Genomic DNA, 56355 nt, shown 5'->3' with positions numbered 1-56355 from the left:
ACGGGCAGGGCGGTGCATCGTTCGATGCGCAACGTCCGTGGCCGCTGTATCCCCTCGAACCCAAACGCACGTATGTCAACGTCGGCTTCTGGTCCTCGGTTCCCGCCGATCCCGGCGGAGTCGACGGTGCCGCGAACCGGCTCATCGAAAACAAGGTGGCGGAACTCGACGGTCACAAATCCCTGTACTCCGACTCGTACTACACACGCGACGAGTTCGAGAAACTGTATTACAGCGGTGGGGATTACACCGCACTCAAGAAGAAGTACGACCCACGGTCCCGCTTACTGGACCTTTTCTCGAAGGCGGTGCAAAGAAGATGACCACGTTCAAGTCCGAGCCTTCAGTCGGCGTGCGCCCGGCCGATGACAAGATCCCCCTCGCGAAGATCGTCGAAACCGTCACGGGCGGCGACATGCCGCTGCGTTTCACGGCGTACGACAATTCGGCCGCGGGTCCGGAAAACTCCCCCTACGCCCTTCATCTCGCGTCACCCAAGGGCGCGACCTACATCGCGACCGCACCCGGCGACCTCGGGATGGCGCGCGCATACATCTCCGGTGAACTCGAGATTCGCGGCGCTCATCCCGGTAACCCCTACGCCGTGCTTGCCGCCCTCGGAGACATGCACTTCGAGCGGCCTCCAGCCCGCGTCCTCGCGCAGATCGCCCGGTCGCTCGGCCCGGAACTGCTCAGGCCGATCGCACCGCCGCCGCAAGAACATCTGCCCCGATGGCGCCGCATCGCGGCAGGTCTCCGGCATTCCAAGAATCGCGATGCCGAGGTCATCCATCACCACTACGACGTGTCCAACACGTTCTACGAGTACGTACTCGGCCCGACGATGACGTACACCTGCGCTCTCTTCGATTCCGAGAGCCAGAAACTCGACGATGCCCAGGAGAACAAGTACCGCCTCATCTTCGAAAAGCTCCGCCTGCAACCCGGTGACCGTCTCCTCGACATCGGTTGCGGCTGGGGCGGAATGGTGCGCTTCGCCGCGCGCCGCGGGGTGAAGGCACTCGGGGTGACCCTGTCGCGCGAGCAGGCGGAGTGGGCACAGCAGGCGATCGCGGACGAAGGGCTCGGCGATCTGGCCGAGGTTCGGCACTCCGACTACCGCGACGTGACCAAAACCGGATTCGACGCGATTTCGTCGATCGGCCTCACCGAGCACATCGGCGTCGGGAACTACCCGGCGTACTTCCAGTTCCTGCACGACAAGCTGCGGGTGGGCGGGCTGCTCCTCAACCACTGCATCACGCGCCCGCACAACCGTGGGCGGGTGAAGGCGGGCGGATTCATCGACCGGTACGTGTTCCCCGACGGGGAGCTCACCGGCTCCGGCCGCATCATCACCGAAGCGCAGAACGTCGGATTCGAAGTGGTGCACGAGGAGAACCTCCGGCAGCACTACGCGTACACCCTCGCCGGTTGGTGCGAAAACCTCGAAAAGAACTGGGATGCGTGCGTCGCCGAGGTGGGCGAGGGCACCGCGCGGTTGTGGGGCCTGTACATGGCCGGGTCCCGGCTCGGATTCGAACGCAACATCGTCCAGTTGCACCACGTGCTCGGCGTCAAGCTCGGCGCGGACCAGCGTCCGCAGGTGCCCCTGCGCCCATGGTGGGTCGCATAGGCCCGGCGCCGCCGGCCTCACGCCGATGACACCGTAGCCGGAAACGAGGAAGGGCCCCGAAGCGATTCAGGGCCCTTCCTGTCTGTCTATCGGACGTGCATGCGCAGGTCAGTCGCGGAGCGACGCCGGCGGGGTGAAACGCTCACCGTACTTCGCGGCGAGCTCCTCGGCCCGCTTCACGAAGCCTGCCTTGCCGCCCGGGTATCCCGTGACGAACTGCGAGACACCACCGGTCCACGCCGGGAAGCCGATACCGAGGATCGAACCGATGTTGGCGTCGGCGGTGGTCTCGAGAACACCCTCGTCGAAGCACTTCTGCGTCTCGATGGCCTCGGCGAAGAGCATCCGGTCGATCAGGTCCTGCAGCGGAACGTCGAGGGTCGCGACGGTCTTGAAGTGATCGCGCACGCCCTGCCAGATGCCCTGACGCTTGCCGTTCTCGTCGTACTCGTAGAAGCCGGCCTTCTCGAGACGGCCCGGACGACCCTGCTCGACCATCCAGTCGATGACGTCGAGCGCGGGGTGACGGGTGGCGCCCATCTTGGTGTCGCCCTGCTTGGCGGCCTCCGCGGTCTCCTTGGCGATCTTCTGCATGAGCTTCATGTTCAGCTCGTCGGTCAGCTGCAGCGGCGGAGCCGGGTAGCCCGCCTGCGAACCGGCCTGCTCGATGGTCGCGGGCTCGATGCCCTCGCCGAGCATCGCGATGGCCTCGTTGACGAACGTGCCGATGACGCGCGAGGTGAAGAATCCACGGCTGTCGTTGACGACGATCGGGGTCTTGCGGATCGCGAGCGTGTAGTCGAACACGCGGGCCAGCGCCTCGTCCGAGGTCTTCTCACCCTTGATGATCTCCACCAGCGGCATCTTGTCGACCGGCGAGAAGAAGTGGATCCCGATGAAGTCCTCGGGACGCTTCACACCCGTGGCGAGACCGGTGATCGGCAGCGTCGAGGTGTTGGAGCCGAGCAGCGCGTCGGGTTCGACGATGTCCTCGATCTCCTGGAACACCTTGTGCTTGAGCTCGGTGCTCTCGAAGACGGCCTCGATGACGAAGTCGACGCCCTTGAAATCGGCCGCGTCGGCGGTCGGGTGGATGCGGCCGAGCAGTTCCTTGGACTTCTCTTCGGTGGTCTTCCCACGCGAGAGTGCCTTGGCCTCGATCTTCTCCGAGTAGTTCTTGCCGCGCTCGGCGGCCTCGATGCTGATGTCCTTGAGGACGACCTCGTAGCCGGCACGCGCGGAGACGTACGCGATGCCCGCGCCCATCATGCCGGCGCCGAGCACGCCGATCTTCTTGATCTCACGCTTGGGCACGTCCTTCGGACGCGACGCGCCGGAGTTGATGGCCTGCATGTCGAAGAAGAACGCCTGGATCATGTTCTTCGCGACCTGGCCGGTGGCCAGTTCCGTGAAGTAGCGGGACTCGATGGTCGACGCGTTGTCGAAGTCGACCTGCGAGCCCTCGACTGCGGCGGACATGATCGCGCGCGGAGCCGGCATCGGCGCGCCCTTGATCTGCTTGCGCAAATTCGCCGGGAACGCGGGGAGGTTCGCGGCAAGCGAGGGGGTCGACGGGGTGCCGCCAGGGATCTTGTATCCCTTGACGTCCCACGGTTGCACGCCACCCTCGGGATTGGCCTTGATCCACGCCTTCGCAGCGGGAACGAGTTCGTCGACGCTGCCGACGACCTCGTGAACCAGGCCGATCTCCTTGGCCTTCACGGCGTTGTACTTGTTGCCCTGCAGCAGGACCGAGAGGAGCGCGGTCTGGATGCCGAGCAGACGCACGGTGCGGGTGATACCGCCGCCACCGGGCAGCAGGCCGAGGCTGGCCTCGGGCAGCCCGATCTGAACGCCCTTGACGTCCGCAGCGATCCGGTGATGGGTCGCGAGAGCGATCTCGAGGCCACCGCCCAGGGCCGCACCGTTGATGGCGGCGACGACGGGCTTGCCGAGGGTTTCGAGGCGACGGAGGTCTGCCTTGATGTCCTGTACCTCGTCGAACGCGGCCTGCGCGTCGTCCGGGCCGATCGCGATGATGTTGCGGAGGTCGCCTCCGGCGAAGAAGGTCTTCTTCGCCGACGTGATCACCACACCGCTGATCGAGTCCTTCTCCTCGACCAGGCGGTCGACGGTGGCTTTCATGGAGGACTTGTAGAGCGCGTTCATGGTGTTCGCGCCCTGGTTGGGGTCGTCCAGGGTGAGCACAACGATGCCGTCGGCGTCCTGATCCCAAGAAATCATGTTGTCGGTCACTGTATTTCGAATCCTTCCGGGTATCAGACGCGCTCGATGATGGTGGCCACGCCCATACCGCCACCGATGCACAAGGTGACGAGGGCGCGCTTGGCTCCGCGGCGCTCGAGCTCGTCGATCATGGTGCCGGTGATCATGGCGCCGGTAGCGCCGAGCGGGTGACCCATCGCGATGGCGCCGCCGTTGACGTTGAGCTTCTCGTCCGGGATCTTCAGATCCTTCTGGAACTTCAGGACGACGGACGCGAACGCCTCGTTGATCTCGAAGAGGTCGATGTCGTCGGCGGTGAGACCGGCGGCGGCGAGCACCTTCTCGGCGGCCGGAGTCGGACCGGTGAGCATGATGGTCGAATCGGCACCCGAGGTGGCCGTCGCCACTACGCGGGCACGCGGGGTGAGACCGAGATCCTGGCCGGCCTGCTCGGAGCCGACGAGCACGAGAGCCGCGCCGTCGACGATGCCCGAGCTGTTACCGCCGTGGTGGACGTGGTTGATCTTCTCCACGAAGTGGTACTTCTGCAGCGCGACAGCGTCGAAGCCGCCCATCTCGCCGACCGACGCGAACGACGGCTGCAGCTTCGCCAGACCCTCGAGGGTCGTGTCGGGACGCATGTGCTCGTCCTGCTCGAGGATCGTCAGACCGTTCTGGTCCTTGACGGGCACGACCGACTTCGAGAAGTAGCCACCGGACCACGCTGCGGCTGCGAGCTGCTGCGAACGCAGTGCGTAGGCGTCGACGTCCTCGCGGGAGAAGCCCTCGATGGTCGCGATCAGGTCGGCCGAGATGCCCTGGGGCACGAGGTAGCTGTCGTAGTTCGTGGCGGGGTCGAGCATCCACGCGCCGCCGTCGGAACCCATGGGCACGCGCGACATGGACTCGACACCACCGGCGAGGACCAGTTCGTCCCAGCCGGAGCGGACCTTCTGCGCAGCCATGTTGACGGCTTCGAGGCCGGACGCGCAGAAACGGTTGATCTGGACACCACCGGTGGTGGCCGGCATGTTGGCGACGGTGACGGCGGTGCGAGCGATATCGGCACCCTGATCGCCGACCGGGCCCACGACACCGAGGATGAGATCCGAGATGCGGTTCTCGTCCAGGTCGGGGAAGCGGACGCGCAGTTCGTCGATCAGGCCGGTAACCAGAGAGATCGGCTTGACGGAGTGCAACGATCCCGTCTTCTTGCCTCGGCCTCGTGGTGTTCGGATGGCTTCATAGATGAATGCCTCGGTGGTCACAGTGCGCAGGTTCCTTCCCGTGCTTGCGGAGTAACAGCACGGACGGCCCCGCTCGGAGCCGTCGTGCCCAACTTCACACCACCGTAGAAGGTGTGGCCCATAGCAGTAAGGACCGAAGCGATCGAGGTCCGTGACCGAACCGAGCGACCTTCCGTCAGAACACGCACCGCGAAGACGGTCGAAGAAACGGGGTTCGCTCTGACACTGGGCAGTCGCCCGCAGCGATCTGATGGAGCAACTCGCCGATCAGCGGCCGAAGCTGACCAAGGATCGCAAGGAAGTGCAGCAGGCCGTGGGACTCGAGACCAAGGACGGTATCTGACCCGCCGCTACTTCTCGTCGAGTCGCTTCGCTCCCAGCATGTCCTCGAGCAGTTCGATCGCGACATCTTCGGGGTCGCGCCGCGCCGAGGGATCGCCCGGGGTGGCGGCCTCGGCGAACATCTGCTCGACGTCCTCGGGGGTCACCACAGACGGGTCCGGGGGCGGGAGCGGCACGTAGCCAGGCTCGAGTCCGGGGTCGTCGGGCAGGTCGGGCGCTTCCGGCGGCGGGATGTCGTCGTCGGGCGGGGTCGCGGAGGCATTCTGCGGAGGCCCCGACGGTCCGGACGGCGCCGGGGACGGGGCAGGTGTCTGCTTCGCTTGGCTCGGACGGGAAAAACGCGGCTGTCCGGATTGCTTCGACTGTGCTTGTGCGGGAGTGGTTTTGACCGGGGCGGCCGGGGCAGACCCGTGCAGGCACGTGACTTCGAACGTGCCCCCGAAGACGTCGCCGAGGGCGGCGGCGATCACGGTCGCGTTGCGAGGTTCGGCCAGTCGCTTGACCAGCGGCGCAGAGTCGTGGACGAGGACGACGCGGTTACCGTCGACTTCGCGCACCGTCGCACCGGACAGCATGACTTCGACCGTGCGGCTGCGGTCCCGCACCTTCGCCCGGACCTCGGACCACACCGCGCGGATTGCGGCGGCGTCGGGTCCTGCCGCTGCGGGGACCTCGGAAACCTCCTGCGGCAGCGTCTGTGCCGCAGCCGGTTCCGGCTCGGGAGTACGCCGGGGCTCCGGAACGGCGTCGGGTTCCGGTGTGGTGGCCGGGCTGTCTCCGGCCCGGACCGCGTCTTCCGCTGGAGCTGGCGGGGACGCCTGCGCCGGCTGTCGATCCGGCACGGGGGGCGACACCGGATCAGGCTCGGACGGAGCAGGCGGGGCTGCCGGGACCGTGGTATCGGGCTGCGAAGGCGGCGTCGCCTGGCGCTGGGACGGCCGCCGGAATCGGGTCGCGGCGTCGCCTGGCGCTCCCGCAGGTTGCGGCGGGACGACGGCATCTGCCGGCGTATCTCGTTCCGGAGCGGTGCCGCGGGCGGGCGCCGCGACGGGCCGCGCCGCGACCATGCCTTGCTCGAGCCGTTCGAGGCGTTGCAGCACAGCCGAATCCGTATCGGACGCCGCGGGGAGCAACATGCGTGCGCACATCACTTCGAGCAGCAGACGCGGCGCGGTGGCACCTCGCATCTCCCCCAGTCCGGCGTGGACGATCTCCGCGTAGCGGGTGAGCGTGGCCGGCCCGATCCGCGACGCCTCGTCGCGCATCCGCTCGAGGACGTCACCCGGAACGTCGATCAGGCCGCGCTCGGGAGCATCGGGGACGGTGCGCATGAGAATCAGGTCGCGGAACCGCTCGAGAAGGTCGACGGCGAATCGCCGCGGGTCGTGACCGGCGTCCATGATCTTCTCGACGGTGCCGAACAGCGCCGCGCCATCTCCGGCCGCGAGGGCATCAACCGCCTCGTCGATGAGCGCGACGTCGGTGACGCCGAGAAGCGACAGCGCCCGCTCGTAGGTCACACCCTCCGGTCCGGCACCGGCCAGCAACTGATCCATCACCGACAGCGAATCGCGTGGGGAACCGCCTCCGGCACGAATCACCAGCGGATAGACCGCGTCGGCGACCGGGACGTTCTCCCGCGTGCAGATCTCTTCGAGCAAGCCGCGCATGGCGGTGGGAGCGAGCAACCGGAACGGATAGTGGTGGGTACGCGACCGGATGGTCGGCAGCACCTTTTCGGGCTCGGTGGTCGCGAAGACGAAGATCAGATGCTCGGGCGGCTCTTCGACGATCTTGAGCAGGGCGTTGAAGCCCTGCGTGCTGACCATGTGCGCCTCGTCGATGATGAAGATGCGGTAGCGCGACTCGGCCGGAGCGTAGAACGCGCGGTCGCGGAGTTCGCGGGTGTCGTCCACGCCGCCGTGACTCGCGGCGTCGAGTTCGGTGACGTCGAGGTTGCCTCCCCCGCCCGGACCGAGCGCGATGCACGACCGGCATTTCCCGCACGGCGTGGACGTCGGGCCCTCTTCGCAGTTGAGCGAACGGGCGAGGATGCGCGCGGACGATGTCTTGCCGCATCCACGCGGACCCGAGAACAGGTAGGCATGGTTGATACGGCCGGTATCGAGGGCGGTGCCGAGCGGAACGGTGACGTGCTCCTGCCCCACCACCTCGGCAAAGGTCGCGGGTCGATATTTCCGGTACAGGGCCACGCGCCGAGAGTACCGGCGCGGGCCGACACATGAGCAGGTCGGTCTCCGCGTCGCCGGCACATCCCCTGGTCCCGGCCACGCGAGAGGAGCGTTGCGTGGGTCAGTTCATATCCGACCCTTGACGTAACGATATATCGCGTCCTATCTTGATCGTATCTACAGGAAGGGAGTGCACCTCATGCGCATCCACGGATTCCCCCACGGCGCGCGTCGCGCCGGACACGATCACGACTTCCTCCCCGATGGGCCGTTCCGCCCGGACGGACCGCAGCGGGGCACGCCGCAACACCCCGGAGGAGGGCCTCATCCCCGGCCGCATCGCGGCGGACACCCACCCCGCGGCGGACGCCGGGGCCGTGCTCAGCGCGGCGACGTGCGCGCCGCCGTCCTGATGCTGCTCACCGACGAACCGATGCACGGCTACCAGCTCATGCAGGCCATCGCCGAACGCACCGGCGGGGCATGGCGGCCCAGCCCGGGCGCCATCTACCCGACCATCGCCCAACTCGAGGACGAAGGACTCGTCGTCGTCGACAAGAACGGCGGACGCAAGCTCGTGTCGCTGACCGACGAGGGCCGCGCTCTCGTCGAAGACCCGGAGAACGTCCCGGCAGATCCGTTCGAGGGCCACACCCGCGAAGCGGAGACACCGGACCTGCGGGCAGCCCTGCACGGGTTGCAGCACGCAGCGCGGTCTGTCGCGGTGACCGGGACCGACGCGGACGTCACCGCGGCACACAAGGTGCTCACCGATGCCAAGAAGGCGCTGTACAGGATTCTGGCGGAAGACGACGGTACAACCGCGTCGCCCGAGAGCGACTGAGTTCGACGGTGACCGAGTTCGACGCGGCCTGCGCTCAGCTCCCCGCGAACATCCGGATGCGCTGCTCCCGGCTGCGCTCGAGATGCGCGCGCATGTGTTCGCGGGCCGCGGTCTCGTCGCGCGCCCGGAGTGCGTCGAGGATCTGGGCGTGCTCGTCGTTGAGCAGGTCGGGCTCGCCGTAGTTCGACGGCGGGCCGGAGTCGTAGATCCGGAGTTGGGTGGTCAACCTCACCAGCAGCGCCGTGATCGTGGAGTTGTGCGCCGCCTGCCACAGCGCCTCGTGGAACCGGAAGTTTCCCGTCCGCACCGCGACTTCGCCCGTCGCATGGCAACACGAGTCGTGGAGTCGCTCCAGGCGGGCCAGATCCAGGTCGGTATGCCGGATGGCAGCGGCACCCGCAGCCTCCGATTCGAGCGCCACTCGCGCGGCGTAGATCTCGATCACGTCCTCGGGCGTGCCCGAACGCACCCGGAAACCGCGATTCGCGCGTTCCAGCAGACCGTCGTGGGCGAGCCAGTTCAGCGCTTCCCGGATCGGCGTGCGCGACGCGCCGTACGTCTCGCTGAGCTGAGTCTCGTGCAGAGCCGCACCCCGCGGGAACTTGCCGGCGAGGATGTCCGAGCGCAGACGCAGGTACTGCTTGGACGTCTGGTCGTCGCGCCCTGTCGGCGGCACTACGAGGAGCGAACTCCCCAACTCTGCCGCAGTGTCCTGCTCGGTCATGTGTGCCCCCGTGTGCTGATCCCGGTGTGTCCGCCGATTATGCCATTGATGACACACGAATACTTGCGTATACGCTCGTGGTCGTTTAGCGTCGCAAACGAGTTCCACGAAAGGACGACCGCGTGCCCGACCAGGCTTCACCATCCGAGCAGGTGCTGATCAGCGCCGAAACACTGGCACGTGACGTCGGCACCTACACGATCCTGGACGCCACGGTGTCCTTCCCCAAACCGCGATTCGACGGCGACTACCGCCCCGAATCCGGATACGCGGCCTGGCGCGGCGCCCACCTGCCGGGTTCGGTGCACGCCGATCTGCTCGGAGATCTCAGCGCCGACCATCCCACCCTGCACTTCTCCCGTCCGGCTCCGGACGGACTCGCCCGAGCCCTGGCCGAACTCGGAGTCGCTCCCGGCGCCGACATCGTCGTCTACGACGACGGCGGCATGACGTGGGCTTCCCGCCTGTGGTGGATGCTGCGCAACGTCGGCATCCCCGCCCGCGTGCTCGACGGTGGTCTCGCACGCTGGACTGCGCTGGGGCTTCCCGTCGAGACCGGCGACGCCGCAGAGAACCACGCCACCGGCATCCGAACCGACCTGACCGACCGCGGACTGTGGCGCGATCGGGAGGACGTCATCGGCGTCGTCCGAGGAGACGAGCCCGGCACCTTGGTCTGCGCCCTCGACCACGAGCAGTTCACAGGCACCGCGACCACCCGCTACGCGCGTCGCGGGCACATCCCGGGAAGCCTCAACCTCTCGGCCAAGAGCCTGCTCGACGACGGCACCCTGCGGTCCGCGTCGCACGTGGCCGAACTGGCCGATGCGGCACTCGCCGGCGCTGCACGTCCGGTGATCCTCTACTGCGGTGGTGGCGTGTCCGCGTGCCTGGTCGCGCTCGCGCTGGTCCGGGCGGGACGCGACGACATCGCGGTCTACGACGGGTCGCTGGAGGAGTGGGCCGCAGATCCCGCCCTGCCCATGGTCACCGGCACGACCGCGACCGAATCGACCGTCACGGAAGGGAAGGGCGACGCATGACGCGATGTCCCCGGTCCTGACCCTGCCCCGAATGCCCTTCTCCGACAGGATTTCTGTGACTACCACGACGAATGCTCCCACCGTCGACGATCTCGTCTCTGCCCTCGACGCGCTCCGCGCGCGAGTGCCGCTGGTGCAGTCGCTCACCAATATCGTCTCCGCAAACTTCCTCACCAACGTGCTGCTCGCGGCCGGCGCCAGCAACGCGCACATCGACAACGCACACGAAGCCGGAGAGTTCGCGCGCATCGCCGGCGGTGTGCTCGTCAACCTCGGGACGCCCGACGACGGGACCGCCGTCGCCTTCACCCGCGCCGCCGAAGCCGCACACGATGCCGGCACCCCATGGGTGCTGGATCCGGTCGGGGTCGGCGGCCTGTCCTGGCGCACCGGTCTCGCCGCGGATCTGCTGAAGTTCCGGCCGACCGCGGTCCGCGGCAACGCATCCGAGATCATCGCGCTCGCCGGACTCGGCGGCGACACCCGCGGTGTCGACAGTGCCGACGAGGCCGCAGCCGCCCTGCCTGCCGCGCTGGCTCTGCTCGAGCACGCGGACGCCGTGTCCGCGTCGGGGCCGATCGACTACCTGGTCGGCCGCGACCGCAACGGTGAGATCACCGGACTGCGCATCGGCGGTGGCAGCGCGATGCTCCCCCGCGTGACCTCCACCGGATGCTCGCTCGGCGGCCTGGTCGCGGCGTACCTCGCGGTTGCTCCGACGCCGCTGATCGGCCTCGCGGCCGCCCACACCCACGTCGCGGTCGCGTCGGAGATCGCCGAGGAGAACTCCACCGGTCCCGGTTCGTTCGCGGTGGCCTACCTCGACGCACTGTTCACCGTCGATGCGGCGGCGCTTCGCGCCCGCGCACGCATCGACACTCTCGATCTCCCGACGAAGGACGCACACTGATGGGCATCAAGACCTTCTGGTATCTCACCCAGGCGGACGGCGACTATCCCTGGAGCCCGGACGGGCTGTACCCGGTCGACGGGCAGCGACAGATCGAGCTGGCCAAGACCATCGACGACGGCGGCTTCGACGGCGCGCTCGTGGCGACCTGGCCGAACGACCCGTTCATCTCCGCCACGTGGGCCGCGGCGCACACCAGCCGGATGAAGTTCCTCGTCGCGGTCTACGCCAACATGACACCCGCGCGGCTCCTCGCCGAAAAGGCGCTGACCTTCGACGCGTTCAGCGGTGGCCGGTTGATGATCAATTCCGTCAACGGCCGGGAGAACATCCTCACCAAGTACGACATGAACGTCGAGCACGATCGGCGTTACGAACTCGGTGAGCAGTACTGGGCCGACTTCCGCCGCATCTACGCCGAAGGCACGGAGTCGAACTTTCCCAACACCCCGCTGCGGATCGATCCGCCCGAAACCGGGCACACGGTGCCCCTCTGGGGCACAGGCGATTCCCCCGCCGGCCTGCAGAACTCCGGCAAGGTGCTCGACGCCTACCTGGTGATGCTGCGCGAAAACGCTTTCGTCCGAGACAAGTTCACCGCAGCGCGCGAATCCGCTGCCGCCGAGGGGCGCGAGTTCAGCGACTTCGGTGGCCTGTCGGGCGTGATCGTGCGCCCGAATCGCGCCGAGGCGCTCGACCGGTTCCGCTCGCTGTTCGAGAAGACCGGGATCGAGCGGATCCGCGAGGTGCTCGACAATGCGGTGCGCCGCCGGACCGGTGGTCAGCAGACCTTGGAGACGTTCACCGCTCGCGACGCGCAGCGACAGGGCTGGGTCGACACGATCAACGCCGGCAAATTGCCCGAGCCCGAGGACCTGTACCTCGGCGACGGTCTGTACGCGGGCATCACCGCCTGGTCGCCGCTGGATATCTTCGCCACCGGATCGTCGGCGGTGTACTACGTCGGCGAACCGGACGAGATCACCGGGCATGTGCGCACGCTGCGCGACGAAACCGGATTGACCACCCTCATCCTCGCGGGATGGCCGCTGATCGACGAGGCGAAGCACGTCGCGGAGCATCTCATCCCGCGGTTCCGCGAACTCTGATCTCGCAACGAAGTAGCCCGGTGGCCCAGCCGGGCTACTTCTTCGCGGCCTTCGCCTCGGCCTTGGCCGCCTTCTTGAACTCACGCACCTCGAGAAGCGACTGCTGATCTACGACATCGGCGATCGACCGGCGCGAATTCTCGTCACCGTAGGCGCCCGCCGCTGCTCGCCAGCCCGTCGGCTCCACACCGACCTGCTTGCCGAGCAGCGCGAGGAAGATGCGTGCCTTCTGGTCGCCGTATCCCGGCAACGCTTTCAGCCGCTTCAGCACTTCCTTGCCGTCCGGTTCACCGGAGGTCCAGAGCGCGGTGGCGTCGCCGTCGTAGTGCTCCACGAGGTATGTGCACAGCGACTGGATACGTTCCCCCATCGACTTCGGGAACCGGTGCACCGCGGGGGGCTGCGCACACACCGCGATGAACTCGTCGGGTTTCATCGCGGCGATCTCATGGACATCGAGCCGGCCGAGCCGATCCGCGATCTTCTTCGGGCCCGCGAACGCGGTTTCCATGGGGACCTGCTGATCGAGCAGCATCCCGATGAGCAGCGCCGCCGGATTCTGCGAGAGCAGAGCGTCGGCGTCGGGGTCTCCCACCAGATTCAGCGTTGCGTCCATGGGTCGATCATGCCCCGGTCGGCCCAGCCGACGCCACAGCCCGGCGTGACGGCCTTAGACCGGCTCCGAGCACCGTACCGAACCACGCCGCGCAGAAACGGACATTTCTCACAGGGTGTGGAATTCGCAGGCCCCTCCGAGAACCACAGGTCAGAGCGCTGCGCTCGCAGTTGTCCACGTTCGGTCCACCGGAATTCCACAGGGTTGTCCACAGCTTGGGAACAAGCGTGAACCGGGCCTTTCCGTTCGGACCCCGGCACCGGCGGAGACCGGCACGCGGTCTGCGGCGGACGCCGACCGTCGTCGAGCCGGTGGAGCTACGCCTCGAGCGCTTTCTCCGTGGCGGCGAGCAGGACGCATGTCGCGACGCCGTCCATGGCCTTTTCGAGTTCACCGAGTGACGGGAAACTCGGCGCGAGCCGGATGTTCCTGTCGTCGGGATCATTCTTGTACGGAAACGCGGAGCCCGCACCGGTGAGTGCGATGCCGGCGTCCTTCGCGAGCGAGATAACCCGCTTGGCGGTGCCGTCCACGACATCGAGGCTGATGAAGTAGCCACCCTTGGGGTCGGTCCACGACGCCACCTTCGACTCACCCAGCCGATCCTCGAGGATGCGGCGGACGAGCGCGAACTTCGGCGCGAGGATCTCGCGATGCTTGGCCATATGGGCTCGCACGCCCGCGGCATCGCCGAAGAAGCGCAGGTGCCGGAGCTGGTTGACCTTGTCGGGTCCGATGGTCTTGATGCCGAGGTGCTTCTGGTACCACGCCAGATTCTCGGTGGAGCTACCGAAAAAGCTCACACCGGACCCGGCGAACGTGATCTTCGACGTCGACGCCAGCGCGAAGACCCGGTTGGGGTGGCCGGCCTGCGCGGCAAGTCCCAGGATGTCGATCGCCGGGGCCAGGTTCTCGGTCAGCGGGTGCACCGCGTACGCGTTGTCCCAGAAGATCCGGAAGTCGGGTGCCGCGGTCGGCATCGACACGAGTTCGCGTGCGACGTCCTCGCTATAGACAGCGCCGGTCGGGTTCGAATAGGTGGGCACCGTCCACATGCCCTTGATCTGCGGATCGTTCGCGACGAGATCGGCGATCAGCCGCACGTCGGGTCCGTCGTCGCGCACCGGAACGGGGATCATCTCGATGCCGAGCGACTCGCTGATCGCGAAGTGCCTGTCGTACCCCGGTGCGGGGCACAGGAACTTGACCACCGGTTCCTGCGACCAGGGGCGCGGGGAATCGACCGTACCGTGCAGCATCGACCAGACAATGAGGTCGTGCATGATCTCGAGGCTCGCATTGTTGCCCGCGAGCAGGTTCTCGGCGGGGATGTTCAGCAGTTCGGCGAAGATCGCGCGCAGCTCGGGCAGACCGGTGAGACCGCCGTAGTTACGGGTGTCGGTGCCGTTCGCATCGCGGTAGTCGTCCTGCCCGGGCAGCGACAGCAACTCCTCAGAGAGGTCGAGCTGTTCGGGCGACGGCTTGCCGCGCGTCAGGTCCAGCGTCAGCTTCTCGGTCTTCAAGCGCTCGTAATTCGAGGACTGGCGCTCGTGCTCTGCGACGAGTTCCTCATGGCTCATCAACCCGAACTGGGTTTGCCTAGGCATGCGGAAGGACCTTTCACCGTGCACGGTGACACGGGCATCGGCGGAGATTAAGAGGACCCCGCGCACCCGGCAGAGCCCGTTGACCCTTGCTGCCTTCCGGCCCTGGGGGAGTTCACAGGATGCGCGCCGCGCGGGATCCATCGGCAAGTGTAGAGGACGTACGGCACGCCGCGCACCACCCCCCTCCCAGGGGCGGAAATCCGTAGTTCGACCTGCCCGTTTGGTAACTATGGCCGGACATTCGCTATGCTTCCCCACGGAGGATTCGCCTAGTGGCCTATGGCGCTCGCCTGGAACGCGGGTTGGGTTAACGCCCTCAGGGGTTCAAATCCCCTATCCTCCGCCACAGGAACCCCCGTGGGACGCGAAAGCGGCCCGCGGGGGTTTTCTGCATCCGGTGGACTCCGGAGTAGCGGGAACCTCGGAGCTATACGGTTCGGCGGGTCCGGCGGATCCCGACGACGAGCCCCACCACGCAGGTCAGCACTGCCGCAAGGACGCCGCGTGCGACAGCCGGATCGGCAACCGCACCTCCGAGCAACGCCCGTTCGGCGTCGACGATGTAGGTCAGCGGGTTGAGCAGCGCGACCGTCCGCATCCATGCGGGGCCCGCATCGAGCGGCAGCATCATTCCCGACAGGATCAGGAGCGGGAACAACAGAGTCTGCTGCACGGTCCAGAACATCCACTCGCGGTTCTGGGCGGCGAGGGCAAGCGCACAGGACAGTGCGCCCACCCCGATTCCGAACACACCGAGCAGCGCCAGTCCCGCAAGTACATGGAACGGGTACAACTCGAAACCGAACGGCACACACACGATCACGATGAGCAGACCCTGAATCATGAGCGGCGCGAACTCTTTCAGCGCTCGTCCCACGAGAAGTGAAGACCTGCACAGCGGGGTCGCGAGTACGCGTTCGTAGGATCCCGTCATCAATTCGTACAACAGGTTCGAACCCGTCATCGAGGTGCCGAACAGCGCAATCATGACGATCACGCCGGGCACGAACCACTGCAACGTCTCGGCGGTGGACCCGACGCCGAGTGCACCCGTGAGGAGCGGGCCGAAGAGCGCGAGGAACACGAGGGGTTGCAGCAGCGAGAACGTAAGGCTGAACGGGTCGCGGAGCAGCAGCAGTATCTCGCGGATGAACACCGCTGCGGTGTCGGCGGTGAATTTTGCGGCCCCAGCCCGTGGTGCCGTTACGTCGGCGGGGCGGGAACGAACCGGTGGGACGTCGGTCTGCACGTTCACGACGCGATCTCCTCTCGCAGGCTGCGACCGGTCAGGTTGAGAAAGACGTCGTCGAGGCTCGCCTGCGTGAGCGAGGCGGACAGCACCGCCAGGCCGGCAAGACGCATCGCTTCGAGCGCGGCGGGAAGCCGCTCGGCGCCGTGGGTTGTGGCAATGACGACGGTGACGACATCGCCCGAGACCTCGGTGTCCACGGCTCCGATGTCCGGCGGGAGAGCCCGGCGGACGAGCCCGGCCGCCTCGGTGGCGTCGAGTACGGCCGGCGAGGCGACGCGTGCGGTGATGACGTCGTCGGCATACTCGCGTTCGAGATCGCCCGGCGACGCGTCGGCGACGATCCGGCCGTGGTCGATCACCACCACTCGTTCTGCCATCTTGTCCGCTTCGTCGAGGTAGTGCGTCGTGAGCACGATCGTCATACCGGTGCGCCGGCGGAGTTCCTGGATGTGCTCCCACAGATTGGCTCGACTGTGTGGGTCCAGACCCGTGGTGGGTTCGTCGAGAAACAGCAGTGGCGGTTCGTGCATGAGACCGAGAGCGACATCCAACCGGCGCTTCTGGCCGCCGGACAGTGATTGGATGCCGCGCTTCTCGAGCCCACCGAGTTCCAGCGCCTCGATGAGTTCCGCAGCGCGGCTGCGGTATCGGCGTGCGGGCAGGCCGTAGAACCGGCCCTGGTTGTACAGCTCGTCGCGCACTTTGTAGGAGTAGCCACCGCCGTTGCCCTGTCCGATGTAACCGATGTGGGCGCGTACCCGGTCGGGGTCGCGGACGACATCGAACCCGGCGACCGTCGCCGTGCCCGATGTCGGTGTCAGGAGGCTGGTCAGCATGCGCATGGTGGTGGACTTTCCGGCCCCGTTGGGGCCGAGGAAGGCAACGAGTTCACCTTCCGCAACGTCGACGTCGACGTCGTCCACTGCCTGGATCGTGTCCTTCTTGCGACGGAACGTCTTGGTAAGTCCGCGTGCTCGGATCATCCGATTCTCTATTCGTACGTCGTACCGGAATAGGCGGGAACAGATTATCATACGATGTACGGAAATAAACCCGGAGAAAGGATCGTCGTTGCCGCCCGACCGGCAGAACGAAGAAGACAGAGAATCGGACCGCACCGCCGAGGCGACCCGTCGTCTCGCGCTGTTGTGGGCACCGACCGAACCCAAGACCCGGGGAAGAAAAGCCGGCCTCACCCGCGACGACGTGGTCGGGGCCGCAATCGCTGTCGCGGACGAGGGCGGACTGGACGCACTGTCGATGCGGCGCGTCGCGGCCGCACTTCGCGTCGGCGCCATGTCGCTCTACACGTACGTCCCCGGGCGGACCGAACTGATCGATCTCATGGTCGACCGCGCCTACTCCGAACTCGACCTGCCGGCACCGGGCACCCCGTGGCGTCCCGCGCTCGCCACGTACGCGCGCGAGCACTGGAACCTGTACCTCCGGCACCCCTGGATCCTGCAGACCAACATGTGGCGGGCACCGCTCGCTCCATACGTTCTCGACGCACAGGAAGCCGGCCTCCGCATCCTCGTGGACGAGGGCACCACGGAGCGTCAGGTCGTCGAAATCATCGGTGTCGTGGACAATTTCGTCCAAGGGCTTGCACGCGGCGCGATCGCGGAGAACCGGGACAGGGAGAACACCGGACTCGACCGCGACGCGTACTGGATGTCGATGAACAGTTTCTGGGAAGACTGGTTCGACGTCGAGCGCTACCCGACCATGACCCGTGTCTGGGAAGCCGGGGCCTTCGACGAACCGGACGGGCCGTTCGAACCGAGCCTCGAACGACTCCTCGATTCGATCGAACTCACGATCGAGAAGGCCCGGAAGTCACGCACGCCGTGACTCCCGGGGCGGCAACCCGTTTCGCGGGGTTCACTCGCACGCGACCCCGTCTTTGTCACGGTCCATCTCGGCCCGGTAGCCGGGCTCACCGGCATAGAGCGGCGCTGCTCCTGCAGCGCGGGCAGCCGAGCAGTTCTTGTAGTACGCGCTCGCGGGTGCAGGTTCCGGCGCGGGAGCGGGAGCCGGCGCGAGGGGCTGGGGCTGGGGCTGGGGCTGGGGCTGGGGAGCGACCGTCGTCGGCACCGGCGTCGCGGTGTCGGTCCCGGCGGAACCGGCTGCGACTCCTGTTGCCGTGCCGCCACATTCGGTGAGGATTCTGACCATCGCATCGTGCTCGGCCTGAGTCACCCACAACCCGTACTCGGCCTTGACCTGGACCTGACGTGCGACATACGTACAGCGGTACGGGCGATGCGGCGGCAGCCAGGTCGCGGCGTCGCCGTCGCCCTTGCGCGAGTTGGTGGGACCGTCGACCGCCTGAAGATTCCGTGGATCGTTCGCGAAGTTCGCGCGCGTCTCGGGATCCAGTTGCTGCGCACCCTTCTGCCAGGCATCCGATAGCGCAACGACGTGGTCGATCTGCACTGCGGTGGACGTGTCCTGACCACGAGTGAACGCGATCGTGGTGCCGGTGTAGACATCGTGCAGCGTGCCGGACGCGACGACGCAGTCGCGGGTGCCGGGCTTGTAGGCGATGTCGACCAGGTCACGGCGCAGGATGTCGTTGCGGGTGTCGCAGCCGTTGTGCCCGAACTCGACCGACACGTCGTCACTCCACGCCTGACCGAACAGGTCGCGGTCGTAGCCCGTCTTCGGGGCGCGTCCCTTGATCGGTATCTCTGTCAACCGGGACAGGGCCGCCGACATCGACGAGGTGTCCTCGGACACGGCCGGCGGCGCGGTGCTCGGCGCGGTCGGCGCTGGAGGGGTGGTCGGGGCCGGCGCGACCCGTTCCGTCGTCGACCGGTCTGTGGCCGCGACGGCGGGGACGGCCGACGCGGTGTCCTCCTCCACCCCACCGCAGCCCACCAGAACGAACCCTGCGACCGTCGCCGCGACAAGCGCGCGAAAGCCGGACGACGTGCGGGGTGATGCCATGCAGAAGCTCCTGAGAAAGGTGAGGCCGGGTGCCCCCTGCTCATCGCCGACCGGACGCTGTGCCGTTACAACGGGGTCCCGGCGACGGGTTCGGTCCTACTATTGCCCCGTGCCCGAAAACAACAGAGAGCTGCAGGCACTCACGGTGGCCCTGTCGGCACTTGCGGGGTTCGTCGATGCTCTCGGGTTCATCACCCTCGGTGGTGTGTTCGTCTCCTTCATGAGCGGCAACTCCACACGGTTCGCCGTCGAAACGGCCGACGCCTCATGGCGCACGGCTGCTCTGATCGGGGGCATCGTTGTCCTCTTCGTGATCGGGGTGATTCTGGGTGGCGTCATCGCGGAACTCACCGACCGCGACCGCAGAACGCGGAAAACTGCGGTGCTCGTCACCGTCGCGGTGCTGCTCGCCATCGGTTCGCTGAGCGCGATACCCGGGTGGATACCGGTGGCAGTGACGGCGATGACGCTGGCGATGGGCGTCGAGAATTCCGTGTTCCGGCGCAAAGGCGAGGCAACCGTTGCCCTCACCTACATGACCGGTGCGCTCGTGAAGATCGGGCACGAGATAGCGTCCGCATTCTTCGGCGGCCCACGCTGGGGCTGGCTGCCCTACCTCGGCCGATGGGGAGGCTTGGTGGCGGGAGGGTTGCTCGGAGCCCTCGCGCATCATCTGTTCGGCCTGCACGCCCTCTGGATCGCGACCGCGGTCGCCGCCGCGCTCGCCGTGGCGGTGCGGTTCCTTCGCTCGCCGGAAGTGAAGAAGACGGCGTGACAGCGAGATCCGGATCGGCGCGGAGCGTTATCCCCGTACGTTCGTACGGTCGCCCGCTCCGCTACGGTGCATCCATGCGCGCCCGCCCCTACGCCACCACCAGCCCCACCAGGCTCGCTGCGGCACTGCTCGAAGTTGCCGCACGCAGTGGACTCGAAGCGGCCAGCGTGCGCGAAGTCGCCAACGAGGCCGGCGTATCGATCGGCGCGGTGCAGCATCACTTTCCGACGAAAGACGAGATGCTCGCCTATTCGTTCCGCGCCCTATCCGACCGGGTACTCACCCGCCTCGCGAACGTCGATCCCGACATCGACCCGGCGCGGACGCTGTTCGCCGCGCTCAGCCAGTTGCTGCCGCTCGACGAGCAACGCGGCAGCGAGGTCCACGTGATGGCTGCGTTCGCCGTCCGCGCAGTCACGTCCCCGTCGCTGAGCGGGATCCGCAGTTCGACGCTGTTCACCGTTCGCACCGGCATCGCAACCGTATTGATCAGGCTGGGCGCCCCAGACCCGGAGACGCGCGCAACGCTCCTCCTCGCCGCGGTGCACGGTCTCGCGCTCGATGCCGCATCGAGCCCGGATCTCTACCCGCGCGAATACCTGACGCACGCCCTGCACACGCAGATCCAGCTCGCCCTGCACGGCGCGGACGCGCACTGAGCCCGGCTCGGCGGAGTACACCGATGTCACATCCCACAGAACGACCGGAGCCCGCCACCGCAGGGGCGGGCCGGTTCGCGCCCAGCCCGTCGGGCGACCTGCATCTCGGCAATCTCCGGACCGCCGTGCTGGCATGGTTGTTCGCACGCTCGACGGATCGGCGGTTCCTGCTGCGCGTGGAGGATCTCGACCGGGTCCGCCCCGGCGCCGAACAACGGCAACTCGCGGATCTCGCGGCACTGGGTCTCGACTGGGACGGTCAGGTTGTGCACCAGTCCCGTCGAATCCGTCTGTACGAGGACGCAATCGACCGCCTCACCCGTGCCGGTCTCACCTACGAGTGTTACTGCACGCGACGGGAGATCCAGCAGGCCACATCGGCTCCGCACGCCCCGGCCGGCGCATACCCCGGCACCTGCCGTGACCTCACCGAGGACCAGCGGAACGCAAAACGTACCGCCGATCGCCCACCGGCGATCCGACTCCGTTCCACCGAGCAGTGGTTCACCGTCCACGACGTCCTGCACGGCGACTTCACCGGGATCGTCGACGACTTCGTACTGCGCCGCAACGACGGGACTCCCGCCTACAACCTCGCCGTCGTCGTCGACGACGCCGCCCAAGGCGTGGACCAGGTGGTACGCGGAGACGATCTGCTCACCTCGGCTCCGCGTCAGGCGTATCTGGCCACGCTGCTCGGCCTCCCGGTGGCGCAGTACGCGCACGTGCCGCTCGCACTGAACGAGGAAGGCAAGCGGCTCGCGAAGCGGGACGGTGCGGTGACGCTCTCCGACCAGGAGGCAGCGGGCCGTTCCGCGGCAGACGTGCTGGGCACGATCGCCGTGTCGCTGCGTCTGGCGGACCCAGGCGAACCCGTGACACTGCCGTTGCTGCTGGACCGCTGGGACCCAGCGCGAATGCCCCGCGAGCCGTGGGTTTTCCATCCCGATCGTGGCGTGTGAGGCGGGGTGAACGGAGGACCGAAGTGGTGCTTTTCGGCTGAAGGACACGTACTCTGCGGTGGAGCAGGCGTTCATCCACTCCTGCGGAGAGGGCACCGATGACTACCGGCGGCTACGACCCGAGCAAAGACCCCCAGAATCCGGGTGGCGATCCCTATCCGCCGCAGGGTGGGAACTACCCGCCCCCGGGCGGATATCCTCCACCTCCGTCGGGAGGCGACTATCCCCCGCCCGGCAGCTATCCCCCTCCCGGCGGTAACTACCCACCCCCACCCGGCGGAAACTATCCACCCCCGGGCGGATACCCGCCCCCTCCCGGCGGTAACTACCCGCCCCCACCCGGTGGGAATTACCCGCCCCCTCCCGGCGGGTTCGGTTCGGAAGGCTTCGGAGCGCCTGGACCCACCCGGCTGAGCGTGGGCGACGCGATCTCCTTCGGCTGGCGCAAATTCAGCGCGAATCCAGGTGTCTGGATCGTGCTGGTCGTCATCGCCTTCGTCATCCAGGCCCTGATCAACGGAATCTTCAACGGTTTCGACTACACGCAGGACTCCGACAACATCTCGTTCACCACCGCCTTCTCCGCCACGAACCTGATCGGCACGTTGGTCACCGCAGTGGTCGGCTATCTCATCGAGGCCGCATTCGTGCGCGGAGCACTCAGCGAGGTCGACGGCCGGAAGCCCGCGTTCGGGACGTTCCTGCAGGTCGGCCCGATCGGCGCGGTCATTCTGACCGGCTTGCTCGTCGGGATCGGCACCTCGGTGGGTCTCGTACTGTGCATCCTGCCCGGACTGGTCTTCGCGTTCCTGACGTGGTGGGCGATGCCCTTCGTCGTCGACCGGAACCAAGACGCGATCACGGCCATCAAATCCAGTTTCACTGCGATCAAATCCAATGCGGGCACGCTGATCCTGCTGGCGCTGGCGCTGATCGGTATCAACATCCTCGGTGCGTTGCTCTGTGGTCTCGGACTTCTCGTCAGCATTCCGGTCTCGATCATCGCGTCGACGTATGCCTACCGGATCACCACGGGAGGTCCGGTCGTCGCCTGAACGCGCTCGTCTTCTGCCCGTCCGTTACACATCGCTACACCGCTGTCGATGCGCCACGGTTACGTTGTACCGTGGCGCGTTGCCATGCCGAACGACAAGGAGTCATATGACCACCGGTGGATACCCACCCCCTTCGCAGGACCCGCGCAAGCACAGCGGCTACCCGGGTGCTCCCTCGCACGGTGACCAGCCGTACGGCAGCCAGCCCGCCGATTACACCCAGCAGTTCCAGAACCCGATCCAGTCCGGGTACAACCCGAACGACCCGTCGCAGGGCGGGCAGTACGGGGCGCCCCAGTACGGCGCGCCTCAGTACGGGCAGCAGCCCGGCGCTCAGCAGCACGGCGCCGGTGCCACGCAGTACGGGGCTCCCCAGTACGGAGCACCCCAGTACGGAGCACCGCAGCAGGGCGGCCCCCAGTACGGGGCTCCCCACAACGAGCCGTACGGCGCCACGCAGTACGGCGCGCCCGGTTTCCCGCCCGCGCCCGGAGCCGGATTCGGCCCCACTCGGCCGGGGGAACTCCTGCCCCGTCTCGGTGCCCGCATCATCGACGCCCTGATCGTCGGCATCCCTATGGCGATTCTCACGAGCATCGTCGTGTTCGGGAGCGACAGCGGGTTCATGGCGTTCGTCATGTCGGTGCTCTCGGGCGTCGCGGCGTTCGCGTACTGGACCTACTTCGAGTCGACCAAGGGCGCCACGATCGGCAAGAAGCTGCTCGGTCTGTCGGTCGTCGGCCCCGGCGGCGGACTCCCGACCCGCGAAGAGGCCGCGAAGCGCAACGCCTTTGTCGCGCTACAGATTCTCAGCGGTATCCCGTTCCTCGGCTGGCTCGTCAGCCTGGCGTCCTTCGTCGCATGGATCGGTATCGCCGTGACCATCGAGCAGGACAGTGGCAAGCAGGGCTTCCACGACAAGTTCGCCGGTGGCACGCGGGTCGTCAAGTCCTGACGCCGCACTCTGCGAAGCGGGCCCCGTCCTCCAGGACGGGGCCCGCTGCCGTTGAACAACTTCGCGATCATCGTCGCGTGATGCTTGGATGGCCGGGTGACACAGCACGAAACGAGTTCCCCGTCATCCACCACGCATCACGCGGCATTCGCCAGCGTGGGGCGCAGTTCCTACCCGGGGATCGTCGTCCTGTTCACCGCGGTGTTGATGATCTCCAACATCTGCGCGACGAAGGGCATCGCGTTCTTCGGTGACGCCGAGGTCTCGCTCGGTCCGCTGCAGGTCCTGCCGATCATCACCGACGGCGGGTTCTTCCTGTTCCCGCTCGCCTACATCCTCGGCGACGTGCTCAGTGAGGTGTACGGGTTCGCGGCGACCCGCCGGGCCGTGCTGTACGGGTTCGGTGCCGTGGCGCTGTCCGCACTCTGCTTCTGGGTTGCCCAGTCGCTTCCTGCCGCGGAGTTCTACGCCAACCAGGAGTCGTTCGAGGCCGTTCTCGGGGTGGTGCCGAGGATGCTGCTCGCGGGCCTGGCGGGCTACGTCGTCGGCCAGTTGCTCAACTCGTACATCCTGGTGCGGATCAAGGAGCGCACGCAGGAGAAGCATCTGTGGGCGCGCCTGATCGGGTCGACGGTGGTCGGCGAATTCGCCGACACCCTCGTGTTCTGCTCCATCGCGGCCGGCGCGATCGGCATCACCACGTGGAGTGACTTCGCCAACTTCGTGATCGTCGGCTTCCTCTGGAAGACCCTGATCGAGGTCGTGCTCCTGCCGGTCACCTACCGCGTGATCGCGTACGTGAAGAAGCGCGAGCCGACCTACGCGCCGGCGTCGGACTCCGCCTGACGCTTCTTCGCGTAGAACCGGCCGAGGGTTTCGGCCTTGTGCTCCTCGAAGTAGCCGCCTTCGATGCTCAACCGGATCTCGTCGACGAGGCGCACCGTGAACCGTTCGTTGTGGATGGTGCACAACGTGGACGCGAGCATCTCCTTCGCCTTGAACAGGTGGTGGATGTACGCCCGGGTGTAGTGGGTGCACGTGTAGCAATCGCAGTTCTCGTCGATCGGGGTGAAGTCGCGGCGGAACCGGCTGGTGTTGATGTTGAACCGGCCGTCCGGGTGGTAGATCGCCGCATTGCGCGCCACCCGCGACGGATTGACACAGTCGAAGGTGTCGGCACCGTGCTCGATCGCGACGAAGACGTCGTCGGGCTCGCTGATACCGAGCATGTGCCGCGGCTTGGCGTCGGGAAGTTCCTCACAGCACCAGCGCACGATCGTGCCGAGGTTGTGCTTCTCGAGCGCGCCGCCGATTCCGTATCCGTCGAAGCCCCGGCCCGACTCCCCCACGATCGATTCGAGGCCACGGCACGCCTGCCGGCGAAGGTCCTCGTACTGCGCTCCCTGCACGACACCGAAAAGGGCCTGGTAGGGACGGTGCGAGCGCTCAGCGGTGAGCTTCTCGTGCTCGGCGACGCAGCGCACCGCCCACGCCTGGGTACGTTCGATCGAGCGTTCCTGATAGCCGCGCGTGTTCATCAATGTCGTCAACTCGTCGAACGCGAACATGATGTCGGCGCCGAGTTGGTGCTGGATCTGCATCGACACCTCGGGAGTGAACCGGTGCCGCGATCCGTCCAGGTGGGATTTGAAGGTGACGCCGTCGTCGTCGACCCGGGCCAGCCGTTCCTTGCCATGCGCGATGACATCGTCGTTCTGGACGCCGACCGCCTCCATGGCGATGACCTTCTTGAATCCCACGCCGAGCGACATGACCTGGAAGCCGCCGCTGTCGGTGAACGTCGGGCCGTCCCAGTTCATGAACTTGCCGAGCCCCCCGGCCTCGTCGACGATGTCCGATCCCGGCTGCAGGTAGAGGTGGTAGGCGTTCGCCAGCAGCGCCTGCGCACCCAGGTCCTTCATCGCCTCGGGCAGAACCGCCTTGACCGTCGCCTTGGTCCCCACACCGATGAACGCAGGCGTACGGATGTCGCCGTGCGGGGTGTGGATGGTGCCGGTGCGGCCCAGTCCGTTGTCGAGTCGGGCCCCGACGGTGAAGAAGGGGTCGGGCGGAACCGGTAGCGCGGAATCGGTACTGCGAAGGACACTCACCCGACGATTGTGGCAGGTCACCGCTACCTCCTCGACGACCGCCCGGCACTCGGCCGGCCGAGGCGGCGTTCAGTCCCGACGACGGGCACGCGCGATCGCCTTCCCGATTTCGTCCACCCACAACACCACCGAACCGACCGCGATCGCGAGCATCCACTGGGGTGCGGTCAGGGCGGTGGTATCGAACAGACCCTGCAGGAAGCTCGTCTGCACCACGCAGACCTGCAGCACGATCACGACGACGATCGCGATCCAGATGGTGTGGTTGGTCAGCGTCTGCAGCGAGAACACCGATCCGACGTTCGAGCGCACGTTGAAGAGGTTGAAGACCTGGAAGAACACGAACGTGGTGAACGCGAGCGTCGTGGCGAACAGCGGATCGCCCGCACTGTCGGGGAACAAGTCCGGTCCGAAGCGCAGCACTGCGAGGGTGCCGACGGCCATCACGATGCCCAGGCCCAGGATCCGCTGAATCCGCGACCGGGTGAGCAACGCTTCCTTGGCCGGCCGCGGGGGCCGCTTCATCGCGTCCGGTTCCGTCCGGTCCACGCCGAGGGCGAGGGCGGGCGGGCCGTCCATGATGATGTTGACCCACAGGATCTGCAGCGCGGTGAACGGGGCGCCGCCCGCGAGCCCGAGCGCACCGGCCGCGAGGAAGATCAAGACGAATCCCCACGCGGTGGTCAACTGGAACTTCACGAATTTGACGATGTTGTCGTAGATGCCGCGTCCTTCGGCGACGGCAGCGACGATCGTGGCGAAGTTGTCGTCGGTGAGGATCATGTTCGCGGCGCCCTTGGACACGTCGGTGCCGGTGATGCCCATCGCGACGCCGATGTCGGCCTGTTCGAGCGCGGGCGCGTCGTTCACGCCGTCACCCGTCATCGCGACGATCTGCCCGTCTGCCTGCAGGGCCTTGACGTACCGGATCTTGTGTTCGGGTGCCACCCGCGCGAGCACACCGAACCCTTCGGCCCGGGCACGCAACTCCTCGTCGTCGAGGGCATCGAGGTCTGCGCCCGACGCGGCGTTCCCGCCGATTCCGAGTTGTGCCGCGATTGCGGATGCCGTGACCAAGTGGTCGCCGGTGATCATGTGCACCGCGATACCCGCCTCGTGTGCCACCTCGATCGCCGCTTTCGCCTCCGTCCGCGGCGGATCCACGATGCCCACCACCGCATAGATCGTGAGGTCGGATACGAGTGCCTGGAGCGCATCCGAATCCCCACGCGGCACCGCGTCGAGGTCGCGTCCGGCGATCACCAGCGTTCGCAACCCCTCGCCGGCGAGTCCGTCGACGGCGTCGCGGATCTTCCGGCGCGCCGCGTCGTCGAGCGGTATCGTCCCGTCCGCGCCCTGCGCGGTGGATGCGCGCTCGAGCAGCGCACCCGGCGCCCCCTTGGCGAAACAACGGAACCCGCCGTCGGGCAGAGCGTGAAAAGTCGCCATGTACTTGTAGGCCGAGTCGAACGGGACCTCGGCTATCCGGGTGAGTGCGGCGCGCGCACCGTCGACGTCGATCCCGCCCTTCTCGGCCAGCACGACGAGCGCACCCTCGGTCGGATCTCCGACGAGCACACCGTCGTTGACCGTGGCGTCGTTGCACAGCCCCATACCGAGCAACGCGTCGGTGAGATCAGGGGCCGGCTGACCGTCGCCGACGAGGATCTTCCCGTCCGTCCCGTAGCCGGAACCGGTGACACGGAACGTGCGGCCGCGTATCAGCAGACGTTGCACCGTCATCTCGTTGAGAGTGAGCGTTCCGGTTTTGTCGGTGGCGATGTGCGACGTGCTGCCCAGCGTCTCGACTGCCGCGAGTTGCTTCACGATCGCTCCGCGGGCCGCGAGGCGGGAAGCTCCCATGGCGAGGGTGAACGCGACCACCGCCGTGAGCCCCTCGGGGATGGTCGCGACAGCCAGCGAAACCGCGGTGACGAGCAGGTCCGACCACGTCTGCCCCCGCAGCAGACCGAGAACGAAGACGAGCGCGACGGTGACGATCGCGACGATGGTCAGCGTCTGGGCGAGCTGGCCGATCCGGCGCTGCAGCGGAGTCTGTTCCACGCCTGCGCTACCGAGAAGGGTGGCGATGGCGCCCATTTCGGTGGCCATGCCCGTCGCGGTCACGACCATTTCCGCGCGGCCGCGCGTGACCTCGGTGTTCATGAACAACATGTCGGTGCGGTCGCCGAGCGGGGCGTCCGGGGCATCCACCGGGTCGATCGACTTGTCCACGGGGTGCGATTCGCCGGTGAGCGCGGCCTCGGCCACCTGCAGTCGCACGGCATGGACGAGACGGCCGTCGGCGGGCACCGAGTCGCCGGATTCGAGCAGGACGATGTCGCCGGGGACGAGTTGCTCCCGGGGCAGCGACTGTTCGCGGCCGTCGCGACGCACCCGCGTTGTGGACACGGACATCTTCTTCAGCGCCTGCAGGCTGTTCTCCGCCCGCGATTCCTGCACGAAGTTCAGCACGGTGTTGAGCGCGATCACCGCGAAGATGACGACGGGGGTTTCCCATTCCCGGGACACCACCGCGCTCACGACCGCGGCGACGACCAGCACCAGGGTCATCTTGTCGGCGAGCAGCGAGAGCACTTTGCGCCAGGCGGGAGTGCCCGCCGTCTCGGCGATCAGGTTGGGCCCGTGCTCCGCCAGTCGTTGCTCCACGTCGGCGGTGGAGAGCCCTCGTTGTGTGTCGACGCCCAGCGCGCCGGCCACCTCGGGAGCCGTAGCGGTGTGCCAGGGCTGCGCGGTTGCCACCTGCATGACGGCTCCTCGGTGTCGGAAATCGGTCGGTTCTCACCGTACTGTGAGCAGACAGTCACGGGGTTCGAGTGCACCCGTCCGGCGTTCGTGGTGAGCTAGGGGAAAGACTCATCGAGTTCGAGGAGTGTGCCGTGAGCGACAGCCCGAATACCGGCGAACCCACCACCGTTCTGAGCGACGAGGAAAGCTGGGAACTGCTCGCGACCGAGAAGGTCGGCCGTCTCGTCGTCGTGGTGGACGGCTATCCGGAGATCTATCCGGTCAACTACGCGGTGCGCGACCGGAAGGTGTACTTCCGCAGCGCAGAAGGCAGCAAACTCGCGGAACTGACCGTGTATCCCCAGGTGGCGTTCCAGGTCGACCACATCGAGGCGAACGACGCATGGAGCGTCGTGATCCACGCTCGCGCCCATATCCTTCAGCACTTCAGCGACGTGCAGGCCGTCGACGCACTGGGCCTGACCCCCTGGGTTCCGGATTCGAAGTTCAACTACGTCGAATTGATCGCCTCCGAAACCGCCGGCCGAAGGTTCTCCCTGGTCGAGCACTGATCACTGGTCGAACACGGACTTCTGGTCGAACAACGCCCTCATGACACACCCGGACGAGAACCGCCTCCTGATGCGGTTCATGCTGCTGTCGGTGGCGGCCGCGCTGGTCACCATCGCGATGAAAGTGGCCGCGGCCTGGCTCACGGGGTCGGTGGGCCTGCTGTCCGACGCGCTCGAGTCGGGGGTCAACCTCGTCGCGGCGGTGGTCGGCCTGATCGCACTGCGGGTCGCTGCCAAGCCTGCCGACTACAACCACCAGTTCGGCCACGGCAAAGCCGAGTACCTGTCGGCGGCCGTCGAAGGAACCATGATCTTCGTCGCGGCCACCGCGATCCTGTGGTCCTCGGTGGACCGCCTGGTGCATCCGCAACCGGTGGAGCAGCCCGGTATCGGTCTCGCGTTGTCCACCGCCGCGTCCGTGGTCAACCTTGCCGTGGGTCTCGCTCTCATCCGGGCGGGCCGGCGGCACCGCTCGATCACGCTCGTCGCCGACGGCAATCACCTGCTGACCGATGTGTGGACCTCGGTAGGTGTGCTCGCCGGTGTCGGACTCGTCGTACTCACCGGATGGGACGTGCTCGATCCCGTCGTGGCAATCCTCGTGGCAGTCAACATCCTGCGCATCGGGTACGGGCTGGTGAAGCAGTCCGTCATCGGCATGCTCGACGTCGTGCTCCCCCCGGAGGATGTCGCCGCGGTCGATGCGGTCCTCGAGCGGTACCGGCAAGGCGGTTCCATCGTGATCCTTCCGCCGCGCACCCGGCAGTCCGGACGGCAGCGCTTCGTGTACCTGACCGTGCGTGTGCCGGGTGACTGGACGGTCCGGGCGGGCCACGATCTGCTCGACCGGCTCGAAGCCGATCTCCGTGATGCTCTGCCCGGAACAACGGTCTTCACGCATCTCGAACCGATCCGGCCGGCTGTGGCGGTTTCGGCAGACGAACCCCGGAGACGGTGACGGGCGCCTAGCGTGGAGTGATGGGCACACCGCTGATCACCTTGAACAACGGAGTCACCATCCCCGCGCTGGGCTTCGGTGTCTTCCAGACCCCACCCGAGCAGACCGTCGCGGCGGTGGCCACCGCATTGGACATCGGCTACCGGCACATCGATACCGCCGCCGCGTATCTGAACGAGCGCGAAGTGGGTCAGGCCGTCGCCCGGTCCTCGGTCGACCGGTCCGATGTCTTCCTCGAGACCAAGGTCTGGATCACCGATTACGGATACGACGCGACCTTGCATTCGTTCGACAAGAGCGCCGCGAAACTGGGTGTCGAGCAGATCGATCTGCTCATCCTGCACCAAGCGCTGCCCGGGGAGTTCGACCTCACCCTCGCCGCCTACAAGGCGCTCGAGACACTGCTCGCGGACGGCAAGGTGCGTGCCATCGGAGTCAGCAACTTCATGCCGGACCATCTCGACCGGCTCATGGAGGCGACCTCGATCGTCCCGGCGATCAACCAGATCGAAGTGCATCCCTACTTCCGCCAGTCCGCTGTGCTCGAAGCCGATGCCGAGAACGGCACAGTCTCGCAGGCGTGGTCACCGATCGGAGGAATCACCTTCTATCGGAACGGATCTCACGGATCCACCCTGGACGACCCCGTCATCGGCGGTATCGCTCGGGCACACGACAAGACCCCGGCTCAGGTGATGTTGCGGTGGCATCTGCAGCAGGGGCGCCAGGTCATCCCGAAATCGGTGACCCCGTCGCGGATCGCCGAGAACTTCCATGTCTTCGACTTCGATCTCACCGCGGACGAACTCGCGGCGATCGACGACCTCGACACCGGAGTGCGGGGCGGACCCGAACCCGAAGCCATCACCCGCGAAAACTTCGGACTCGACATTCCCGAACCCTGAGTCCGGTGGCCGGTCGCTACGTTCCTGCCGTCACGAGCCCTGCGCCGAGTCCGAGCATGAGCACCGCGACGCCACCGTCGAGAAAACGCCACGAGTTCGGTTTCGCGAACCATCGCTGGAGGTGCCGGGCGCCGTAACCGAGCGCGCCGAACCAGACCGCGCTCGCGACGATCGCGCCGACACCGAACCACCACCTGCCCGGGTTGCCGTAGTGGTTCGCCACCGATCCGAGCATGAGGACCGTGTCGAGATAGGTGTGGGGATTGAGCCAGGTCAGGGCGAGACACGTGGCCAGGGCCGCCCCGATGGTGACGGCGCCACCGGGCGCGGCCGCAAGCGCCGCCGGACGCAGGGCACGCCGCGCGGCAAGCAGTCCGTAGACGATCAGGAACGCCGCTCCGGCCCAGCGGATCACGTCCACTGCTCCGGGCGCATGGTCCAGCAGGGTGGAGATACCGGCGATGCCGGCGGTGATGAGTATCGCGTCGGAGATCGCACAGACGGCGATGACGGGCAGCACGTGCCGGCGCGCGATGGCCATTCGCAACACGAAGGCGTTCTGCGCGCCGATCGCAACGATGAGGGACATGCCCATGCCGAATCCGGCGACGACGAGATGCATGCCGTCCACCGTAGGAATCCAAGACTATGAAGAACAGGTGATTTTTCTTCAGTACCATTAGAGTTGCTTCATATGGACGTCGACTTCGCACAACTGCGCACATTCGCCGCCGTACTCGACGAAGGCACGTTCGACGGTGCGGCCGCAGTCCTGCGCATCACGCCGTCGGCGGTGAGCCAGCGGATCAAAGCGCTCGAACACCATGTGGGCCAGGTGTTGTTGCGGCGCACCCGCCCCGTGACGGCCACCACCGCCGGCGAGGCGATCATGCGACTGGCCCGGCAGGTCTCACGCCTCGAGGAAGACACCGAGGATGCACTCGGGCTCGCACCCGGTGACGACAATCACGTCACGATGTCCCTCGTCGTCAACGCCGACTCCATGTCGACGTGGATGTTGCGCGCACTCGCCCGCATGCCGGAACGGCACCGCGCGCTGTTCGAGTTGCACCGCGAGGACGAGTTCCATTCCACCGAACTGCTGCGGGACGGCACCGCGATGGCTGCGGTGACCTCGGTACCCGAACCGGTCCAGGGCTGCACCTCCGAAAAGCTCGGTGCCATGCGGTATTACGCCATGGCGAGCATCGACTTCGCCGAACACTGGTTTCCCGACGGGACCACCCCTGCCGCCCTGCGCGTTGCACCGATGCTCAGCTTCGACCGCAAGGACGACATGCAGGACCGCGCATTGCGCAGGGTGACACGCGCGCGACTCGAACCGCCCCGCAACTATGTCCCGGGCGCCCTCGAGTTCGTCGACGCGGTCCGCCTCGGCCTGGGCTGGGGCATGCTGCCCGAACCCATGCTCACCGACACGACGGGCATGGTCCGCCTCGACCCCGGCCGGCCGTTCGATGTGCCGCTGTACTGGCAGCGATGGAAACTGGAATCGCCGGTTCTCGACTCGCTCACCGAGGCTGTACGACGCACCGCCCGGGAAGTCCTGCGGTAGCGGGATTCGGGCGAGATCTCAGTCGACCAGCACCTTGAACTGGGCGTCGTAGAGGCGCGCGTACGCACCGCCCGCCTCGAGCAACCCGTGGTGCGTGCCCTGCTCGACGATACGTCCGTCCTCCATCACCACGATCCGGTCGGCATCCCGGATCGTCGAAAGCCGGTGTGCGATGACGAAACTCGTCCGTTCGTCGCGCAACCGGGCGGTCGCCTGCTGGACGAGCAGTTCGGTGCGGGTGTCCACGGAACTGGTCGCCTCGTCGAGAATGAGGATCGACGGCTTCGCGACGAACGCGCGAGCGATCGTGACGAGCTGGCGTTCACCGGCGCTGAGGCTGCCGTTCTCCTCGTCGAGCACCGTGTCGTAGCCGTCGGGCAGCGCGCGCACGAAGCGATCGACGTAGCTCATCCGCGCGGCCGACATGATCTGGTTCTCGGTGGCGTGTGGGTTGCCGTACGCGATGTTCTCGCGGATCGTGCCGCCGAAGAGCCAGGTGTCCTGGAGGACGATTCCGATGCGCGAGCGCAGTTCCTCCCGCGACATCCGGGTGATGTCCACCCCGTCGACGAGGATGCGGCCCGAGTTCACTTCGTAGAAACGGAGAATGAGATTGATGAGGGTGGTCTTGCCGGCGCCCGTGGGCCCGACGATCGCGATCATCTGACCGGGCTCGACGCGCAGCGACAGGTCCTCGATCAGCGGGCGATCCGGCACGTACGAGAAGGAGACGTGCTCGAACTCGACGAGACCGTGACGGCTCCACGGCATCGTGGGTGCCGGGGGTTCCGGCTCCTCCTCCGGTTCGTCGAGCACCGCGAATACCCGCTCGGCCGACGCCGACGCCGACTGCAGCAGATTGACCATCGCGCCGATCTGGGCGAGAGGCTGCACCAGTTGTCGTGAGTACTGGATCAAGGCCTGGATCTCGCCGAGGGTGGCGGTACCCGAGGCGACACGCAACCCGCCGAGAACGGCGATCACGACATAGCCCACGTTCCCGAGGAACGTCACGAGCGGCATCACCAGGCCCGAGACGAATTGCGCTCGGTACGACGCCTGATAGAGCGATTCGTTGGTCTCGGTGAAACGCTTCTGGACCTCCGCGGTGCGGCCGTACGCGGTGATGAGCTCGTGGCCGGTGAACGCTTCCTCGATCTGCCCGTTCAGTGTGCCCGTCGCCTCCCACTGCGACGCGAAATGCTTGCGGGAGCGGCGCGCGACGATCACCGTCGCGAGCACCGACGCCGGAACGGTGAGGATCGCCACGACCGCGAGCACCGGCGAGATGAACAGCATCATCACGACGAGCCCGATGAGCGTGAGCACCGCCAGCACCAGCTGCGAAATGGATTCCTGCATACCCGCCGACACGTTGTCGATGTCGTTGGTGACGCGACTGAGCATGTCGCCGCGCGAATGGGTGTCGAAGTATCTCAGGGGCAGCCGGTGAATCTTGCGTTCCACCCGCGACCGCATGTCGCGCACGACGCGCTGCACGATCTCGTTGAGACCGTACGCAGCCATCCAGATCAGGCCCGACGACAACAGGTACAGCGCGAGCACGATCACGAGGATCCGGCCGAGATTCCCGAAATCGATCCCGACACCCGGCACGACATTCATGCCGGACACCATGTCGGCGAACTGGTCTCGTCCCTCCGCCCGCAGCCCCGCGACCGCCTCTTCCTTGGACACGCCGGCGGGGAGTTGCTTTCCGATCACACCGTTGAAGATCACGTCGGTGCCGCGACCGAGAACGAACGGGGCGATCGACACGCTCACGACACCGAGCACTGCGGCGAGGAACACCGAGTAGACGGCGTATCGGTGCGGGTGCAGCATCCCGAGGACACGGGCGACGGTGCGAATGCGCGACGGCGCGCTCTCCTCCGGGGTGGTCATACCGACGCCATCCTCTGGGACTCGACGATCTCGACGTACGTGGGGCAGCGACCGAGGAGACCGAGGTGCGTACCCACGTCGACCATCGTGCCGTTGTCGAGCACCACGATGCGGTCGGCGTCCTGCACCGTCGACACGCGCTGGGCGACGATCAGCACACACGCATCGCGGGTTTCCGGCTCGAGGGCCGCACGCAACCGGCTGTCCGTGGCCGGGTCCAGCGCCGAGAACGCGTCGTCGAACAGGTAGATGGACGGACGGCGAACCAGCGCGCGGGCGATCGCGAGGCGCTGTCGCTGCCCACCCGAGACGGTCGTGCCGCCCTGCGAGATCTCGGTGTTCAGCCCGTCCGACGTGGCCCGGACGAAGTCCGCGGCTTGCGCTATCTCCAGGGCGCGCCACAATTCGTCGTCGGTGGCGTCGGACCGTCCGTAGCGCAGGTTGTCCGCGATGGTGCCCGAGAACAGATACGCCTTCTGCGGCACCACGGCGATCCGGGAGCGCAGCACCTCGGTATCGAGCGTGCGGATGTCGGTGCCGGCGACGAGCACCTGACCTTCCGTTGCATCGATCAACCGCGGCAGCAGGCGCATCAACGTGCTCTTTCCGGACCCGGTACCGCCGATGACGGCGGTGGTGGTGCCGGGCTCGGCGCGGAACGAGATGTCGCGGAGCACCGGTGCGTCGGCGCCGGGATAGGAGAATCCCGCCGCGCGGAACTCCACGGAGACGCGGGCAGGGAGTTGCCGGACCGGTTCGGGCGGCGATGCGACCGTGGGTTCGGTGTCGAGCACCTCGAGCAGGCGTTCCGCGCACACCGTGGCGCGCGGCGCCATGATGGCGATGAACGAGGCCATGAGCACCGCCATGAGGATCTGTGCGACATAGGTGATCATCGCGGTGATCGAACCGATCTGCATCTGACCGGCGTCGATGCGCCGGCCACCGACCCACAGCACGGCGACGGTGCTGGCGTTCGCGATCAGCAGGACCGCCGGATACAGCAGGGAGTTGACCCGTCCGACGCGCAGCGCAGTCGCGGTGAGGTCGTCGTTCGCCCGCTCGAAGCGGGCGCGTTCGGTGTCGTCGCGAACGAAGGCCCGCACCACCCTGATGCCGGTGATCTGTTCGCGAAGGACCCTGTTCACCCCGTCGATGCGTTTCTGCATCACCCGGAAACCGGGGAGCATGAGCAGGATCAGCGCCACCATGGTGAAGACGAGTGCCGGTACCGCTACGACGAGAACCAGCGATGTTCCGGGGTCTTCGCGCAACGCCATGATGATGCCGCCGACGGCCATGATCGGAGAAGTCACGACGATGGTGCAGGTCATGAGGACGAGCATTTGGACCTGCTGCACGTCGTTGGTGTTGCGGGTGATCAGCGACGCCGCGCCGAAGGTGCCGAACTCCCGCGCCGAGAACTCGCCGACACGCCGCACGATCGCCAGCCGGACGTCCCGGCCGAACGACATGGCGGCCCGCGCGGCGAAGTACACCGCGCCGATCGCGGCGCTGATCTCGACGGCGCTGATGGCCAGCATCACCAGGCCGGTACGCATGATGAAATCGACGTCCCCGGCCGCCACGCCCTCGTCGATGATGTCGGCGTTGAGGCTCGGCAGGAGCAGCATCCCGCCCGTCGCGACAAGCTGGAGCAGCACCACTGCGGCAAGCGCGCCCTTGTATGGCGCGAGAAACCGCCGCAACAGCTGTATCAGCATGGGCAACACGCTACCTGCGTGGCGCGACGATCCCGGATTGCGGAGCCCTGCCCGGGACCGGTCACCGCGGAACCGGCCGAGCGGCCACCGGCACGAATACCGGTGACCGCCGACCGGGTCGTCACACCCGGGCCGTTTCTGTCTCCGTCTCCGGCTCGCCGGCGGCGAGTTCGCGAGTGAGCTTCTCGCCCTCCACGTCGACGTTCGGGAGGATCTTGTCGAGCCACTTCGGCAGCCACCACGCCTTGTCGCCGAGCAGCGCCATCACCGCCGGGATGATGACCATGCGCACGATGAAGGCGTCGAAGAACACGGCGACGGCGAGCGCGAAGCCCATCGATTTGATCAGCGAGTTCGGTTCCGCGATGAAGGCCGCGAACACCGAGATCATGATGACCGCCGCCGCACTGACGACGCGGGCGCCGTGGCCGAAGCCGGACACCACAGCATCCTTCGCCGACGCGCCGTGCACGAACTCCTCGCGCATGCGGGTCACCAGGAACACCTGGTAGTCCATCGCCAAGCCGAAGACGACACCGATCAGGAAGATCGGCATGAAGCTCACGATGGGTTGCGGGTTGGAGATGAGCCCGCCCCAGCCTTCCTGGAACACCGCCACGGTGGCACCGAACGTCGCGAGCACACTGAGCAGGAAGCCGAGCGTCGCGGTGAGCGGCACGAGGATGGAACGGAACACCAGCATGAGCAGGATGAATGCGAGTCCGACCACCACGGCGAGGTACGGAACCAGAGCGTTCTGGAGGCTCTCGGACACGTCGCCTTCCAGCGCCGTCTGCCCGGTGATGCCGTACGAGACTCCGTACTCGTCCTGCAGCCGGGACTCGTCGTCACGGATGGACGAGACGAGATCCATGGTCGCTTCGTCGCTCGGACCGCTGCGCGGCGTGACGAGGATCTGCGCGGTGTCACCGGCCTCGTTCACCGACACGATCTGCGCGTTGACGACCTCGTCGTGTTCGGACAGCGACGCGACGACCGCACCGAACGCTGCGGTTGCGTCCACGTCGGCTTCACGGGCGTCCGCGACGACGACGAGCGGGCCGTTGCGTCCCGGGCCGAAGCCTTCGTCGATCAGGTCGTAGGCCTGGCGTGCGCTCGTTGCGGGGTCCCCGGTCGCTTCGCTCGGCAGCGCGAGTCGCAGGCCGGTCGCGGGAAGGGCGAGCACGCCGAGCAGCACCACACCCGCGACGAGCGGAACGAGCGGGCGGCGCACGAGCGCGGCGGCAAACTTCGGAGCGGCACCGGGCTTGTCGTCGTCACCCGCACCGGCCTTGAGGCCGGGGATGCGTCCCGCGAAGGCCTTCTCACCGAAGAGCGAGAGGACGGCGGGGAGCAGGGTGATGGCGATGAGCACGGCCATGAAGACGGTGAAGGCAGCCGCGTATCCCATCGCGGAGAGGAACGGGATACCCACGACTTGCAGGGCTGCGAGCGCGATGATGACTGTCAGACCCGCGAACACGACCGCCGAACCGGCGGTGCCCACAGCGCGACCTGCCGCTTCGGCACGGTCGCTGGTGACGGTGAGTTCGTGCCGGAAGCGCGAGACGATGAACAACGAGTAGTCGATCGCGACCGCGAGACCGATCATGATCGCGAGGGTCGGCGTCATCGAGCTGAGGTCGGTGAAGCCGGTCGCGATGGTGATGCCCATGCTGCCGATGCCGATGCCGACCAGGGCGGTGATGAGCGGCAGACCGGCCGCGACCAGGGAACCGAACGTCAAGGCGAGCACGATCGCGGCAATGCCGATGCCGACGAGTTCCGCGGTACCTCCCGGGAGTTCGACCGCGCTGGCAGCGGTCCCGCTGACCTCCACGGTCAAGCCGGCGTCGCGGCCGATGTCCGCTGCGGCCGCGATCTGGTCACGCATGGTGTCGTCGACGTCGCTCATCTCGCCCGTGAAGGGGACGGTGACGAAGCCGACCGTGCGGTCGGAGCTCAACGGCGACAGTGCGGCGGCGTTCGCGAGAGCGGCGTCCTCGGGCAGTCCCTGTTCCGCACCGGCAGCCTTCATCTGTTCGACGAGGCCGGCGTCGGCGAGTACCGGGTTGGCCAGTACACCGGCCTGCTCCTCGGGCGTCGCGGTCGCCGGATCCACCTTGGCCGGCGGCGCCACACGGTCGATGTCGCGCACTGCGGCGAGCACGTCGTCGATGGCCTGCATGTTGGCGGGCTCGTCGAGCGTTTGCCCGTCGGGGGCGGCGAACACATACCGGGCACTGAGCTGATTCATCGGATCTTCGGCCGACGGGAAGCGTTCGGCCATCAGGTCCTGTGTCTTCTGCGCGGGGGTACCGGGCAGAGAGAAGGAATCGGTGGTCGGACCCGACAGCGTCGCGGCACCGACACCGAACAGGACGAGGATCGCCAGCCAGAAGGAGAGAACCGTGCCTTTTCGCCGGTAGGCGAACTTGCCGATCCGATATAGGTAGGTCGCCACGAGGCACCCTTTCGTTCGGACATTTCTTGCGGAGGGAGGGGTCGAGTCGACCGCTGTAGGGCGTACTCGCGCGTTACGGGAAACCGAGACGCAACCGGCCGAAGGCGTCGCGGATGAGGTCTTCGGGCGACCGGCCGACTCCCGCGAGATGCATCTCGATCGCTGCCTTGATCGCGCCGAGAGCCACGTGGTGGATCAGGTTGGGGAACAGTTCCACGCCCGGATCGGTGCCCGTGCGTTCTGCGATGACGTCGATGAGCATCCGCGTCGACCGTCGCTCGACCTCGATGCCCCGGACGAGCAGTGCCGAAGATTCCTCCACGACCGAAACACACGCACCGATCTCGTCGAACGACCACTTCGGGTCGGTGACGAGACCGACGGCGCATTCCCGGAGGGAATCGAGGATGTGTTCGTCGGCCGGGCGCTGCCGCAACATCTCGATCCATTCCTCGATCACACGCTCGAGATGAACGAAGACCGCTTCTTCCTTGCTGGCGAAGTAGTTGTGGAACGTGCGTGTCGAGACGCCTGCGCGTGCGGCGATCGCATCAGCGGTGACCGCGTGCACACCGTGCTCGCGGGCGAGTTCGGCGGCCGCTTCGGCGAGCGCCGCCCGCGTCGCCGCTTTCTTGCGGTCGCGCAGACCTGAGGAGGGAAGACTCACTCCATCGACCGTACAGAAATTGCAGAGCTCGGTAAGTTTGCAGAAGAGTGCAAGATTATGCGATTACCCACATCGGGGCGCTCGCAGTAACGCAGGTCACACTCGGCGGCGCTCCCAGGCGCCCTGATCGCGAGTGAGTTCCTCGACGAACGCGGGCAGGTCATCGGCGACGACATCCTCGAGCGACACCTCTTCGAGGACCGCGCGCAGATTCACCCGCACCGCGATCCAGACGTCGCGCAACTTCTCGGCCGCGCCGGTGTAGACGACATCCTCGGGCCGCTCACCCCGGACCGACGCGAGGGGACCCTCGACCGTCCGGATGACATCGGCTATCGAGATCGCCCCCGGAGGACGAGCGAGCCAATAACCCCCTTCGGGGCCGCGCCTGCTGCACACCAGACCGCCCCTCCGCAGATCGGCGAGCACCGCCTCCAGGAACTTGTGCGGGATCGACTGCGCGGTCGCGAGGGTTTCGGCCTTCACCGGGCGGCCGTCGCCCTTGGCCGCGAGTTCGAGGAGGGTACGGACGGCATAGTCGACCCTCGCGGTGATGTGCATTCCACGCCTCTCACTACGCTGCCGACGGAACCCCCAATTCCTACCAGCAAACTGCGGAAACGGCCGTTCGCGATTCCCAGGCTACTGGTGACACACACCACATCACGAGTAGATTGAACCGTTGTTCACACCTACCGAAAGTGATGCCATGCGGGAGACCCTCTTCGACTCCTGGGGGTCGTTGCTCGAGCCCCTGCACGATCCGGTCGCGCTCGCGATCCCGGCTTTCGTGTTGTTCCTGGTCCTGGAATGGGTTGCGGCTCGCACGCTCGAACACGTCGAACCCGGGCCCGACGGCCGGACGCACCCGCCGAAAGGCGGCTACGAAGTACGCGACGCACGCGCAAGCCTCTCGATGGGACTGGTGTCGATCGTCACCAGCGCACTCTGGAAGGTGCTCGCGCTCGTCGGATACTCCGCGATCTGGGTCTACCTCGCGCCGTGGCACCTGCCCGCCGACGCCTGGTACACCTGGGTGATCCTGCTGGTCGGGGTGGACCTGCTGTTCTACTGGTACCACCGCACAGCGCACCGGGTCCGCGTCGTGTGGGCGACCCATCAAGCTCATCATTCGAGCGAGTACTTCAACTTCGCGACCGCTCTGCGCCAGAAGTGGAACAACAGCGGCGAAATCATCATGTGGCTGCCGCTTCCGCTGCTGGGAATCCCGCCGTGGATGGTGTTCGTCGGCTTCTCCGTGAACCTGGTCTACCAGTTCTTCGTGCACACCGAGCGAGTCGGCACCCTGCCCCGGCCCGTCGAGTTCGTCTTCAACACCCCCTCGCATCACCGGGTCCACCACGGCTGCGACCCCGAGTACCTCGACCGCAACTACGCCGGCATGTTCATCATCTGGGACCGGATGTTCGGCACGTTCCAGCCGGAGACACACCGGCCGACGTACGGCCTGACGAAACCCGTGGGCACCTACAAGATCTGGGAATTGCAGACCCACGAATACAAAGCGATCGCCCGCGACTGGCGTTCGGCAACGGCCCTGCGGGACAAGATGGGTTACGTGTTCGGGCCGCCCGGGTGGACTCCCGCACACGGCCGGGAGGATTCGGAGACCGTCAGCTCCGCTCGAGCGTGATCAGGAAGTCGATGCTTCCGGTGCTGTCGACGGTCACGAACCCGAGATTCGGCGGTTCCACACCGTAATCCGCCCAGACCGTCGGGATGCTTCCGGACGCCACGATCACGTCACCGGTGCGGAGCACCTGCACCTCCAGCGTGGCCGGTCGCTCCTGCCCCCGCAACGTCAGCGTCCCGGTCGCAGGCAAGGTCGTCACCGTTCCATCCGTCGGGAGCGCCGTCAGGTCCACCGGTTCGGTCAGGACGAACGTCGCCGTCGGATAGGTCCCGGTGTTCATCACCCGATCGCGAAACTGCCCGTCGCGCTGGGAACTGTCGGTGGTGACCGAGTCCACCCGGACCGTCACCTCGGCGGCAGTGAGCGTGTCGTTCTCGATGGTGGCGGTGCCGGTCACCTGGTCGGTACTGCCCACCACGGTGACATCGGCTCCGCGCAGGATCTCCTCGACGGTGTAGCCCGCGGCGGTGCGGTTCGGGTCGGTCCCCGCAGTCACCGTCCAGGAACCGTTCAGCTCACCGGAGGCGGCTTCGGCACCGGATTCGGAAACCGACGCTGCCGGCGCGTCGTCCTCGGCGATGAAGTTGCCGTAGACCCACGGCGCGACGAAGAACCCGACGATCGCGATCACGACAATGGCAGCGAGGGACCATCCGAGCTTGCGCATGCCCCCGACAGTAGTTGAGGCTTCAACGCCGTGCGGGGTCGAACGCGAGAAGAGGTCGAACGCTGTACTCCGCGGATCTACACCGGCGGATCGGGGTCAGCAGTGCCTGCCAGCACCGAATGACGTCGGCTGTACACGAAATAGATGACGACCCCGATCGCCATCCACACGACGAAGCGGATCCACGTCTCCACCGAGAGGTTCACCATGAGCCACAGGCAGGCCAGCACCGCGAGTATCGGCACGTACGGCACCAACGGCACCCGGAACCCGCGTTCGAGATCGCCCCGGGTACGGCGCAGCACGAGCACTCCGATCGATACCAGGACGAACGCGAAGAGCGTGCCGATGTTCACCATCTCTTCGAGGGTGCCCAGCGGAACCAGGCCCGCGAGCACAGCCACCACCACGGTGACGACAACCGTCGTCCGCACCGGTGTTCCCCGCGTGCCCGTGTGGGCGAGCCGGCGAGGCATGAGGCCGTCGCGTGCCATCGCGAACAGCACACGCGTCTGACCCAGCATCAGCACCATCACCACGGTGGTGAGGCCTGCGAGGGCACCGATGGAAATCAGGTTCTTCGCCCAATCCATGCCGTTGATCGCGAACGCGGTGGCCAGGGTCGACTCGTCGCCCTCGAGTTCCTGGTAGTTCACCATGCCCGTCAGGACGAGACTGACCGCGACATAGAGGACGGTGACGATCGCGAGAGAACCGAGGATCCCGATCGGCACGGCTTTCTGCGGATTCCGCGTCTCCTCGGCAGTCGTCGCGACGACATCGAAGCCGATGAATGCGAAGAAGACGAGACTCGCCGCGGCGAGCAGGCCGTACCAGCCGAACGTGCTGCCTCCCGCTCCGGTGACGAAAGAGAACAGCGACTGGTGCAGTCCGTTGTCGGTCTCCGCGGCCTCGGCCGGCGGGATGTAGGGCGTGTAGTTCTCCGCCTTGATGTAGAACGCCCCGAGCGCGACGACGAAGATGACCACCCCGACCTTGATCGAGGTGATCACCAGCGACACCCGGGAGGACAGCTTGGTTCCGGACGCGATGACGACGCCGATCACCACGACGATCAGAACCGCTCCCCAGTCCACCTTGCCCGGTCCGACCATCACGCTCGACGACAGCCCTCCCATCACCTCGCCGAGATACAGCGACCAGCCCTTGCCGACCACCGCCGCGGCAAGCGCGAACTCCAGGATGAGATCCCAGCCGATGATCCAGGCGACGAACTCGCCGAATGTCGCGAACGAATAGGTGTACGCGCTACCCGCGACAGGCACGGTGGACGCGAACTCCGCGTAACACAACGCGGCGAGAGCACAGGCGATGGCCGCGAGAACGAACGCCAGCGACACCGACGGTCCCGCGACATTCCCGGCCGTGCGAGCGGTGAGGGTGAAGATGCCGGCGCCGATGACGACCGCGACACCGAACACGATCAGGTCCCACGCGGTGAGGTCTTTACGCAACTTCGAATCCGGGTCGTCGGTGTCGCGGATGGATTGCTCCACCGACTTCACGCGGAACAGACCGCGGTCACGCTTGCTGCCGGCTCGAGTCATCGTCGCCCCTTCCGAGCAGGAACCTACTCGGTACGAGCGGCCGCCATGGACGATTCCGGAACGATGACGCGCTCGGCTCGGACATCGGTGTTATCCGCTCGAAACCGGGTATACCCCGGCGATTACCGAGGGTCGGCCGGGTTCGGCCGACGACTCCGTGCCCGAGGAAGGTGCGTATGAGACCACTGCGTGTCGCGTCGGTCCCCGCATCACACGTCTACGTGCGGCATCTGTCGTCACCCGACGGCGACGACGGAGTGATCCGGCTGCCCGACCCGGTACCCGCCGACGGACGAAAGGTCCCCGGTGGATGGTGGCCACCGATGATGCTCGAGCCCGGATGGATCGACGATCACCACGATGAATTCGACATCTTCCACATCCACTTCGGGTTCGACGCGGTGGAACCCGAAGTGCTCGAGGAGGTCGTCGGCGCCCTCGACACCCACCGGATCCCCCTCGTCTACACCGTGCACGACCTGAGAAACCCTCACCACCCCACCCCGGGCGCGCATCTGAAGAACCTCGACGTGCTGATACCGGCGGCCCGGGAACTGATCACCCTCACCCCCGGCGCTGCCGCGAGAATCCGGGCCGGCTGGGGACGGACCTCGACGGTCCTGCCGCACCCGCACGTGCTCGAGCGGGACTGGTTCGACGCGCCGCACCGCCCGCCGGACCCGTTCGTCGTCGGTGTCCATGCGAAGAGCCTGCGAGCCAATATGGATGTGCTGCCGGTCGTGACCGCGCTGGCTCGAACGGTCGCCGACCTGCCCGGGGCCCGGCTGCAGATCGATCTGCACGACGAGATCTTCGTTCCGTCCAACCATTGGTACGCCCCGGACATGGGAGCCGCGCTGCTGGCGCTCGGGGAGAATCCTGCGGTGGACGTCCGGGTGCACCCGTATTTCGACGACGACGAACTGTGGCAATACCTCTCGGAGTTGACGGTGTCGGTGCTCCCGTACCGATTCGGGACCCATTCGGGCTGGCTGGAGGCCTGCCACGATCTCGGAACCGCGGTGGTTGCTCCGAGCTGCGGTTTCTATCGTCAGCAACAGTCCTGCGACGTGTTCACCCTGGACGAGGACCGGTTCGACCCGGCCTCCCTCGACCGCTCCATCCGGTCGCTGTACGAACGGCGGCACCACATTCCGCGGGCACAGTGGCCGCGACGACTCGAGCAACGCCGACGTCTCGCCGCGGCCCACCGCGATATCTACGAGCGGGCCTCGGCATGACCGCCCGACCGCTGCGCATCGCGCTCGTCGCGTCGAACCGGTATCCCATCCGCCAGCCGTTCGCCGGTGGCCTCGAGTCCCACGTCTGGCATCTGGCGCGTGCCCTCGGAGAAGCCGGTCACCACGTCACACTGTTCGCGGCGTCCGGTTCCGACGAGTCCCTCGGTGCCTCACATCTGGAGGTCCGGTCCTTCTCCCCCAGCGCGACCGCGCGCCACGACCCGTCCATGGCACCGAAGGGCTTCCTCGAGGACCACCACGCGTACCTGTCGTTGATGCTGAACCTGGCGGGTCCGCTGGCCGACTCCTTCGACGTCGTCCACAACCACAGCCTGCATTACCTGCCGGTGGCGATGGCACCGGCACTGCGCATCCCGATGGTCTGCACGCTGCACACTCCGCCGACCCCCTGGCTCGAGTCGGCCCTGGCCGCGACGGCACAGGTCCCGGCGACCTTCGTCGCGGTCAGCCGGCATACGGCGCACGCGTGGCGGCACGCGCTCGAGGCTCCCGCGACCGTCATCCCCAACGGGGTGGACCTCTCGGGCTGGCCGGTCGGCCCCGGCGGCACCGACCTGATGTGGTTCGGACGCCTCGTGCCGGAAAAAGGCGCACATCTCGCGATCGAGGTCGCGCGCCGAAGCGGCCGCAGGCTCACCCTTGCCGGACCGATCTCCGACCGGAAGTATTTCGACGACCGCATCGCCCCCCGACTCGGCGGCGAAGTCGAATACCTCGGACATCTGCCGCGCACGGAACTGGCTGCCCGGGTGGGCCACAGCGCTGCCGTCCTGATCACGCCGTGCTGGGACGAACCGTACGGCCTGGTCGTCGCCGAAGCCCTTGCCTGCGGCACCCCCGTGGTGGCGTTCGCTCGCGGCGGGATTCCCGAGATCGTCGACTCCGGGTCGGGAGTGCTGGTCCCCGCGGGCGACACCGACGCGATGGCTGCTGCCGTGCCCGCCGCAACAGCACTGTCCCGCAGTCACGCTCGCCGACGTGCCCTGGAGTACTGTTCCGAACGGGCGATGGTCGAGTCGTACGTGGCGTTGTACCAGCGCCTCGTCGCCCCTGCCGCCGAACCCGTGTCCGCCGGTCGGCCACGATGATCGGGTACTACATCCATCACCACGGCCACGGCCATCTCGCCCGCGCGACGAGTATCTGTGCGCACCTTCGCAATCCGGTGACCGCGCTGTCGTCGGCGACCCTGCCGGGCCGGAACGCCGCCGTGTTCGACGAAGTGGTCGAGTTGCCCCGCGACGACGAGGCTGTCGACGCAGCCGTCGACCCCACCGCTCACGGACTGCTCCACTGGGTTCCCCGCCACGACGACGGACTGCGCAGACGGATGGCGGCGCTGGCGGAGTGGATCGCGCGCGCCCGGCCCCGGGTAATGGTGGTGGATGTGTCGGTGGAGGTGACGTTGCTGGCGCGATTGTTCGGCATCCCGGTCGTGGTCATGGCCATGCCCGGAACCCGCACCGACGCACCGCACACTCTCGGTTACCGCTCGGCAGACCACCTGATCGCCGCGTGGCCGCAGGAGGTGTACGACCCCGAGTGGCTGCACCCATACGCGCACAAGACGTCGTATGTGGGTGGCATCAGCCGATTCGACGGGCGCCGCGCTCCCCCCGATACGGACGATTCCGATGACCGTCCCACCGTGCTGGTGATGGGCGGGAGCGGTGGTTCGGCCTTGTCGTCCGGTGATTTTCGGTCCTGGACGAGTCGCCACACCCGGTACCGGTGGGAAGGCATGGGAGTTCCGGGGGGCGCCTGGGCCGACGATCCGTGGCCCTCGCTGTGCCGGGCCGACGTGGTGGTCGGCCACGCCGGGCAGAACACCGTCGCCGACATCGCAGCGGCTCGGCGCCCCGCTGTGCTCGTCGCCGAGCGGCGTCCCTACGACGAGCAGCACGCCACGACGGCCGCCCTCCACCGCGCCGGAATGTCGGTGGGGTTGCCGGAGTGGCCGGACCTCGACCGGTGGCCGGAGTTGATCGAGCGGGCCCGCGGGGCCGACCCCGCGCAGTGGGCACGCTGGCAGACCTCCGGAGCCGCGGCGCGCGCCGCTGCCATCGTCGACCGGATCGCCGAGGAGGAGGCACCGACGTGAAAGTCGGTGTGGTGACCATCGCAGCGCACCGGACCGCTCACCTGCGCACGCAGATGACGGCGCTCGCACGCAGTTCCCGGCGTCCCGACCAGCACGTTGTCGTGTCCATGGGCGATCACGAGGTCTTCTCGCTGGCCCGGGCCGCCGGTGCGGACGCGCGGTGGATGGAGCCGACGGAAGGCCGTCTGCCTCTGGCCGAAGCCCGTAACCTCGGCGCTCGGCGGGCGCTCGAACTCGGCGCCGAATTGCTGGTGTTCCTGGACGTCGACTGCATCCCGGCCACGAATCTGGTGAGCCGCTACGAGGAGGTCGGCAACGACCCGCGTCACCAAGTGGCGTTGCTGTGCGGTCCGGTGACCTACCTGCCACCGCCTCCGGTCGACGGGTACGACCTGGATGCACTGGACGCGCTGATCAGTCCGCATCCTGCCCGTCCCCACCCGCGCGCCGGTGAGGTCGTCACCGGTGAGGACTACACGCTCTTCTGGTCGCTCTCGTTCGCTGTCACCGCGGCGACCTGGCACCGTGTGGGCGGATTCTGTACCGACTATTCGGGCTACGGCGGGGAGGACACCGACTTCGGGCAGGTCGCGGCGCAGCGCGGCGTCGGGCTTCGCTGGGTCGGCGGAGCCCACGCTTTTCATCAGCATCACCCGGTGTCGGATCCGCCGGTGGAACGACTGGACGATATCCTCGCCAACGCCAACATCTTTCATGATCGATGGGGGTGGTGGCCGATGCGCGGATGGCTCGACGCGTTCGCCGAACGCGGGTTGGCCCGCTATGACAAGGGTTGCGGACGGTGGTTACGCGGCGCCGACCGCCACTCGGCGCCGGGCCGATGATCTTTTCTGCGGACAATCATGACCTGCACGTGGAATTAATCGAATACACCAAGAATTGCATCGACAATGCGACACTTCCCCACGAGACGACAAAGACGACAAGTCACAAAACCGCCGCAACGGTCATAGACCGAATATCGCTCACAACGGTGAATTCAGGTCGAACGAATCAAGAGCAGCGGCCTCGGTTACTCGACCAGCCACGCGATCGCCACACCGATCTGCGCGTTTGCCGCAAACAGCACGTTCGCGGGTGTACCGCCGGATTGCCCGCGACGAGGTGACGTCCCGAGTCGGGTTCCGGACCGATCCGTCCGCCTCCCGAATGCGTTGACCACGCAGTGAGCGTGGCGGGGCATGGCGGTATCGATGACCTCACGATCCGTGAATGATCTTCCACACCAACGGAACTGGGACGCCGGTCCCGGGAGCCTTCGCGACCGGGGAGCCGACGATGAACGTCGGGCCCGCCTCGTCCAGGGCGGTCGGATTCGACGCGGAGAGGATGCCGGCGTCGGCGGGTCGGAAAGATTCGATGAGAAAAGTGTCGAAGAATCTGCCCCTCCTTCCGCGGACGATCATGATCCGCAACGCGGAAATTATCGAATTCACAAGAAATTGCACCGAGTGCAACCCTCGCCCACGCGACAGCGAAGTTGATCGTCGCAAAACCGCCACAACGGTCATACCAACCGAATACCTCTCGAGACAGTGAATTTCACGTCTCACGGATCAAGAAGACTGCCCTTCCGGCCGATGCGGATGTACGGTTGAACAGTCTTGCCCGCACGCACCGCGCCCAATAGTTCGATAGTCGTTCACGACATCGAACAGGCCGACGGGACTCAACCTCCAGGGGTAAACCATGACATTCACCGCAGTGCCCGAACAGACAACCGAAGCGGTCAACGCGGCTCTCATCGCATTGGGCGTCGTCCTGCTCGCATTCCTCACGCTCTATCTGGTCGGCTTCGACAACGGTGTGCTCTCGCGCAGCGGCATGTACCTGCACGAACTGATGCACGACGGCCGACACCTCCTCGGGCTGCCATGTCACTGACCGGAACGTACACGCGGTTACTGGTCCGCGGGCTCCTGGCGGGACTTCTCGCCGGGCTGTTGGCCGGCGGCGTGGCCTTCGTTGTCGGAGAGCCTCAGGTAGAGGCTGCCGTAGCACTGGAAAACTCTGTTGCAGAACCGCATTCGCATGGCGAATCGGACTCCGGCGGAGTCGCTACGGCAGATCACCATGACGACGAGCCTCTCGTCTCTCGGACAGGTCAGCGCGCGGGATTGTTCCTCGCGACTACGTTGGCAGGCGTCGCGCTGGGCGCGATCTTCGCTACGGTGGCGTACGGGATTCGGCGAGCTGTTCCGGTCTCCGCCGTAACGCTGAGTCTCGGCCTGGCCGGAGCCGCATGGCTCGCCGTCGTGATGGTGCCCTACGTCAAATATCCGCCGAATCCTCCGGCCGTAGGCGACCCCGAGACCTTCGGCCAGCGCACCTGGCTCTGGCTCGCCGCCGTGGCCATAGGACTACTGGCAGTGGTAGTCGCCGCGTACGTGGCCACTGCATCGGCGAAACGACTCGAACCTGTCGCCCGCATCGCGGCTACGGCTCTCGCTTTCCTCGTCGTCGCGGTCGTCGGTTGTGTTCTGCTGCCGTCCGTCAACGAGGTGACCGACGGGTTCCCCGCCACGTTGCTGTGGGAATTCCGGCTGTCCACACTAGCTACCCAGACGACCCTCTGGGCGAGCCTGGGTCTCGTCTTTGCATACCTATCCGACCGGTCGGCCCGCCCGCCGGTCCGTGAGGCGGCGCCTATGTCGGCCATGTGATTCCCATTCCCAGTCCGCCCCGCGAAGGACTCCTCGAGGGGAACCACCGACCGATCGGATCGGAAACACAATGAGTTCACCGGCTAAGCAATCCGGGGCGTCGAAGAACACACCCAGCCCCAGCACGTCGTTCAACACCCTGACGAGTCTGCTCGCGGACATCGCCCCAGCCATCCACGAGGTACAGGACTCCCCGTACACGTTGTCCAACGCCCGATATGCCGCACTGCGGCACGTGCTCCACGACGTTGGTGGCCAGCCCGACCTGCCTGTCGAGTACAAGGAAAAGGTCGAAGAGGCGTGGGAGATGAACACGTACGTCACCTGTGAATGCCTGGGCTGGCGGGGCGCCTGGAATTCCGAGATGCGGCGCCGTGCCGAAAATGATCTGGGCGCGACGCTTTACTTCGGCCTTCCGTACTACGCGCGCTGGATCACCGTCGCCACCAAGACTCTTATCGACAAGGGCCTGATCACACCAGATGAATTGTCAGCCAAGATCGACGCTGTCCGCACACGTTTGAGCGAGGAGCGATCATGACGAAATACCAGATCGGCGACCGCGTTACGGTAAAGGACGCGACGTCCCTGTTCCACACTCGCACACAGGCTTTCGTGCGCGGCCATACAGGCGTCGTCGTCGAGTACCGTCCCGAATGGGTTATCCCGGAGGACGAGGCATGGGACCGCCTCGAGAACGGGCGCACCGAACCGTTCTATGTCGTGCGGTTCCTCCAGACCGACCTGTGGGACCCATACACCGGATTCGATGTCGACACCCTCGAAACAGAGTGCTCCGAGCGCTGGCTTGCACCCGCAAAGGACGAAGCATAATGAGCGAAAATCACAGCCACGATCCGATCCAGGAAGGCCCTGAGGTAGGCGAATTCGAAGTACTCGAGGCCGCCATCCGGGAACTGTCGATCGAAAAAGGTCTGTTCTCATCCGAAGACCACCGCCGATTCTCGGAGTGGGCGGAGTCGATCGGTCCTTCCAAGGGGTCCCAGCTCGTCGCCAAGGCATGGCTCGACCCCGACTTCAAGCGTCAACTACTCGAAGATGCCACCGAAGCCTCCAAAGCGGTGGGCGTCGACTGGCTGGACCCGACCGGGACAGGTACCCCCAGCGATTACACGTTCTTCTACGTCCTGGAGAACACACCCCAGGTGCACAACATGATCGTCTGCACCCTGTGTTCGTGTTACCCGAGGCCCGTCCTGGGCATGTCACCCGACTGGTACCGGACCCCCAACTATCGCCGCCGGCTCGTGCGCCGTCCCCGCGAGGTGCTCGCCGAGTTCGGTCTCCATTTCCCCTCGGATGTCGAAGTGCGCGTCCATGACTCCAACCAGAAGTCACGGTTCATGGTGATGCCGATGCGTCCGGAAGGCACGGAGGGCTGGACAGAGGACCAGCTCGCGGCGATCGTCACCCGCGACACCATGATCGGTGTCGCTCTGCCACAGGCAGATTGGACCGCGGAGAAGGCACCCTCGCAGGTCGGAGGTCCACAGTGACAGTTGACAAGCAAAGGTTCGACCGGCGCGATTCGGTCGAGGCCCACGAGATCATTCTGGGGTTGCTCGGGGATGATGCGGTCCGGGAGACGTCGCTGCCGGAACTGGACCGTAAGCCGGCGCCCTGGGAGTCGAGCATGCAGGCGACCGTCGAGTGTCTCTCCTGGCGCAACGTCTGGGACAACCTCGAGCGTCGCCAGACGGAGGACGCTCTCGGCGAAGATATCTACCGCGAGTTTCCGGTCCATACCAGGTCCGCGATCGCGACCGCACATACACTGCTCGACCGCGGGGTGATCGATCCCGACGAACTCCAGGCAAAGATGCGGGAGGTTCGGGCCCGGTTCGAAGGAGACTGAACCCACTCCGGATCCACCCAGACAAAAAAGTCCCTCACCTGTGTGAACAGGTGAGGGACTTTATGGCGGTGGCGGAGGGATTTGAACCCTCGGACGGGGGTTACCCGTCACACGCTTTCGAGGCGTGCTCCTTAGGCCGCTCGGACACGCCACCGCTAAAAGACTCTACCGGATGGTGCGCCTGGACTGAAATCGGCAGGTCAGAGTCCCGGACGAGGGTCGCGCCGGCCGTGGAAGAACTCCTCCAGAACCGCCGCACACTCGTCCTCGAGCACCCCGCCGCGCGCCTGCGGGCGATGGGTGAGGCGACGATCCCGCACGACGTCCCATAGCGACCCGACGGCGCCCGTCTTGGGCTCCCATGCGCCGAAGACGATCCGCTCGACGCGCGCCAGGACAGCCGCACCGGCGCACATCGTGCAGGGCTCGAGGGTGACCGCGAGGGTTGCGCCCTCGAGACGCCAGCCGTCTCCGTGCACGCGCGCCGCCGCCCGCAGCGCAAGGATCTCCGCGTGCGCGGTGGGGTCCCCTGTGGCCTCACGCGAGTTCGCGGCCCGGGCCAGCTCGGTGCCGTCGGCCGCGAACACGACCGCGCCCACCGGAACGTCCCCGGCAGGCGCAGCGGTCGCAGCGTCCAGCGCGACCCGAATCAGTTTCTCGTCGTCGCGCAGCCCCATCTAACGCAGTTTGTCCAGCGCAGCGGCCCACACATCGTCGAACCCGAGGCGCTGTGCGACCTCCTCGAGTTGTTCGTCGGGATAGAGATCCGTCTCGGAGAGGATCACGGACAGCACGGGTTCCGGTAGACCCATGTCCTTGAGAATCCCCAGGTCACCTTCTTCCCACGGCTCCACGTCGTCCAGCTCGTCCGGATCGATGTCCGGGATGTCGACATTGAGTGCGTCGAGAATATCGGCCGCAATGTCGTAGTCGATCGCCATCGTGGCGTCGGACAGCAGGATCCGGGTTCCGGACGGTGCGGGCCGGATGATGACGAAGAACTCGTCATCGACGTTCAGCAAGCCGAACACGGCGCCGGAGCTGCGGAGCTCCCGCAACTCCGTCACGGCCGTCTCGAGGCTCGTCAGTGCAGCATCCGAGAGTGCGCGGCACTTCCAGAGTCCGTCTTCACGCGTCACGGCGACGGCAAAACCGTCGAGGTCCTCGATCGAACTCACCGAAGGGCTCTTGTTCCCTACGCGTTGTGCAGCCATGCGCGCAACGGTAGTCTGCCTCGTCCCGCGAATGAAGCCCACGCCCGAATATGCCAACCTGGAGCGGTGCCTACCGCGACGTTCGCCCCGCCCGTATGTGTCCTCGGCCTCGGCCTGATCGGTGGATCGCTTCTCCGCGCAGCGGCAGCGACCGGCCGCCACGCGTGGGGGTACAACCGCTCACCGGAAGTCGTGCACGCGGCCCGCGATCTGGGTTTCGACGCGAGCACGGACTTGGCCGCGACGCTCGAGCGCGCTGCCGATGCGAATGCGATCGTGGTGATCGCGGTCCCGATGCCGGCGGTCGGGAGCATCCTCGATGCGATCGCCGAACACGCACCGGATGTCGCGCTCACCGATGTCGTCAGCGTCAAGTCGGAAGTGGCGGCCGCCGTCGCCGCACACGGCTTGTCCCGGCGTTTCGTCGGCGGTCACCCGATGGCCGGCACCGCCGAGTCGGGCTGGGCCGCGAGCACCGTCGAGCTGTTCCGTGACTCCGTGTGGGTGGTGACGGTCGACGACGGCACCGACCCCGAGGTGTGGCAGGCCGTCGCGGACCTGGCGCTCGACTGTGGCTCGGTCGTCGTGCCGGCCGAGTCCGCCGAACACGATGCGGCGGTCGCCCGGATCTCGCACCTGCCGCATGTGCTGGCCGAAGCCCTCGCGCTGGCGGGGGCCGCCGGTGGCGATCTGGCCCTCGGATTGGCTGCGGGCTCGTTCCGCGACGGGACCCGCGTGGCAGCGACCGCTCCGGCACTCGTCGACGCGATGTGCGAGGCCAACGCCTCAGCGTTGCTCGTGGCACTCGACGAGACCCTCGAGGTGCTGTCGGCCGCGCGGGAACAGCTTGCCGACGGCAGCACCACCGACCTCACCCGGGCCGGATTCGACGCCCGCGCCCGGTACGACCAGCAGAAGCGCGTCTCTGTCACCGGCGTCGTCCCCGGGGAGGGTGACTGGCTGACCGTGCTCCGCGAGGCCGGGCGTCGCGGAGAGGTATGGACCCGATGACCTTGCGCGACGTCGCCTCCGCGCTCACGACCGGCAAGCTGACGCCGACCGAACACGTACGACAGGTACTGGCCGACCTCGACGCGCTCGACGGCACGCCGTGGCACAACATCGTCGCGGCCCGCGACGACGCGGCCGCCCTCGAGTCTGCGGCACGCGCCGACTCGGAGATTGCGGCCGGGAACTGGATAGGCCCGTTGCACGGCGTCGCAGTTGCGGTCAAGGACAACATCGACGTCGCCGGCATGCCCACCCGCTGCGGCAGCGCCGTGCTCGACGATGCGCCGCCCGCGACGACCGATGCCCGCATCATTCGTAAGTTGCGGGAGGCGGGCGCGATCATCGTCGCGAAGACCCACCTTCACGAATTCGCCTACGGTCCGACGGGTCTCGTCAATGCTTCCGGGCCCGCTGCGCATCCGCACGAACCCGGGCTCATCAGTGGCGGCTCGTCGTCGGGGTCGGCGGTTCTGGTGGCGCGCGGGATCGTCCCCGTTGCCCTCGGCACCGACACCGGATGCAGTGTGCGCACCCCGGCCGCCTTGTGCGGAATCGCCGGTTTCAAGCCGGGTCACGGAGCACTACCCGTCGACGGGGCATTCCCGTTGTCGACGACGTTCGATCACGTGGGTCTGCTCGCCGCGGACACGCTGGACGTCGCGCTCGCGTGGGGTGCGATCCCGGGCATCGCGCACCTGCGGACCCCGGTGTCCGGGCTCCGCATCGGTCGTCTCCGCGGCAGCATCTGGGACTTCCCCGACCCGGACTTCGAGGCAGCAGTCGACGCCGCGTGCCGCACACTAACCGACCTCGGTGCGGAGGTAGTCGAGGTGACGCTCCCGGAAACCGAGGAGCTTCTCGAGGTGTATCCCGTCGTCACCGGCTCGGAGGCCTACGACACCCACCGCGAGTGGTTCGAGTCGACCCCTGAGCGCTACCAGCCCGCCACGGCGTCGCTACTGGCAGCCCAGCGGGACCGGCCCGCCTACGAGTACGTGCGCGCGGTACGGACGGTCTCACGCCTGCGCCGCGACGTCCTGGATCGCCTGCGGAAAGCGGAAGGACTCGACGCGCTGGTCACCGCGACGACCGGCATCCGTTCGGCACCCCAGAACAGCGATCCGCTGGCTCTGCGGAGGCCGCTGCTCGAGCACTGCATTCCCTTCAGCGTCCTCGGCGTACCCGCGTTGTCGGTACCCGCACCGGGCGGCGGCACGAGACCGATCGGCTTGCAGGTGGTCGGACTCACCGCGGGAACCGGCGGACACGGGAGCCACCCCGCCGAGTCCACCGCGCTTGCGGTCGCCCTCGCGGTGGAAACAGCCGACGGCTAGATCCGCTCGGCCAGCCCGCGGTACTCCACGACGAATCCGTCCGCGTCGACGGTCACCGACGAGGTCGACACGGGCGACAGCACATGGATGCCGTCGGACGCGCTGCTGTACATCACGGCTGCTTCCTGCACGCCCAGATCGACGAGGTTCACGTACACCACCGGGACCTCGAGGTCGGCGGAGCCCGACTGCAGTCCGTATCGCCGGATCGGCAGCGCATTGAAGAACGGGCTCAGGATGACATCGACGTCCAGCGCCCCACCGAACGTGGAACGTTGGTGCTGGGTGCCGTTGTCGACCATCCAGATGCCCTCTTCGGAACGGCTGATCGACATGTGTCGCTCACCCGCCGCGACGGTGGTCCGCACGGACAGCCGGCGCGTGACGCCGTTTTCGTCGGTCACCAGGTCGTAGGACGCGCTGAATGCGGGATGGTCGTCGCACGCGCCACCCACGATGCGACCGGACGCTTTGATCCGGCGGCCGTTGAGCTGCACGCGCACAGATTCCATACGGGGCGCGTCCAGCGCTCGCCAGGTGAGAAGCGCGGGCCATGCCGACGCTGTACTCGCCGCAGAACCCGCGGCATCAGAGGCTGGGATGCTCACGAGCTATACGTTAAGCGACGACCGTCGGCGGGGAGGCAGCGGTGCCGTTATTGGGCACCGCAGAGGGTTCCCGCGCCCGTGCGAATCTCCTCGACCGGCGCAAATCCTCGCGCCGACGGCGCGCCCCTTTTCCCGCGTACGACAAGTTCGGGCAATCCGGACGCCGCTAGGGGTCCTGGGGAATCGAACGTGGCCTCGGCGTCGTCGGTGGCGCGTGGACCGGCAGCATCGACTGTTGTGGACTGTGCGCGGAGGGGCACTCGGCCATCGGTATTGGCCTAGAGTCGCACCATGCGTACCGTGTGGACAGTTCCTCTGAACATTGCCCAAACTTTGCTGGAATCTCCCGAGATCCAGATGTTTCTGACCAGCAATGAGCTGCCCGACACCGCAGACGATCCCCGCCAGAGGCTCGAAGAGTTCACTCTGGCTCTCGGCGCGCTCAGCAAGCACGCCGGACGCACCTTCGGCACCGTTGATGCGGCCAACCGCGAACTGTTCGGCGGTTCCGCCGGCAGGGTGCCCGTGTCGCTCCGCCTCACCGTGTTGCGCGCGATCGTCGCTCAGGTAGACGACCGCACCCCGACTCCCCAGCCGATGCCGCAGCCTGTGATCGACCAGCTCGGTGCGTATGTCTACGCCCTGCTCGATCCGCGCGATCGCAGCATCGTCTACATCGGAACCGGACGTGGAAATCGGATCTTCACTCTGGTCTGGTCAGCCCTCGGAGAAACCCACAAACTCGCCGAAGCCGGGGAGAAAGCACCACCGGCGACCCCGGAAACCGAGGCGGCACTCCGCCGTATCAAAGCCATCTACGACTCGGGTTACTCCGTGGACCACTACGTAGTGGCCGACCGGCTCGACCCGAAGTCCGACGCCGACCACACGGCGGACGTCACCGCGCAGGCAGTGATCGCTGCGCTCGGATTGATCGAGCCGCACAGGGGTGAGTGCATTCTCACCAATCTCGCGGGTACGACGGATGTTTCGGAGGCGGACCGCACCGCGATCCCGATCTCCGAACTTGTACGCCAGTATTCGGCGACTCCCGCACCGGAATTACCGACACCGTGCGTCGTCCTCCGCATCAACGAGGCAAAGAACGCCGACCCGGCGCAGGTTCGCGCCCTGGCATCGAAGCCGTGGCCGGCCGGTACGGCAGCGCGCGGCATCGACGGCTTGCCGATCATCGTGGTGGCCGACAACATCGTTCGCGCGGTGTACCGGGCGACGCGGTGGGAAGCCGCGGGGCGCAGTGAGGAGAACGGCGGCACCGTTCTCTACCGCTTCTTCGGTGAATCCGATCCGGACCTCGAGCCCAAGTTCGTCGATACACGCCTCAGTCCGGATCGCTTGGGGCTCAAGCGATGGCCGTCGCACGGATGGGCGCCGCGCCTCACGCGCGCGTTGCCCCGCCCGGTCGCGCGGCCGAAGCCCAAGGCCTAATCCCGCCTGAAAGCAGTCGAGGGGGCCACATTTCGTGGCCCCCTCTACAACACCTTCCGGCTGAGCCGGCTTGCAAAACACTGCATACAGAAAAAACTGCATACCAAACACTGAAGGCCCCCAACACAGTTGGGGGCCTCCAGCAAACGGGTGTTCGGCGGTGTCCTACTCTCCCACACCCTGTCGAGTGC

General features: G+C 66.7%; 54 protein-coding genes, 2 tRNA genes and 1 other RNA gene (1 of these 57 only partly in view). 33 read left to right on the top strand and 24 right to left on the bottom strand.

The window, feature by feature from the left end:
* Window positions 1-323: the final stretch of an FAD-binding oxidoreductase gene (locus ACLQ3J_RS20425; protein ID WP_425904293.1), read on the top strand. It extends 1120 nt beyond the left edge of the window; the window shows 323 of its 1443 coding nt (coding positions 1121-1443); its start codon lies beyond the left edge, outside the window; its stop codon occupies window positions 321-323.
* Window positions 320-1636 (top strand): class I SAM-dependent methyltransferase, encoded by a 1317-nt coding sequence (locus tag ACLQ3J_RS20420; RefSeq protein WP_425904261.1) that lies wholly within the window; start codon window positions 320-322, stop codon window positions 1634-1636. Before ACLQ3J_RS20425 ends, ACLQ3J_RS20420 begins: the two co-directional genes overlap by 4 nt.
* Before the next feature lie 108 nt (window positions 1637-1744).
* Here ACLQ3J_RS20420 and ACLQ3J_RS20415 read toward each other — a convergent pair whose 3' ends face one another.
* From ACLQ3J_RS20415 to ACLQ3J_RS20405, 3 genes are all read right to left on the bottom strand, one after another.
* The gene (locus ACLQ3J_RS20415) at window positions 1745-3880 is read right to left on the bottom strand and encodes a 3-hydroxyacyl-CoA dehydrogenase NAD-binding domain-containing protein (RefSeq protein ID WP_425904260.1); all 2136 of its coding nucleotides are present in this window, start codon (window positions 3878-3880) and stop codon (window positions 1745-1747) included.
* Between the two features lie 35 nt (window positions 3881-3915).
* On the bottom strand, window positions 3916-5130 hold the full coding sequence (locus tag ACLQ3J_RS20410; protein ID WP_169622581.1) for an acetyl-CoA C-acetyltransferase: 1215 nt from the start codon (window positions 5128-5130) through the stop codon (window positions 3916-3918).
* 329 nt (window positions 5131-5459) lie between these two features.
* Window positions 5460-7664, bottom strand: a complete 2205-nt coding sequence (locus tag ACLQ3J_RS20405; RefSeq protein ID WP_425904259.1) for a DNA polymerase III subunit gamma and tau — start codon at window positions 7662-7664, stop codon at window positions 5460-5462.
* A 242-nt stretch (window positions 7665-7906) separates the two neighbouring features.
* On the opposite strand from ACLQ3J_RS20405, the gene ACLQ3J_RS20400 reads away from it, so the two are divergent.
* Window positions 7907-8056, top strand: a complete 150-nt coding sequence (locus ACLQ3J_RS20400; RefSeq protein ID WP_425904258.1) for a hypothetical protein — start codon at window positions 7907-7909, stop codon at window positions 8054-8056.
* Window positions 8038-8487 (top strand): PadR family transcriptional regulator, encoded by a 450-nt coding sequence (locus ACLQ3J_RS20395; protein ID WP_425904257.1) that lies wholly within the window; start codon window positions 8038-8040, stop codon window positions 8485-8487. The genes ACLQ3J_RS20400 and ACLQ3J_RS20395 overlap by 19 nt, the downstream gene beginning before the upstream one ends.
* Window positions 8488-8521: 34 nt before the next feature.
* Here ACLQ3J_RS20395 and ACLQ3J_RS20390 read toward each other — a convergent pair whose 3' ends face one another.
* A complete protein-coding gene (locus ACLQ3J_RS20390) occupies window positions 8522-9211 on the bottom strand; it encodes a GntR family transcriptional regulator (protein ID WP_169622566.1) in 690 nt (229 codons plus the stop codon).
* 122 nt (window positions 9212-9333) lie between these two features.
* On the opposite strand from ACLQ3J_RS20390, the gene ACLQ3J_RS20385 reads away from it, so the two are divergent.
* Genes ACLQ3J_RS20385 through ACLQ3J_RS20375 form a run of 3 tightly spaced genes read left to right on the top strand, consistent with a single transcriptional unit; the run spans window position 9334 to window position 12273 of the window.
* Window positions 9334-10254 carry a sulfurtransferase gene (locus tag ACLQ3J_RS20385; protein ID WP_425904256.1) on the top strand — a complete coding sequence of 307 codons (921 nt, stop codon included), beginning with the start codon at window positions 9334-9336 and terminating at the stop codon, window positions 10252-10254.
* 31 nt (window positions 10255-10285) lie between these two features.
* A complete protein-coding gene (gene thiM / locus ACLQ3J_RS20380) occupies window positions 10286-11164 on the top strand; it encodes a hydroxyethylthiazole kinase (protein WP_169622564.1) in 879 nt (292 codons plus the stop codon).
* Window positions 11164-12273: an LLM class flavin-dependent oxidoreductase gene (locus ACLQ3J_RS20375; protein ID WP_169622563.1), complete on the top strand. Its 1110-nt coding sequence runs from the start codon at window positions 11164-11166 to the stop codon at window positions 12271-12273. Before thiM ends, ACLQ3J_RS20375 begins: the two co-directional genes overlap by 1 nt.
* 34 nt (window positions 12274-12307) lie before the next feature.
* Here ACLQ3J_RS20375 and ACLQ3J_RS20370 read toward each other — a convergent pair whose 3' ends face one another.
* From ACLQ3J_RS20370 to ffs, 3 genes are all read right to left on the bottom strand, one after another.
* Entirely contained in the window at window positions 12308-12889 is a 582-nt protein-coding gene (locus ACLQ3J_RS20370) for an HhH-GPD-type base excision DNA repair protein (protein WP_169622562.1), read from the bottom strand.
* Between the two features lie 317 nt (window positions 12890-13206).
* On the bottom strand, window positions 13207-14496 hold the full coding sequence (locus tag ACLQ3J_RS20365) for an aminotransferase class I/II-fold pyridoxal phosphate-dependent enzyme (RefSeq protein WP_425904255.1): 1290 nt from the start codon (window positions 14494-14496) through the stop codon (window positions 13207-13209).
* 47 nt (window positions 14497-14543) lie between these two features.
* An RNA gene (gene ffs / locus ACLQ3J_RS20360) (signal recognition particle sRNA small type) lies at window positions 14544-14638 on the bottom strand.
* A 116-nt stretch (window positions 14639-14754) separates the two neighbouring features.
* On the opposite strand from ffs, the gene ACLQ3J_RS20355 reads away from it, so the two are divergent.
* Window positions 14755-14842 (top strand) — tRNA-Ser (locus tag ACLQ3J_RS20355).
* 81 nt (window positions 14843-14923) lie between these two features.
* On the opposite strand, the gene ACLQ3J_RS20350 is transcribed toward ACLQ3J_RS20355, so the two are convergent.
* Both ACLQ3J_RS20350 and ACLQ3J_RS20345 read right to left on the bottom strand, forming a co-directional pair.
* Window positions 14924-15751: an ABC transporter permease gene (locus ACLQ3J_RS20350; protein WP_378528561.1), complete on the bottom strand. Its 828-nt coding sequence runs from the start codon at window positions 15749-15751 to the stop codon at window positions 14924-14926.
* Window positions 15748-16731 carry an ATP-binding cassette domain-containing protein gene (locus tag ACLQ3J_RS20345; RefSeq protein WP_169652987.1) on the bottom strand — a complete coding sequence of 328 codons (984 nt, stop codon included), beginning with the start codon at window positions 16729-16731 and terminating at the stop codon, window positions 15748-15750. Before ACLQ3J_RS20345 ends, ACLQ3J_RS20350 begins: the two co-directional genes overlap by 4 nt.
* 88 nt (window positions 16732-16819) lie before the next feature.
* Between ACLQ3J_RS20345 and ACLQ3J_RS20340 the strand changes: the two genes are divergently transcribed.
* Complete coding sequence (locus ACLQ3J_RS20340) at window positions 16820-17602, top strand: TetR/AcrR family transcriptional regulator (protein WP_425904254.1); 783 nt, start codon at window positions 16820-16822, stop codon at window positions 17600-17602.
* Window positions 17603-17632: 30 nt separating this feature from the next.
* Here the strand turns inward: ACLQ3J_RS20340 and ACLQ3J_RS20335 are convergent, their stop codons facing one another.
* Window positions 17633-18700, bottom strand: coding sequence for a GmrSD restriction endonuclease domain-containing protein (locus tag ACLQ3J_RS20335; RefSeq protein WP_378528562.1), 1068 nt, complete (start codon window positions 18698-18700; stop codon window positions 17633-17635).
* A 109-nt stretch (window positions 18701-18809) separates the two neighbouring features.
* Between ACLQ3J_RS20335 and ACLQ3J_RS20330 the strand changes: the two genes are divergently transcribed.
* The 6 genes from ACLQ3J_RS20330 to ACLQ3J_RS20305 all read left to right on the top strand — a co-directional run bounded on the left by ACLQ3J_RS20330 (window position 18810) and on the right by ACLQ3J_RS20305 (window position 23952).
* On the top strand, window positions 18810-19475 hold the full coding sequence (locus ACLQ3J_RS20330; RefSeq protein WP_296550908.1) for a YoaK family protein: 666 nt from the start codon (window positions 18810-18812) through the stop codon (window positions 19473-19475).
* A 74-nt stretch (window positions 19476-19549) separates the two neighbouring features.
* A complete protein-coding gene (locus ACLQ3J_RS20325; protein ID WP_169622556.1) occupies window positions 19550-20134 on the top strand; it encodes a TetR/AcrR family transcriptional regulator in 585 nt (194 codons plus the stop codon).
* Window positions 20135-20157: 23 nt separating this feature from the next.
* Window positions 20158-21096 (top strand): tRNA glutamyl-Q(34) synthetase GluQRS, encoded by a 939-nt coding sequence (gluQRS, locus tag ACLQ3J_RS20320; RefSeq protein ID WP_169622555.1) that lies wholly within the window; start codon window positions 20158-20160, stop codon window positions 21094-21096.
* Between the two features lie 416 nt (window positions 21097-21512).
* Window positions 21513-22151 carry a hypothetical protein gene (locus tag ACLQ3J_RS20315; protein ID WP_425904253.1) on the top strand — a complete coding sequence of 213 codons (639 nt, stop codon included), beginning with the start codon at window positions 21513-21515 and terminating at the stop codon, window positions 22149-22151.
* 106 nt (window positions 22152-22257) lie between these two features.
* Window positions 22258-23106 carry an RDD family protein gene (locus ACLQ3J_RS20310; protein WP_425904252.1) on the top strand — a complete coding sequence of 283 codons (849 nt, stop codon included), beginning with the start codon at window positions 22258-22260 and terminating at the stop codon, window positions 23104-23106.
* 96 nt (window positions 23107-23202) lie between these two features.
* Entirely contained in the window at window positions 23203-23952 is a 750-nt protein-coding gene (locus ACLQ3J_RS20305; protein ID WP_296550172.1) for a queuosine precursor transporter, read from the top strand.
* Here ACLQ3J_RS20305 and tgt read toward each other — a convergent pair.
* A complete protein-coding gene (gene tgt / locus ACLQ3J_RS20300; protein ID WP_296550174.1) occupies window positions 23925-25217 on the bottom strand; it encodes a tRNA guanosine(34) transglycosylase Tgt in 1293 nt (430 codons plus the stop codon). The two genes, ACLQ3J_RS20305 and tgt, sit on opposite strands and share 28 nt — an antisense overlap.
* A gap of 69 nt (window positions 25218-25286) precedes the next feature.
* Window positions 25287-27986 carry a cation-translocating P-type ATPase gene (locus ACLQ3J_RS20295; RefSeq protein WP_425904251.1) on the bottom strand — a complete coding sequence of 900 codons (2700 nt, stop codon included), beginning with the start codon at window positions 27984-27986 and terminating at the stop codon, window positions 25287-25289.
* Window positions 27987-28117: 131 nt separating this feature from the next.
* Here ACLQ3J_RS20295 and ACLQ3J_RS20290 point away from each other — a divergent pair, with 131 nt between their 5' ends.
* From ACLQ3J_RS20290 to ACLQ3J_RS20280, 3 genes are read left to right on the top strand one after another with little or no spacing between them, the layout of a single operon-like run.
* Window positions 28118-28537 (top strand): pyridoxamine 5'-phosphate oxidase family protein, encoded by a 420-nt coding sequence (locus tag ACLQ3J_RS20290; RefSeq protein WP_425904250.1) that lies wholly within the window; start codon window positions 28118-28120, stop codon window positions 28535-28537.
* Window positions 28538-28577: 40 nt separating this feature from the next.
* Window positions 28578-29495 carry a cation diffusion facilitator family transporter gene (locus ACLQ3J_RS20285; RefSeq protein WP_425904249.1) on the top strand — a complete coding sequence of 306 codons (918 nt, stop codon included), beginning with the start codon at window positions 28578-28580 and terminating at the stop codon, window positions 29493-29495.
* A gap of 20 nt (window positions 29496-29515) precedes the next feature.
* Entirely contained in the window at window positions 29516-30400 is an 885-nt protein-coding gene (locus ACLQ3J_RS20280; RefSeq protein ID WP_425904248.1) for an aldo/keto reductase, read from the top strand.
* Window positions 30401-30416: 16 nt separating this feature from the next.
* Here the strand turns inward: ACLQ3J_RS20280 and ACLQ3J_RS20275 are convergent, their stop codons facing one another.
* A complete protein-coding gene (locus tag ACLQ3J_RS20275) occupies window positions 30417-31022 on the bottom strand; it encodes a LysE/ArgO family amino acid transporter (protein ID WP_169622548.1) in 606 nt (201 codons plus the stop codon).
* Window positions 31023-31094: 72 nt separating this feature from the next.
* Between ACLQ3J_RS20275 and ACLQ3J_RS20270 the strand changes: the two genes are divergently transcribed.
* Complete coding sequence (locus ACLQ3J_RS20270; RefSeq protein WP_169622547.1) at window positions 31095-31976, top strand: LysR family transcriptional regulator ArgP; 882 nt, start codon at window positions 31095-31097, stop codon at window positions 31974-31976.
* A gap of 18 nt (window positions 31977-31994) precedes the next feature.
* On the opposite strand, the gene ACLQ3J_RS20265 is transcribed toward ACLQ3J_RS20270, so the two are convergent.
* From ACLQ3J_RS20265 to ACLQ3J_RS20245, 5 genes are all read right to left on the bottom strand, one after another.
* Entirely contained in the window at window positions 31995-33881 is a 1887-nt protein-coding gene (locus tag ACLQ3J_RS20265) for an ABC transporter ATP-binding protein (RefSeq protein ID WP_169622546.1), read from the bottom strand.
* Window positions 33878-35605, bottom strand: a complete 1728-nt coding sequence (locus tag ACLQ3J_RS20260; RefSeq protein WP_425904247.1) for an ABC transporter ATP-binding protein — start codon at window positions 35603-35605, stop codon at window positions 33878-33880. The genes ACLQ3J_RS20265 and ACLQ3J_RS20260 overlap by 4 nt, the downstream gene beginning before the upstream one ends.
* Before the next feature lie 121 nt (window positions 35606-35726).
* On the bottom strand, window positions 35727-38069 hold the full coding sequence (locus tag ACLQ3J_RS20255; RefSeq protein ID WP_425904246.1) for an MMPL family transporter: 2343 nt from the start codon (window positions 38067-38069) through the stop codon (window positions 35727-35729).
* Window positions 38070-38142: 73 nt separating this feature from the next.
* Complete coding sequence (locus tag ACLQ3J_RS20250; RefSeq protein WP_169622543.1) at window positions 38143-38736, bottom strand: TetR/AcrR family transcriptional regulator; 594 nt, start codon at window positions 38734-38736, stop codon at window positions 38143-38145.
* Window positions 38737-38832: 96 nt separating this feature from the next.
* On the bottom strand, window positions 38833-39297 hold the full coding sequence (locus ACLQ3J_RS20245; protein WP_169652980.1) for an RrF2 family transcriptional regulator: 465 nt from the start codon (window positions 39295-39297) through the stop codon (window positions 38833-38835).
* A 148-nt stretch (window positions 39298-39445) separates the two neighbouring features.
* Between ACLQ3J_RS20245 and ACLQ3J_RS20240 the strand changes: the two genes are divergently transcribed.
* Window positions 39446-40390: a sterol desaturase family protein gene (locus tag ACLQ3J_RS20240; RefSeq protein WP_169622541.1), complete on the top strand. Its 945-nt coding sequence runs from the start codon at window positions 39446-39448 to the stop codon at window positions 40388-40390.
* Here the strand turns inward: ACLQ3J_RS20240 and ACLQ3J_RS20235 are convergent.
* Both ACLQ3J_RS20235 and ACLQ3J_RS20230 read right to left on the bottom strand, forming a co-directional pair.
* Complete coding sequence (locus ACLQ3J_RS20235; protein WP_169622540.1) at window positions 40371-41057, bottom strand: YceI family protein; 687 nt, start codon at window positions 41055-41057, stop codon at window positions 40371-40373. The two genes, ACLQ3J_RS20240 and ACLQ3J_RS20235, sit on opposite strands and share 20 nt — an antisense overlap.
* A 77-nt stretch (window positions 41058-41134) precedes the next feature.
* A complete protein-coding gene (locus tag ACLQ3J_RS20230; RefSeq protein ID WP_296550191.1) occupies window positions 41135-42625 on the bottom strand; it encodes an amino acid permease in 1491 nt (496 codons plus the stop codon).
* A gap of 176 nt (window positions 42626-42801) precedes the next feature.
* On the opposite strand from ACLQ3J_RS20230, the gene ACLQ3J_RS20225 reads away from it, so the two are divergent.
* From ACLQ3J_RS20225 to ACLQ3J_RS20180, 10 genes are all read left to right on the top strand, one after another.
* Complete coding sequence (locus tag ACLQ3J_RS20225; RefSeq protein WP_425904245.1) at window positions 42802-43866, top strand: glycosyltransferase family 1 protein; 1065 nt, start codon at window positions 42802-42804, stop codon at window positions 43864-43866.
* A complete protein-coding gene (locus ACLQ3J_RS20220; RefSeq protein WP_169622537.1) occupies window positions 43863-44975 on the top strand; it encodes a glycosyltransferase in 1113 nt (370 codons plus the stop codon). The genes ACLQ3J_RS20225 and ACLQ3J_RS20220 overlap by 4 nt, the downstream gene beginning before the upstream one ends.
* A complete protein-coding gene (locus ACLQ3J_RS20215; protein ID WP_425904244.1) occupies window positions 44972-45988 on the top strand; it encodes a glycosyltransferase in 1017 nt (338 codons plus the stop codon). Before ACLQ3J_RS20220 ends, ACLQ3J_RS20215 begins: the two co-directional genes overlap by 4 nt.
* Window positions 45985-46833: a glycosyltransferase family 2 protein gene (locus ACLQ3J_RS20210; protein ID WP_425904243.1), complete on the top strand. Its 849-nt coding sequence runs from the start codon at window positions 45985-45987 to the stop codon at window positions 46831-46833. Before ACLQ3J_RS20215 ends, ACLQ3J_RS20210 begins: the two co-directional genes overlap by 4 nt.
* An 865-nt stretch (window positions 46834-47698) precedes the next feature.
* On the top strand, window positions 47699-47893 hold the full coding sequence (locus tag ACLQ3J_RS20205; protein WP_296550201.1) for a CbtB domain-containing protein: 195 nt from the start codon (window positions 47699-47701) through the stop codon (window positions 47891-47893).
* Window positions 47884-48672 (top strand): CbtA family protein, encoded by a 789-nt coding sequence (locus ACLQ3J_RS20200; protein ID WP_296550203.1) that lies wholly within the window; start codon window positions 47884-47886, stop codon window positions 48670-48672. The genes ACLQ3J_RS20205 and ACLQ3J_RS20200 overlap by 10 nt, the downstream gene beginning before the upstream one ends.
* Before the next feature lie 70 nt (window positions 48673-48742).
* Window positions 48743-49213 (top strand): SH3-like domain-containing protein, encoded by a 471-nt coding sequence (locus tag ACLQ3J_RS20195; protein WP_296550204.1) that lies wholly within the window; start codon window positions 48743-48745, stop codon window positions 49211-49213.
* On the top strand, window positions 49210-49506 hold the full coding sequence (locus ACLQ3J_RS20190) for an SH3-like domain-containing protein (RefSeq protein WP_072705115.1): 297 nt from the start codon (window positions 49210-49212) through the stop codon (window positions 49504-49506). Before ACLQ3J_RS20195 ends, ACLQ3J_RS20190 begins: the two co-directional genes overlap by 4 nt.
* Window positions 49506-50189 (top strand): thiocyanate hydrolase subunit gamma, encoded by a 684-nt coding sequence (gene scnC, locus ACLQ3J_RS20185; protein WP_296550208.1) that lies wholly within the window; start codon window positions 49506-49508, stop codon window positions 50187-50189. Before ACLQ3J_RS20190 ends, scnC begins: the two co-directional genes overlap by 1 nt.
* Before the next feature lie 50 nt (window positions 50190-50239).
* Window positions 50240-50548 (top strand): ScnB, encoded by a 309-nt coding sequence (locus ACLQ3J_RS20180; RefSeq protein WP_378609998.1) that lies wholly within the window; start codon window positions 50240-50242, stop codon window positions 50546-50548.
* Between the two features lie 63 nt (window positions 50549-50611).
* On the opposite strand, the gene ACLQ3J_RS20175 is transcribed toward ACLQ3J_RS20180, so the two are convergent.
* From ACLQ3J_RS20175 to ACLQ3J_RS20165, 3 genes are all read right to left on the bottom strand, one after another.
* Window positions 50612-50702: transfer RNA gene (locus ACLQ3J_RS20175), tRNA-Ser, on the bottom strand.
* A gap of 46 nt (window positions 50703-50748) precedes the next feature.
* The gene (locus ACLQ3J_RS20170) at window positions 50749-51225 is read right to left on the bottom strand and encodes a nucleoside deaminase (protein ID WP_296550211.1); all 477 of its coding nucleotides are present in this window, start codon (window positions 51223-51225) and stop codon (window positions 50749-50751) included.
* Window positions 51226-51762 carry a tRNA adenosine deaminase-associated protein gene (locus ACLQ3J_RS20165; protein WP_169622532.1) on the bottom strand — a complete coding sequence of 179 codons (537 nt, stop codon included), beginning with the start codon at window positions 51760-51762 and terminating at the stop codon, window positions 51226-51228.
* Window positions 51763-51810: 48 nt separating this feature from the next.
* On the opposite strand from ACLQ3J_RS20165, the gene ACLQ3J_RS20160 reads away from it, so the two are divergent.
* The gene (locus tag ACLQ3J_RS20160) at window positions 51811-52773 is read left to right on the top strand and encodes a prephenate dehydrogenase (RefSeq protein ID WP_425904292.1); all 963 of its coding nucleotides are present in this window, start codon (window positions 51811-51813) and stop codon (window positions 52771-52773) included.
* Window positions 52761-54107 carry an amidase gene (locus ACLQ3J_RS20155; RefSeq protein WP_169652970.1) on the top strand — a complete coding sequence of 449 codons (1347 nt, stop codon included), beginning with the start codon at window positions 52761-52763 and terminating at the stop codon, window positions 54105-54107. The genes ACLQ3J_RS20160 and ACLQ3J_RS20155 overlap by 13 nt, the downstream gene beginning before the upstream one ends.
* On the opposite strand, the gene ACLQ3J_RS20150 is transcribed toward ACLQ3J_RS20155, so the two are convergent.
* Entirely contained in the window at window positions 54104-54715 is a 612-nt protein-coding gene (locus ACLQ3J_RS20150) for a putative glycolipid-binding domain-containing protein (RefSeq protein WP_169622529.1), read from the bottom strand. The genes ACLQ3J_RS20155 and ACLQ3J_RS20150 overlap by 4 nt on opposite strands.
* Window positions 54716-55006: 291 nt before the next feature.
* Here ACLQ3J_RS20150 and ACLQ3J_RS20145 point away from each other — a divergent pair, with 291 nt between their 5' ends.
* Window positions 55007-56164 carry a GIY-YIG nuclease family protein gene (locus ACLQ3J_RS20145; protein ID WP_296550810.1) on the top strand — a complete coding sequence of 386 codons (1158 nt, stop codon included), beginning with the start codon at window positions 55007-55009 and terminating at the stop codon, window positions 56162-56164.
* The last annotated feature ends 191 nt before the right edge of the window (window positions 56165-56355 follow it).

Origin of the sequence: Rhodococcus sp. DT1, assembly GCF_049844875.1 — a bacterium.
Classification (GTDB): domain Bacteria; phylum Actinomycetota; class Actinomycetes; order Mycobacteriales; family Mycobacteriaceae; genus Rhodococcus.
This window is presented reverse-complemented; position numbering and strand designations above follow the sequence as displayed.

What these genes read in the sequence shown, in the direction of transcription:
- ACLQ3J_RS20420 (WP_425904261.1), top strand. Translation starts at nt 320, where the DNA reads ATGACCACGTTCAAGTCCGAGCCTTCAGTCGGCGTGCGCCCGGCCGAT.
- ACLQ3J_RS20415 (WP_425904260.1), bottom strand. Translation starts at nt 3,880, where the DNA reads ATGATTTCTTGGGATCAGGACGCCGACGGCATCGTTGTGCTCACCCTG.
- ACLQ3J_RS20400 (WP_425904258.1), top strand. Translation starts at nt 7,907, where the DNA reads ATGGGCCGTTCCGCCCGGACGGACCGCAGCGGGGCACGCCGCAACACC.
- ACLQ3J_RS20390 (WP_169622566.1), bottom strand. Translation starts at nt 9,211, where the DNA reads ATGACCGAGCAGGACACTGCGGCAGAGTTGGGGAGTTCGCTCCTCGTA.
- thiM (WP_169622564.1), top strand. Translation starts at nt 10,286, where the DNA reads ATGCCCTTCTCCGACAGGATTTCTGTGACTACCACGACGAATGCTCCC.
- ACLQ3J_RS20375 (WP_169622563.1), top strand. Translation starts at nt 11,164, where the DNA reads ATGGGCATCAAGACCTTCTGGTATCTCACCCAGGCGGACGGCGACTAT.
- ACLQ3J_RS20370 (WP_169622562.1), bottom strand. Translation starts at nt 12,889, where the DNA reads ATGGACGCAACGCTGAATCTGGTGGGAGACCCCGACGCCGACGCTCTG.
- ACLQ3J_RS20365 (WP_425904255.1), bottom strand. Translation starts at nt 14,496, where the DNA reads ATGCCTAGGCAAACCCAGTTCGGGTTGATGAGCCATGAGGAACTCGTC.
- ACLQ3J_RS20345 (WP_169652987.1), bottom strand. Translation starts at nt 16,731, where the DNA reads ATGATCCGAGCACGCGGACTTACCAAGACGTTCCGTCGCAAGAAGGAC.
- ACLQ3J_RS20335 (WP_378528562.1), bottom strand. Translation starts at nt 18,700, where the DNA reads ATGGCATCACCCCGCACGTCGTCCGGCTTTCGCGCGCTTGTCGCGGCG.
- ACLQ3J_RS20325 (WP_169622556.1), top strand. Translation starts at nt 19,550, where the DNA reads ATGCGCGCCCGCCCCTACGCCACCACCAGCCCCACCAGGCTCGCTGCG.
- gluQRS (WP_169622555.1), top strand. Translation starts at nt 20,158, where the DNA reads ATGTCACATCCCACAGAACGACCGGAGCCCGCCACCGCAGGGGCGGGC.
- ACLQ3J_RS20310 (WP_425904252.1), top strand. Translation starts at nt 22,258, where the DNA reads ATGACCACCGGTGGATACCCACCCCCTTCGCAGGACCCGCGCAAGCAC.
- ACLQ3J_RS20295 (WP_425904251.1), bottom strand. Translation starts at nt 27,986, where the DNA reads ATGCAGGTGGCAACCGCGCAGCCCTGGCACACCGCTACGGCTCCCGAG.
- ACLQ3J_RS20285 (WP_425904249.1), top strand. Translation starts at nt 28,578, where the DNA reads ATGACACACCCGGACGAGAACCGCCTCCTGATGCGGTTCATGCTGCTG.
- ACLQ3J_RS20280 (WP_425904248.1), top strand. Translation starts at nt 29,516, where the DNA reads ATGGGCACACCGCTGATCACCTTGAACAACGGAGTCACCATCCCCGCG.
- ACLQ3J_RS20275 (WP_169622548.1), bottom strand. Translation starts at nt 31,022, where the DNA reads ATGCATCTCGTCGTCGCCGGATTCGGCATGGGCATGTCCCTCATCGTT.
- ACLQ3J_RS20270 (WP_169622547.1), top strand. Translation starts at nt 31,095, where the DNA reads ATGGACGTCGACTTCGCACAACTGCGCACATTCGCCGCCGTACTCGAC.
- ACLQ3J_RS20265 (WP_169622546.1), bottom strand. Translation starts at nt 33,881, where the DNA reads ATGACCACCCCGGAGGAGAGCGCGCCGTCGCGCATTCGCACCGTCGCC.
- ACLQ3J_RS20260 (WP_425904247.1), bottom strand. Translation starts at nt 35,605, where the DNA reads ATGCTGATACAGCTGTTGCGGCGGTTTCTCGCGCCATACAAGGGCGCG.
- ACLQ3J_RS20245 (WP_169652980.1), bottom strand. Translation starts at nt 39,297, where the DNA reads ATGCACATCACCGCGAGGGTCGACTATGCCGTCCGTACCCTCCTCGAA.
- ACLQ3J_RS20240 (WP_169622541.1), top strand. Translation starts at nt 39,446, where the DNA reads ATGCGGGAGACCCTCTTCGACTCCTGGGGGTCGTTGCTCGAGCCCCTG.
- ACLQ3J_RS20235 (WP_169622540.1), bottom strand. Translation starts at nt 41,057, where the DNA reads ATGCGCAAGCTCGGATGGTCCCTCGCTGCCATTGTCGTGATCGCGATC.
- ACLQ3J_RS20230 (WP_296550191.1), bottom strand. Translation starts at nt 42,625, where the DNA reads ATGACTCGAGCCGGCAGCAAGCGTGACCGCGGTCTGTTCCGCGTGAAG.
- ACLQ3J_RS20225 (WP_425904245.1), top strand. Translation starts at nt 42,802, where the DNA reads ATGAGACCACTGCGTGTCGCGTCGGTCCCCGCATCACACGTCTACGTG.
- ACLQ3J_RS20220 (WP_169622537.1), top strand. Translation starts at nt 43,863, where the DNA reads ATGACCGCCCGACCGCTGCGCATCGCGCTCGTCGCGTCGAACCGGTAT.
- ACLQ3J_RS20215 (WP_425904244.1), top strand. Translation starts at nt 44,972, where the DNA reads ATGATCGGGTACTACATCCATCACCACGGCCACGGCCATCTCGCCCGC.
- ACLQ3J_RS20205 (WP_296550201.1), top strand. Translation starts at nt 47,699, where the DNA reads ATGACATTCACCGCAGTGCCCGAACAGACAACCGAAGCGGTCAACGCG.
- ACLQ3J_RS20200 (WP_296550203.1), top strand. Translation starts at nt 47,884, where the DNA reads ATGTCACTGACCGGAACGTACACGCGGTTACTGGTCCGCGGGCTCCTG.
- ACLQ3J_RS20195 (WP_296550204.1), top strand. Translation starts at nt 48,743, where the DNA reads ATGAGTTCACCGGCTAAGCAATCCGGGGCGTCGAAGAACACACCCAGC.
- ACLQ3J_RS20190 (WP_072705115.1), top strand. Translation starts at nt 49,210, where the DNA reads ATGACGAAATACCAGATCGGCGACCGCGTTACGGTAAAGGACGCGACG.
- scnC (WP_296550208.1), top strand. Translation starts at nt 49,506, where the DNA reads ATGAGCGAAAATCACAGCCACGATCCGATCCAGGAAGGCCCTGAGGTA.
- ACLQ3J_RS20170 (WP_296550211.1), bottom strand. Translation starts at nt 51,225, where the DNA reads ATGGGGCTGCGCGACGACGAGAAACTGATTCGGGTCGCGCTGGACGCT.
- ACLQ3J_RS20165 (WP_169622532.1), bottom strand. Translation starts at nt 51,762, where the DNA reads ATGGCTGCACAACGCGTAGGGAACAAGAGCCCTTCGGTGAGTTCGATC.
- ACLQ3J_RS20155 (WP_169652970.1), top strand. Translation starts at nt 52,761, where the DNA reads ATGGACCCGATGACCTTGCGCGACGTCGCCTCCGCGCTCACGACCGGC.
- ACLQ3J_RS20145 (WP_296550810.1), top strand. Translation starts at nt 55,007, where the DNA reads ATGCGTACCGTGTGGACAGTTCCTCTGAACATTGCCCAAACTTTGCTG.